The following is a 47623-nucleotide window of genomic DNA, read 5'->3' as shown; positions in this document are numbered from 1 at the left end:
CGCGCCCCGGCCCACGCCGCTGGCGTGGGCCGGGGCGCGGAGCGGGGGTTGGGGTGAGGGGGGGCGACAAAGCCCGCGGCGCTCGGCTGGCAGAAGTGTCCGTCGCACATACCTCTGTTCTTCCGGGACCACGGCATGCGGCGCGTCCGCATGCCGACCCTTCTTCGGAAGGTTTCCCCATGCACCCCTGCGATCCGGTGAGCTGTTCAAGCCCTCTCTCTGCGGGGCGAGAGGGCTCGGTTTGCGCGCCACTGGCGCGCGTGCCTTTGAGCGCCCACGCCGCTGGCATGGGCCGGGGCGCGGAGCGGGGGTTGGGGTGAGGGTGCGCGGCGAAGCCCGCTGCGTTCGGCCGTCAGAAGTGTCCGTACCTGAATCCGTTCTTCCGGGACCACGGCATGCGGTGCATTCGGCCGAGCCTTCGGAAAGTTTCCTCATGCACCCCGGCGATCCGGTGAGCTGTTCAAGCCCCTCTCCCCCGCGGGCGAGAGGGCACGGTTTGCGCGCCACTGGCGCGCGTGCCTTCGAGCGCCCACGCCGCTGGCATGGGCCGGGGCGCGGAGCGGGGGTTGGGGTGAGGGTGCGCGGTGAAGCCCGCGGCGCTCGGCCGTCAGAAGTGTCCGCCGTACCTACATCCGTTCTTCCGCGACCGCGGCATGCGGCGCATCCGCAAGCCTACCCTTCGGAAGGTTTCCCCATGCACTCTGGCGATCCGGTGAGTTGTTCAAGCCCCTCTCCCCGTGGGGCGAGAAGGCACGGTCTGCGCGCTAGTGGCGCGCGTGACTTCAAGCGCCCACGCCGCTGGCATGGGCCAGGGCGCGGAGCGGGGGCTGGGGTGAGGGTGCGCGGAAGCCCGCGGCGCTCGGCCGTCAGAAGTGTCCGTCGTACCTACATCCGCTCTTTCGCGACCACTGCATGCGGCGCATACGTCGGCCGACCCTTTGGAAGGTTTCCCCATGCAACCGCGCGATCCGGTCGAGCGGCTTCCCCGGAGAAGACGGGAAGCAACGCGCCGTGGCCGCTCAGCGCGGAGGGAAACATGCCTGGTAGCCGCGCAGCGCCGCCACCGGATCGTCGGCCGCGTATACGCCGCTGATGACCGCGAGCAGGTCGGCGCCGGCGGCGACCAGTGGCGCGCCGTTGTCCGCGGTCAGGCCGCCGATGGCCACGCGCGGCACGCCCAGCGTGGCGGCCTCGCGCAGCAGCTGCGGGTGCGCGCGCCGGGTGGTGGCCTTGCTGCGGCTGGGAAAGAATGCGCCGAAGGCGACGTAGCTGGCGCCGGCGGCCACCGCACGCTGCGCCAGCTCGATCCGGTCGTAGCAGGACGCGCCGATGATGGCGTCGGCGCCGAGCAGGGCGCGCGCCGCAGCGATGTCGCCGTCGTCCTCGCCCAAGTGCACGCCGGCCGCGCCGACGGCGGCGGCCAGCGCGGCATCGTCGTTGACGATCAGCGGCACGCCGGCGGCGGCGCACAGCGCCTGCAGGGCCTGCGCCTGTTCATGGCGGCCGGCCGCGTCGACCGCCTTGTTGCGGTACTGCAGCCACGCGGCGCCGGCGGCGAGCAGCGGGCGCGTGCGCTCGAGCAGGCGCGCGGTATCGGCCTCGTCGGGGGTGATCAGATAGACGCCGCGGGCGGCGGAGGCGGGGTGGGGCATGGATGGCTACCTGTACGGCGGCGGGAATGGGACAATCTGCGGCCCCTCGTGTTGCCGTGATTATCCGATGTCCGACGCTTCCGCCTCCACTTTCCGCACCTGGATGTGCGTCGTCTGCGGCTTCATCTACAACGAAGCCGATGGCCTGCCCGAGGAAGGCATCGCGCCCGGCACGCGCTGGGAAGACGTGCCCGAGACCTGGACCTGCCCGGACTGCGGCACGACCAAGGACGATTTCGAGATGGTGGAGCTGGACTGAGGCTTGCCGCCGTAGGAGCGCACCTTGGTGCGCGACCGGGCTTTCCCGGGAAGTCCCCTCGCGCACCAAGGTGCGCTCCTACGACCGTTCCCGCGTCAATGCAGCTGCGGCCGCTCGCCGCCGAGATCGATCAGGCGTTCGCGCACCTGCGCCGCGTCGGCGGCATCGGGTTCGCGCCGCAGGTACAGCGACAGGTCCGCGCGCGCGCCGGCCAGGTGGTCCAGGCGCAGATAGGCCAGGCCGCGGTCGCGCAGTGCGTCGTTCTGCTCGGGCGCGAGCTTGAGGATGCGGTCGGCGCTGCGCGCGGCGCGGTCCCATTCCTCGCGTTCGGCGTAGACGCCGTAGAGATTGCGCAGCATGCGCATCAGGATCGCGCGCGCCGGCGCCGGGTCCAGGATCTGCGCCAGCACCTGGTCGTCGGGCGTCTCGCCGCCGAGGTTGCTGCGCGCGCGCTCGCGCAGTTCGTCCACGCCCAGCGGGCGGCCGCCGTTGAACGGGTCCATGACCAGCACGCCTTCCTCCACCGGCAGCCGCACCAGGAAATGGCCGGGGAAGGAAATGCCTTCCAGCGGCAGACCGAGCCGGCGCGAGACTTCCATCTGCACCAGCGCCAGCGAGATCGGGTTGCCGAGCCGGCGCGTGACCACCTCGTTGAGGTAGCTGTTGCGCGGGTCGTAATAGGCGTCGTGGTTGCCGCTGTAGCCCAGTTCGTTGAACAGGTGGTGGTTGATGGCGGCCACCTTCAGCGGCCACTCGGCGATGGCGTCCACTTCCACCCGCAGGTGGTCGGCATGGGCCTGCAGCAGCCGGTCGTAGCGGGCCGGGTCCAGCTGCGGGTATTCGTCGCGCGCGATCAGCAGCGCGGTGGGCAGCAGCGGCAGTGCGTCGTCGGCCAGGTCGGCCAGCGCATCCCAGTGCGGCAGGGTGAGGCGTGTGTCGGACATGGCCCAAGACTGGCGGCAAAGCGTGGCCGGTTCAAGGCGTGCGGCCCGCGCATGCCGGGTAGGAGCGACTTCAGTCGCGATGGGGTGTTACCGGGCCAGCCCTTTCGCGACTGAAGTCGCTCCTACGTGGGGCGGGTCATTTGCTCTTCGGGATGCCTAGGCCGAACATCAGTCCGGCGCCGTCCCAGCTGCGGGTATTCGTCGCGCGCGATCAGCAGCGCGGTGGGCAGCAGCGGCAGTGCGTCGTCGGCCAGCGCATCCCAGTGCGGCAGGGTGAGGCGTATGCCAGATATGGCCCATGACTGGCGGCAAAGCGTGGCCGGTTCAAGGCGTGCGGCCTGCGCATGCCGGGTAGGAGCGACTTCAGTCGCGAAGGGGCGTTACCGGGAAAGCCCTTTCGCGACTGAAGTCGCTCCTACGTGGGGCGGGTTATTTGCCTTTCGGGATGCCGGGGCCGAACACCAGTTCGGTGCCGTCTTCGAGTTTCAGTTTCGCCGCCTGGCCGGCATTGAGTTCCAGCACGTAGCGCGCCGGCTTGAAGCTGGGGTAGGGCGGGCAGGCGTCGCCGGCCGAGCACGGCGGTACGTCGCGCTGCTGGCTGACCAGCCGGCGGGTGTCGTCGAAGTAGAGGATGTCCAGCGGGATGCGGGTGTTCTTCATCCAGTACGCCTGCGGTTCCAGGCGGTCGTGGATGAACAGCATGCCGCGGTCGGCGTCCATGCGGTCGCGGAACATCAGCCCGCGCGCGCGGGTGGCGTCGTCCTGGGCCAGTTCCACCTGGTAGCGGGTGCCGGCCAGTTCCACCCAGTGCCCGCCGGCGCTGGCGCAGCCGCCGAGCAGCAGCAACAGGAACAGGCAGGCGGCGAGGCGCGGCAGGGACATGGCGGATTCCACGGGTGAAGGAGGCGCTGCGCACCTTCACGGATGCGCGCGGCGGCGTCAAGCGCCGCCGCGGTCCGGTGCCGGCGCGGGCGCCATGGCGGCGAAGGCGGCCAGCAGGTCGGCGAACAGCGCGTGCACCTCCCCGCGCAGCCAGGCCCGGGTGGCGGCGGAGGGCTGCACGAACAACTGGCAGGAAAGCGCCAGCGCGACCGCGTCCAGGCCGAGCGGGTCGTCGTCGCTGCGGCCGAGCTGGAAGAAGCGGTCGTACAGGTCGAAGCGGCTTTCCAGCAGGTGGCCGAACCAGGCGCCCAGCGTGCAGTCGATGGCCAGCCCGGCGGCCTGTCGCGGCGGCGCCCAGCCAGCGGGCAGGTACAGCGGCGGCACCGCTGCCGCGGTGGCGTCCGCCGCCGGGTCCGACTGCGCGTGGGCGCGGCAGGCCAGCCAGAAGCGGAACAGGCACAGCTCGGCGATCGCCTCGGCCGGCATGGGGTGCAGCCGCAGCAGGCCGGCGTAGCGGCTGCGGTAGTCCACGTCCGTGTAGTCGCGGATGAAAGGGGGCGCTGCCGCGCCGGCGACGCAATCGCTCTCCATGGTGCTTCTCCTTGGCGGGGCGGCGATGCCCGGGCACGCGCCGCGCGTGGGTCCATGCACCAATGAAAGCAATTAGTTCATTCAAATGAAAGCGATTGGTGCTCTCGTTACGGGCGTGGTCCGTAACGTTGCCGGCCATGAGCGACGAACGCTTCGAATTCTCCCGACGCTTGGGACAGGCGATGAGCGCAGCCGGTTACGAACCGCGGCCGGCGATCCTCTTCCGCCTGTTCAATGCCCGCTACGCGGGGCGTTCGGTGAGTTTCCAGAGCGCTTCGCGCTGGCTGGGCGGTCGTTCCATTCCCGAGCAGGACAAGCTGCAGGTGCTGGCCGAACTGTTCGGCGTGGCGCCGCATACCCTGCGTTTCGGCGATGCGCCGCGCGTGGCCGAGCCGCGCGCCGAGTGGAACGCGGTGGGTGCGCGCGAACGCGCGGTGATCGATACCTTCCTGGCCCTGCCGCCGCGGCAGCGCGAACTGGTCGGCGAGCTGGTGAAGGCGCTGGCGCAGGCCGACAGGAAATCCACGCGCTGACGGCGTGGCCGGAACCGTACGCGGCTGACACATCCGCCGGTTCCGCGCGTCAGGGAACGCATCCCCGTCCGGAGATGCCCGCATGGTCCTTCGCCGTTTCCCTACTCTTCTGACAGTGCCTTTCCTGCTGCTGCTCGCGGGCAACGCCCGGGCCGATGCCGGCTGCCCGCCGCTGCCCGGGCTGGACCACTGCGCCACCGGCGCGCATGGCTGGGTCTACGGCCGCGATGCCGGGCAGGTACGGATGCTGGGCGGCGACCTGGCCGCCAGCGCTGCGGCCTTCGAGCATCACTTCGCCCGGCCGCCGCTCCGGCTCGCGGTGCTGCTGGACGCGCCGGAGGGCATCGGCGCCGATGACCGCGCGCGTTTGGTCGCCGTTGGTGCCGTGCAGGTGATCGACTGGCCCGGCATGCAGGCCTTTCAGACCGCGCGCCAGTCGGCGGTGGCGGCCGACGACCCGGGCAGCCGCCTGCTCGCCGCCAACCCGACCATCGCCCAGGCGATCTGGCGCAACCTGACCCGCCATGAGCTGGGCCACGTGGTCTTCAACCTCGCCTACTGGCCGGACCTGGGCACGACCTCCGGGCACGGCCACGCGCGCAGTCCGGACTGGCTCAACGAAGCGGCGGCGATGGTGCTGGAGGCCGACGAACTGGTCGCCCAGCGCCGGCGGATGCTGCGCGGCATGCAGGCCGATCCGGCGCATCCGCTGCCCGACCTGGCCAGCTTCCTGGCCATGGCCAACCCGGCCCGCCCCGACGGACAGGCCGCGCCGGCTGCCAAGGGCGTCAGCCTGTTCTATCGCAGCCCGGCCGCGGCCGGCGATCCGGCGACCGGGGCGCGCTACTACGCGCAGGTGCAGGGCTGGGCCGATTTCCTGGTCCAGACCACTGCGGCTACCCGCGCCGGTGTACTGGGCAGCATCAGCGCGCGCATCGCGGCCGGCAGCCGTTTCGACGCGTGGCTGGCCGACACCGGCCCGGCCTTCGACCTGCCGGACACTCTGCCGGCACTGGAGCAACAGTGGCGTGCCTGGCTCGATGCCACGGCCGGCTGACGCGCCGTGGCAACCGTCGTCGCGTGTGCGGGCTTACAGCACCTGCGGCGGCTCCCCGCCGACGATGACCACGTCGGCCGGGCGGCGCGCGAACAGGCCGACGGTGACCACGCCCGGGATCTGGTTGAGCTGCTGCTCCAGCTTCACCGGGTCGGTGATGGACAGGTTGTGCACGTCCAGGATCAGGTTGCCGTTGTCGGTGACCACGCCGTCGCGCCACACCGGCTGGCCGCCGGTCAGGGCCAGGATCTCGCGCGCCACCAGGCTGCGCGCCATCGGGATCACTTCCACCGGCAGCGGGAACCTGCCCAGCACCTTGACCTGCTTGCTCGGGTCGACGATGCAGACGAACTGCTTGCTGGCTTCGGCGATGATCTTCTCGCGGGTCAGCGCGGCGCCGCCGCCCTTGATCAGGTTCCTGTTGCCGTCGCACTCGTCGGCGCCGTCCACGTACAGCGACAGCCCGCCGGTGTGGTTCAGGTCCAGCACCTCGATGCCGTGGCCCTTGAGCAGGGCGGTGCTCTGCTCGGAGCTGGAGACGGCGCCTTCGATCTGGTCCTTGATGCGCGCCAGCGCCTCGATGAAATAGGCGACGGTGGAGCCGGTGCCGACCCCGACGATCATTCCCTTCTGGACGTATTCGATGGCTTTTTCGGCGGCCAGGCGCTTGGCTTCGGACATGGTGGGCTCGGTGGAGTTGGAAAAATGCGGTTGTCGTAGGAGCGGCTTCAGCCGCGAACGGGCTTTCCCGGGAACGCTCCGTTCGCGGCTGATGGCCCGAGGCCACCCGGAGCCGCTCCTACGGAGGATGGGGAATCAGGCCGGCTGCTTCTTTTCCAGCGCCAGCAGCAGCTTCCACTGCGCGCCGGTGACCGGGAACACCGACAGACGGTTGCCGCGCGCGGTCAGCGCGAAGCCTTCGCCCAGTTCGTCGGTGTACTGCTTGATCTCGTCCAGCGCGATCACCTGCGCCAGCTTGCGCTCGAAGGCCACGTCCACCAGGTACCAGCGCGGCTGTTCGCGGGTGGCCTTGGGGTCGAAGTAGGGCGTCTTCGGGTCGAACTGGGTCTCGTCCGGATAGGCCGCGCTGGCCACGGTGGCGGTGCCGACGATGCCCGGCACCTTGGTGTTGGAGTGGTAGAACAGGATACCGTCGCCGACCTTCATGCCGTCGCGCATGAAGTTGCGCGCCTGGTAGTTGCGCACGCCGTTCCACGGTTCGGTACCCACGCGCTGCAGGTCGTCGATGGAAAAGGCGTCCGGTTCGGACTTCATCAGCCAGTAGCGCTTGCGGGCGGTCATGCGTGCGACGGTTCCGGGTAGAGAGTGGCCTGCTCGGTGCAGATGGCATCCACCGCCACGTCCCAGTCCTCGACCGGCAGCGCCGGCACCTGCTGGGCGGCGAAGCCGGCGCCGACCAGCCACGGCGGCGCGCTCTGCCGCTGGCGGAAAGCGAAGCTGCGATCATACCAGCCGCCCCCCATGCCCAGCCGCCGGCCCTGCGGGTCGAAGCCGACCAGCGGCGCGACCACCAGCGCCATGTCCTGCGCGTGCAGCGTGCGTTCCGGATCGATGTCCGGCTCGGGGATGCCGTAGCGGTTGGCGCGCAGCGGCTGCCCCGGCCGCCATGGCGCGAAGCGCAGCAGGCGGCCGTGCAGCACCGGCAGGCAGTAGGTCTGGCGCTTGGGCAGCTGCATCTGCCAGCGGTGGAGGGCGATCTCGCCGTCCACCGCCCAGTAGCCGGCGACCGGGCCGCTCACATCGGCGAAGGGCAGGGCCAGCAACCGCGCGGCCAGCGTTTCGGCGGCGGCGATGCGTTCGGCGGCCGGGATCTCGCGGCGGCGCTGGCGCAGGTGGCGGCGGAGATCCTGGCGGTCGTCGGCAGTCATGGGCGGTAAGTATGCCCCTCTCCCCTTGGGAGAGGGGTTGGGGAGAGGGCTGGGGGCGAAGCCCTCGCGATGTTTTGCTGCACGAGGCTTCGCCCGTACCCTCATCCGGCGCTTCGCGCCACCTCACTCCGCGCCCCAGCCCGGCGCAGCGCGCCGGGCGTTCAGGCGTGTGCGAACCAATGGTTCGCAAGCAACACGCCTTCACCCCGGAGGGAGAAGGGAAAAGAAGAACGGCGCCTTGCGGCGCCGTTCCAGAATAATTGCATTCTCCGCCATGACGATGCGTGCGAAACGACCTTGAACCCGGGGTTCAAGTGGGGACGCTGGGGAACCATCGGGCTTCCCGCTGCAAGGCGGACCTGCACACCCGGTGCCGTCGCGCCCCCGTGGTCGTCATTAAGGGACAAGGCGAATGTTTGCACACGCCGTCGTTCAGGGCAGAGAACGCGGCGCCAGTATAACGAGGTTGCGCGCGCATGACAGCCTGTCCGCACATCGCGGATGCGACCGTTCATCGGATGAATGCGGCGCCGTCAGCGGCCGTCGTCGATCGCGTCGTCCACGCGCCGGTTGAGCGCGTTCATCGCGCTCTGGAAACGCTGCTGCTGCTGCGCCAGTTCGTCGCGCATCAGGTGCAGTTCGTGGGCGAGGTTGAGCGCGGCCAGTACCGCCACCCGGTCCACCGCGGCCATGCGGTTGTTGCCGCGGATCTCGCGCATGCGCGCGTCGAGCATGCGCGCGGCGGCGGTGAGGCTGTCGCGCTCGGCCGGCTCCACGCCGACGGTATATTCGCGGTCGAGGATGCGGACGCTGACCGGCTCGTTCTGGCTCACGTGTGCTGCTCCAGCGATTTGAGGCGGGTGATCATCGCTTCCACGCGCGAGCGCGCTTGCTCGTTCTTGGCCAGCAGCTGCGCGCGTTCGGCCACCAGCTGTTCCTGCTGCTGGCGCAGGCTGCGGTTTTCCTCGGCCAGGCGCCGGTTGCGCTCGAACAGCAGGTCGAGACGGGCGGCCAGGGCCTGCAACTGGGCGGCGGGATCGAAGGCATCCATGCCCGGCACGATAGGCATGCGCGTCGGGGGTGGTCAAGATGGCGCGCACGGCGCCGTTGCTACACTGTGCAGCCGTCGCCGCGCCGCGCGCGGCGCGGGCCTTTCCCGCTTCCGCAGACCCATGTGACATGACCGATCTTCCCGCCGTGAACGACATCCTGCAGGCCAGCCAGTCGCTGGACCTGGGCGCCACCCCGGCCGAACTCCACGGTGGACTGTGCGGCTGGCTGGCCGCCGGCGGCGCCGACCTGCCGGCCTGGCCGGCCAGGGTGCTGGCCGACGACAACCTGCCCACGCCCGAACCGGGCAGCGCGCTCGACCGCCTGCGGCAGGCCGTCGTGGCGCAGCTGGAAGACCGCGATTTCGCCTTCGAACTGGTGCTGGCCGCGCCGGCCGCGCCGCTGCAGGAACGTACCGACGCGCTGTTCGACTGGTGCCGCGCGTTCCTCGGCGGCTTCGGCCTGGCCGCGGGCAAGCGCCCTGCGCTGAGCGAGGAAGGCGAGGAAGCGCTGCAGGACCTGGCGCGGCTGGCGCAGGCGTCCAGCGACGAGTTCGACAGCGCCGACGAGGACGAGGACGCGCTGGCCGAGATCGAGGAATTCGTGCGCGTGGCGGTGCTGCTGCTGCACGGCGACTGCGTGATGGGCGCGCGCCACCGCCAGCGCCTGAACTGAGCCGCCATGCACACGCTGACCGGCATCGCGCCCGCCGAGTACGCGCACCGTCGCCGCCAGCTGATGGAGGCGGCCGGCGACGACGCCATCCTGGTGCTGCCGGCCGCGCCCGAGCGCGTGCGCAGCAACGACACGCACTACCCGTACCGGCAGGATTCGGACTTCTGGTACCTGTGCGGCTTCCCCGAGCCGGAAGCGGTGCTGGTGCTGATTCCCGGCCGCCGCCATGGCGAGACGCTCCTGTTCTGCCGCGAGCGCGATGCCGAGCGCGAAGCCTGGGACGGCCCGCGCGAAGGCCAGGAAGGCGCGGTGGCGCGCTACGGCATGGACGACGCCTATCCGATCGAGGACCTGGACGACATCCTGCCGGGCCTGCTCGAAGGGCGTTCGCGGGTCTACTACCACTTCGGCCGCGACGCCGATTTCGACCTCAAGCTGATCGGCTGGGTGAACCGCGTGCGCTCGCAGGTGCGCCACGGCGCGCAGCCGCCGCACGAGTTCCTGGAGCTGGGCCACCTGCTGCACGAGCAGCGCCTGTTCAAGTCGCCGGCCGAGATCGCGCTGATGCAGCAGGCCGCCGACATCAGCGTGTGCGCGCACCGCGCGGCGATGCGCGCCGCGCGCGCCGGCATCCGCGAATACGAGCTGCAGGCCGAACTGGAATGCGTGTTCCGCCGCCACGACGCCGTGCCGGCCTACAACAGCATCGTCGGCGCCGGCACCAACGCCTGCGTGCTGCATTACCGCGCCAACAGCGGCGGCAGCCGCGACGGCGACCTGGTGCTGATCGACGCCGGCGCCGAATACCGCGGCTACGCCAGCGACATCACCCGCACCTTCCCGGTCAACGGCCGCTTCAGCGCCGAGCAGCGCGCCCTGCACGACCTGGTGCTGGCCGCGCAGGCGGCGGCGCTGGAACAGGCGCGGCCGGGCATCGCCTACGAGGAAGGCCACCTGGCCGCGGTCGAGGTGCTCACCGAGGGCCTGCTGCGGCTGGGGCTGCTGAAGGGCGACCTGGAAGAGAACCTGATCGAAGGCCACTACAAGCGCTTCTACCGGCACAAGACCGGGCACTGGCTGGGCCTGGACGTGCACGACGTGGGCGACTACAGGCTCGCCGGCGAATCGCGGCTGCTGGAACCGGGCATGGTGTTCACCATCGAGCCGGGGCTGTACGTGTCGCCGGACGACGGCAGCGTGGAAGCGCGCTGGCGCGGCATCGGCATCCGCATCGAGGACGACGTGCTGATCACCGGCGACGGCCACCACGTGCTGACCGGCGAACTGGAACGCAGCACCGACGGCATCGAGGCGTTCATGGCGGCGCGTTGAGCCAGGGGTTTCTACTGCCTTGCGCGTAGCGCGGGGAGGGCTGGAGACGCCGTCCTGCAAGCACCGAAGGCAGGTGTCGGATGCGCGGTTGGCTCGCACATGACGCGCGCAGGAGCACCGTAGGAGCGGCTTCAGCCGCGAAGAGGCTCTCCCGGCAAATCCCCATCGCGGCTGAAGCCGCTCCTACGGGGGCAGGCGGACGATGGGGCAATCGCAATGAAGAGTTCGGCCGCGTTCTGGGGCCGGACTTGGATCATCGCGGCGCGGCGAAGAGCTCAATCCTGCGCTGCTAACACCGGGCGCGAACACGCACGCGATGCGCGCAGGAACGCCGTAGGAGCGGCTTCAGCCGCGAAGAAGCTCTCCCGATAAGTCCCCATCGCGGCTGAAGCCGCTCCTACGATGGGCAGGTGGACGTTGGGGCAATCGCAATGAAAAGCCCGGCCGCGTTTTGCGGCCGGGCTTGGGTCATCGCAACGGCTACGGCGAGGTGCTCGGTCCTGCCCCGCGAACCTCGGGCGCGAACACGCACGCGATGCGCGCAGGAGCGCCGTAGGAGCGGCTTCAGCCGCGAAGAGGCTTTCCCGGTAAATCCCCATCGCGGCTGAAGCCGCTCCTACGGTGGGCAGGTGGACGTTGGGGCAGTCGCAATGAAAAGCCCGGCCGCGTTCTGCGGCCGGGCTTGGGTCATCGCAACGGCGGCGAGGCGCTCAGCCCTGCGCCGCGAACACCGGGCGGGTGAGGTTGTCGGCGTCGCCGTCGGTGCACAGCACTTCGTCCTCGATGCGGATGCCGCCGTAGGGGCGGAAGAAATCCACGCGCTCCCAGTTCACGCTGGCGCCGTTGCCGGCCTTCTTCACTTCGTCCAGCAGCATGTCGATGAAGTACACGCCCGGTTCGATGGTCACCACCATGCCCGGCTCCAGCACGCGGGTCATGCGCAGGTAGGGATGGCCGGCCGGGCGTTCGATGTGGCCGCCGCGGTCGCTGGCGGCGAAGCCGGCCACGTCGTGCACCTGCGCGCCGATCAGGTGGCCGATACCGTGCGGGAAGAACGCCGCGCTGACGCCGCTGGCCAGCGCCGCTTCCGGCGAGACGGTGATAACGCCGAAGTCCCTGAGGATGCCCATCAGCGCCAGGTGCGCATCGATGTGCAGCTGCTTGTAGTCGAAGCCGCCGCGCACCTTCGTGCACATGTTGCGCTGCGCGGCGTCCACCGCGTCGATCAGCGCCTGGAACTCGTCGTGGCCGGCGGCGGCGTAGGTGCGGGTGATGTCGCTGGCATAGCCGTACGCGGAGGCGCCGGCGTCGATCAGGAAGCTGCGTGCCGGCTGCGGCGCGGCATGGCAGAGGTCGGTGTAGTGCAGCACCGCCGCGTGCTCGTTGAGGGCAATGATGTTGCCATAGGGCAGTTCGTTGGCGTCCTGGCCGACGGCGCTGCAGTAGGCCATGTGGATGGCGAACTCGCTGGCGCCGGCGCGGAACGCGGCTTCGGCGGCGCGGTGGCCGCGCACCGCGTGCACCTGCGCCTGGCGCATCAGCGCGATCTCGTAGGGCGTCTTGAACGCGCGCTGGTATTCCAGGTAGTCGATGACCGGCTGCGGGTTGTTGGGCACGACGCCGCCCAGCGCGCTCTGCGGCTCGCCCAGGATCGCGCAGCGCGCCAGGTCCCTGGGCAGCAGCGCCAGCGCCTCTTCCGGCGTGCGGATGATGTGGATGTCGAAATGCTCGACCCACCAGCCGCTGGGGGCGGCCGGCACCGCGTGCCAGTAGTCGTGCGGCTGGTGGTAGACCAGCTGCGGGCGGCGACCGGGCGTGTACACCAGCCAGCTGTCGGGCAGCCGGGTCAGCGGCAGCCAGGTCTTGAACTGCGGGTTGACCGCATACGGGTAGTCGCGGTCGTCGAACAGCTGGTAATGCAGGCGGCCGCTGGGCACGACCAGGTGGTCGAAGCCGCCGCGGGCCAGGGCTTCGTCGGCGCGGCGGGCGAGCACGCCCAGGTGGTCGGAGTACAGGGCGCCGGGGTCGGGCAGGTTCATCGTGGGGCTCGCGGCAAGGCGGGAATCGAGCCACGATTCTGCCGCAATCGGCGCCGCGTCGCTGTGCCGGTTCCGTCGCTCAGGATGCCGGAAGGTTGGATTCGATCCATTGCCGCAGGCGTTCGCGGTGGCTCTTTTCCAGGGTGAGGAAGCGGAAGCCCGCCCAGAAATGGCCCGGCGCCTGCGCCGCCTCGCGCCACAGCAGGTGCACGCCGACGTCGATCGGCTGCTCGCCGCCGCGGCCATCGGGGACGGGGAAGCGCAGCTGGTAGAGCGCGTCCTCGTTGAGCGGTTCGGAGGCGATCAGCAGCATGCCGGTTTCGGACACGTTGCCGAGCCGGCCGACCACGCCGGCGGTCATCGTGTCGGTGACCGGCACCAGGGCCGGCACCTGCAGGCGCGGGGCGCGTCGGGTTTCGGGGATCATGCGGACTCCGGAGCGGCGTGGCCGCCGGCGAGCGAGCGCAGGGCGCGCACGGTGGCCTGCCAGGCGCGGTCGATCAGGCGGCCGCGGTCCTCGGTGACGACGCGCAGCTGGCCGCATGCCATCAGCCGCGCCAGCGCGTCGAGCGAATGTTCGGCCACCTTCTGCCCGCGCTGGTTGACGAACAGGGCATGGTCGGTGACCAGGCTGTACCAGGACAGGCGCAGGCGGCGGGTGTCGCCCTGCTGGTTGGTGGTGAATTCGAACCAGGTGCCGAACGGCAGCGTGCGCAGCTGGCGGTAGAAGCCTTCCTCGGCCGGCGTGCGTTCGGCCTGCGGCGGCGCCTGCGGGTCCTGGCCGTCCTTGCCGGCGCCGCCGCCGAGCCGGGCGCGCGCCTTGAGCCGCGCGGCCAGTTCGGTGCGCGAGGTGATCTCGTCCTCGCCGCCGGGCGTGGACAGGCGCCGGGCGATCGCGCCGGCCTCGTCCTCGTGGTAGCCGACCTGCAGCAGCGATTCCTCGATCTGGCCGCACAGCGCCGGATCGGCCGCGCCTTCGGCGCTGGCGGTGATCTCGCCGATGCGGCGGGTGGACTCCTGGCGCTGGCGCCATTCCTCCGAGTCCTCGCCCTGGCGCAGCAGGGTCAGGGTCAGCACGTCGCTCCAGGCCTCGTGCAGCAGGGTCTGCACGAACTTGGGCGGTTCGGCCGCGCGGCACAGCTGGCCGATGGTGCGGCCGGCCAGCTGCTTGGCCGCTTCCAGCCGTTCCTTGCCGCGCGCGGCCTCGATCTGCCGGCGCTCGGTGACCTCGGCCTTGCGCACCGCGGCCTGCAGGTGCGACTGCACCTGGCGGTTGGCGGCGGCGAATACCGCCTCGTCGCCCTGGTACTCGGCGACGACGCGTTCCACCGCTTCGCCGAGTTTCTGCAGCAGCACCGGATCGCCGTCGTCGTCGCCCAGCCAGACCGCGCCGGACTCGGCCACGGTGTTGAGCAGTTCGCGCGCCGGATGCTGGTCGCGGATGAAGAATGCCTCGTCGCCGACGGCGGCGCGCGCCAGCGGCACCTGTAGGCGGTTGAGCAGGTCGGCGGCGGGGCCGTCGGCGCGCACCTCGCGCTGGATCTGCCCGTAGAGCATGCCCAGCAGGTCGAGCGTATTGCTGTCGCGCGGCGAGAGCGCGGCGTTCTGGCCGTGTTCGGCGCGCACCTGCGACAGCAGCGCCTTCTGGATGTCGCCGAAGCTGCGGCGCGAGCCGGCGGCCACGCCCTGCGGCTGCAGGCGCGCGAGCACGTCCATCACCGCTTCGCTGGGAACGGCGCGCGCGGGCGGGGCCGGTGCCGTGGCCTGCGGCGTCGGGCTCATCGCACCCATCGCGCCCATTGCGCCTATCGCCCCCGGATCGGCGGCCGCGGAGCCGCTGGCGGGGCGGCGTTGGCCGGCCAGCGCCGCCAGGCTGGCCAGCATGTCCGCGCCCGCAAACGCGCCGGGATCGCCGCCGGCGCCGCCGCTGGCCTGCAGGTGCTGGGCCAGCAGCTGGCGCGCGGTGTCCAGCAGCTGGTGCAGCGATGCCATGCCGGCCATCGCCCCGCCCGCCGCCGGGTTCGCCCCGGCCATCGCGGGCGCGGCGATGCCCGCTGCCGGCGGCGGCAGCGCCGTTTCTGCCCATGAGGTAGCCGGGGCCTGGCCCTGCCAGTGGGTCAACGGGCGCGGCGTGGCGTGCGCGGCGCCGGCCTGCGCGGGGCCGCCCGCAGCGCCCGCGGCGCGGCGCGGGCCCGACGGACGCGGCAGGTAGGGGATGTAGACCAGCCCGGGCAGCACGCCTTCGCGCGCCAGCAGGATGTTCAGGCGGTCCAGCAGCTCGACCTGCCGCTCCATCGCCTGCCGTTCGAACACGTGGTAGAGCTGCTGCTGCGCCTCCAGGTTCAGGCCCAGCCGCTCGCCGCACGCGCGCAGGATCCGGCACAGCGCATGCGGCCCGACCGGCAGGCGTTCGACGTCGAACGCCGGCTGCGCGGCGAGCACGCCGAAGCGCTGCCCGAGCAGCTGCAGGTGCGACTGCGCGCGGTAGCTTTCGCGCCGCGCCATCTCGTGCAGGATGATGTCGCGGTCGATGTCGGTGTCGGTGACCAGGGTCATCGCCGGTATCGCCGCGGTGGGCGCGGCGTCGGGCGCGGGCGGTTCGCGCAGTCGCGCCAGGTCCTCGGCCAGCGCGTCCAGGAACCAGCCCGGGAATTCGGCAGCGTGCACGCCCAGCTGGCGGATCTGCGCGTAGATGTCGGCCTGGATCTGGCTGTTGCGGGCCTTCTCGGCCAGGCCGAACAGTTCGCGTTCCAGCTGCACCATGGTCAGCTGCAGCGGCGAGGCCAGGACCTGCGCGGCGATGCCGTGCGCGGCCTGGAGCAGCTGGCGCACGCGCTCGGGAACCTGCGCGCCGTCGAGCCGGGCGAGCGCCTGACTGGAGGAGGTTGCTGTGATGCCTGACATCCGATGTGCGTTCCGCGCCCCCTGATGGGCGATTTCTAACATTTCGCCGGTGGCACCGCCACTCGTGGCGCCCCGCCGCGCCCTGTTCAGGGCAGGAACAGCTCGACCACGTCGTTGGTGAAACGCCGTCCCAGTTCGGTGGGAACGACGCGTCCGCCATCGTGCAGCAGCCAGCCGCGCTCCACCGCGGTGGCCAGCGCCGGCCGCAGCACGGCGCGGTCCAGGCCGGTGCGCGATTCGAAGTCGCGCAGGCCGAATCCTTCGTGCAGGCGCAGCAGGTTGAGCATGTATTCGAACGGCAGGCGCGCGGCATCGATCACGTCGTCGCCGCCGATGGCCGCGGGCGTGCCGGCGCTGTCCATGAACGTCTGCGGGTGCTTGTGCTTCCAGCGGCGCAGCACCTGCTGCTGCGCGCCGGAACTGATCTTGCCGTGCGCGCCGGCGCCGATGCCCAGGTAATCGCCGAAGCGCCAGTAGTTGAGGTTGTGCGCGCACTGCCAGCCGTCGCGGGCATAGGCGCTGACCTCGTACTGGCCGTAGCCGGCCTGCGCCAGCAGCGCCTGGCAATGCTCCTGGATGTCCCAGGCGCTGTCCTCGTCGGGGATACCCTGCGGCGGCCGCGCGAAGAACACCGTGTTCGGCTCCAGCGTGAGCTGGTAATGCGAGATGTGCGTGGGATCGAGCGCGAAGGCGCGCTCCAGATCGTGCTCGGCCTGCGCCAGGGTCTGCTCCGGCAGCGCGTACATCAGGTCGATGTTGAAGTTGTCGTAGCCGGCATCCTGCGCCAGCTTTACCGCGCGTTCGGCCTCGCCGCTGTCGTGGATGCGGCCCAGCCGCGTGAGCGCGTCGTCGTCGAAGCTCTGGATGCCGAAGCTGATGCGGTTCACGCCGGCGGCGCGGTAACGGTCGAAGCGGCCGTGCTCGGCGGTACCGGGGTTGGTCTCCAGCGTCACTTCCAGGTTCGGCGCGAACCGCAGCCGCGCGCTGGCCTGCTGCAGGAAGCGGTCGATCGCCTCGGGCGGGAACAGGCTGGGCGTGCCGCCGCCGAAGAACACGCTGTTGACCACCCGGCCCCAGACCAGCGGCAGGTCCTGGTCGAGATCGCGGATCAGCGCGTCCACGTAGGCGTCGAACGGCAGCGCGCCCTTGCCGGCGTGCGAGTTGAAATCGCAGTACGGGCACTTGCGCACGCACCAGGGCAGGTGCACGTACAGCGACAGCGGCGGCGGCACCAGCTGTATCCCGCCGGGCGCGTCGCAACCGCAGGCGTCGTCGTGGACGTGGGAATGCGCGTTCATCGCCGCGGCTCAGTGCGCCAGCTGGCGGGAAAGCCGCTGCAGCAGCAGGCGCAGCGCCGCGGCGCGATGGCTGCGGGCGTTCTTCTGCTCCGGCGGCATTTCCGCGGCGGTCAGGCCCAGTGCCTCGTCCAGGAACACCGGGTTGTAGCCGAAGCCGTGGCTGCCGCGCGGCGTGTCGACGATGCGGCCTTCCCAGCTGCCTTCGCAGATCAGCGGCTGCGGGTCGCCGGCGTGGCGCAGCAGCACGATCACCGCGTAGAAACGGGCGCCGCGGCGTTCGGCCGGCACGTCGCGCAGCGCGTCGAGCAGCTTGGCGTTGTTGGCGGCATCGTCGGTGGGGCTGCCGGCATAGCGCGCGCTGTACAGGCCGGGCGCGCCGTCGAGCGCGTCGACGATCAGGCCCGAATCGTCGGCCAGCGCCGGCAGGCCGGTGACCGCGCAGGCGTGGCGTGCCTTGATCAGCGCGTTCTCGACGAAGGTCAGGCCGGTTTCCGGCACGTCGTCCACGCCCAGTTCGCGCTGCGGCACGATCTGCAGCGGCAGTTCGGCCAGCATGGCCTGCAGTTCCTTCAGCTTGCCGGCGTTGCCGCTGGCCAGGACCAGTTTCATTGCTTGGGCTCCAGCAGGTCCCAGGTGTTGCCGTACAGGTCGCGGAATACCGCGACCGTGGCGTAGGGTTCTTCACGCGGGGCCTCGAGGAATTCGACGCCGCGCCCGGTCATCGCGGCGTGATCGCGCCGGAAGTCGTCGGTGTGCAGGAAGAAGCCGACCCGGCCGCCGGTCTGGTTGCCGATGCGGCCGCGCTGTTCCTCGTCGCCGGCGCGGGCCAGCAGCAGGGCGGCGCCGCTGCCGTCGGCCGGCCCGACCACCACCCAGCGCTTGTGGCCCTGGTCGATGTCCTCCAGCAGCTGGAACCCGAGCTTGCCGGTGTACCAGGCGATGGCCTCGTCGTAGTCGGCCACCACCAGCGTGACCAGGGCGATGCGCCGGTTCATGCCTGCGCCAGTGCGGCCTGCTGCGCGGTAAACAGTTCGCCGATGCCCTTATCGGCCAGCGCCAGCAGCGCGTCCAGTTCGTCGCGGCGGAAGGCATGGCCCTCGGCGGTGCCCTGCAGTTCGATGAAGCCGCCGCCGTCGTTCATGACCACGTTCATGTCGGTGTCGCAGTCGCTGTCCTCGGCGTAGTCCAGATCCAGCACCGGCACGCCCTTGTAGACGCCGACCGACACCGCCGCCACCGCACCGAACACGGGATTGCGCTTGATCTCGCCGCGCTTGAGCAGGGTGTTCACCGCGTCCACCAGCGCCACGTAGGCGCCGGTGATGGCCGCGGTGCGGGTGCCGCCGTCGGCCTGCAGCACGTCACAGTCCAGGGTGATGGTGCGTTCGCCCAGCGCGTTGCGGTCGATGCAGGCGCGCAGGGTGCGGCCGATCAGGCGCTGGATCTCCAGCGTGCGGCCGCCCTGCTTGCCGCGCGCGGCCTCGCGGTCGGAGCGGGTATGGGTGGAACGCGGCAGCATGCCGTACTCGGCGGTCACCCAGCCTTCGCCCTTGCCGCGCAGGAACGCCGGCACGCGGTTCTCGATGCTGGCGGTGCACAGCACGCGGGTATGGCCGAAGCTCACCAGCACCGAGCCTTCGGCATGGCGGGTGAAGCCGCGTTCGAGGGTGACGGTGCGCAGCTGGTCGGCCTGGCGGCCGCTGGGACGGGAAAAGGTCATGGGAAATCCGGGTGGCGATGGAGCGTCGTGGGAGTGTCCGGGCGGCCTGCGGGCCGGCATCCGGAGCCGCCTAGGGTACCATTCGCCCTTTGCAACGCACCGGAAATCCACATGATCCGAAGCATGACCGCCTATGCCGGCGGCGAACGCGTCACGCGCTGGGGCACCCTCGGCTGCGAGCTGCGCTCGGTCAACCACCGTTTCCTCGAAGTGGGGGTGCGGTTGCCCGAAGAGCTGCGCGCGCTGGAGCCGCAGCTGCGCGAGCGCGTGGCCGCGCGCATCAGCCGCGGCAAGGTGGATCTGATCATGCGCCTGCGCGCGCCCGAGGCGGCGCCCACGCTGGCGGTGGACGAGGCGCTGGTCGAGCAGCTGGGCGAGGTGGCGCAGCGCCTGCACGGGCATTTCCTGAACATGCGCGTCAGCTTCACCGAACTGCTGGCCTATCCGGGCGTGCTGCGTGGCGAGGCGGTCGATGCCGCGGCGCTGCATGCCGAAGCGCTGGCGCTGCTGGACGAGACCATCGACGGCTTCGTCGCCGCGCGCGAGCGCGAGGGCGCCAAGCTGACCGCGGCGATCAGCGAGCGGGTGGATGCGATCGAACGCATCGCCGGCGACGTGCGCGAACTGATTCCCGCCATCCGCGAAGGTCAGCGCGCCAAGCTGGCTGCGCGCCTGGCCGACCTGCCGCACCCGGTCGACCCGGGCCGCGCCGAGCAGGAACTGGTGCTGTGGCTGCAGAAGCTCGACGTGGACGAGGAACTGGACCGCCTGGGCAGCCACATCGGCGAGATCCGCCGCGTGCTGCGCCAGCGCGAGCCGGTCGGCCGCCGCCTGGATTTCCTGCTGCAGGAGTTCAACCGCGAAGCCAACACGCTGGGCTCCAAGTCGGTGGACAGCCGCACCTCCAACGCCGCGGTCGAGCTGAAGGTGCTGATCGACCAGATCCGCGAGCAGGTGCAGAACCTGGAGTAAGGCTGCCGGCCGCGGCGGGGTTGGCTGCCGACGCCTTGTCAGCGGGCGCTGGCAGCTATTGGGATGGAGCGTTGGTGATCACTGCGCACGTCCGTTCTTGTAGAACGTGCGCTCCGTCTCGCGTGCGCCGCTGCCGTCGGGCAGGCTGGCCATGCGGCGCACCGGGCCCTGCAGGAAGCCGCCCACCAGTTCGCCTTCGCGCCATTGGCGCATGCCGTCGTCCAGGCTCAGCATTTCGACCAGGCGGCCGGTGCCGCCCGGCGCCAGGTCGGTGCCGCGCTCGTCCAGGCAGCGCAGGTAGCGGTCGCGGCCGTCGCGGTCTTCGATGCTCTCGGTATTGAGCGCCCCGTTGGGCCAGTAGCGCCGCCAGCGCTGGCCGCCGGCGTGCGGCGCGATGCGCAGTTGCGGCGAGCCGCCGGGGTAGAAGTGTTCGCTGCACAACTCCTGGCCATGCCAGTACAGCGACGCGCTTTCGCGCTGGCCGTTGGCGAGGAAAGTCTCGTGCAGCCCGTGGTGGCCCAGGCCCAGCGCCAGCCGGTCGTTGCGCACGGCCTGGAGGGCGCCGCTCATGAAGTTTTCGCCGGTCGTCCAACTGCTGCTGGCCTGGCTGGGGTAGTGGATCCAGTGGCGGCTGCGCTCGTCGCCGAAGCCGGCCGTCTCGCACTGCAACAGCGTGCGATCGGGCGAGAACCAGACCACGTCGCAGCCGCCGTCTTCGTTCTCGAAGACATTGGGGCCCAGGGGAAAACCCTCCACGAAGCGCAGGCGGTGCGCGCCGTCCGCGAGCGCCACGTGTTCGACGCCGCGGCCGCGCAGGCCAGGCACGGGCGCCAGGGCGAAGTAGCGCTGCGGGTCGCGCACGATGTCTTCCTCCAGCCGTTGGCGGAGGGCGTGGTGCAGGGCGAAAAAGGCGGTGGCGATGACCTCCATGCGCTCCTCGTGCGGGGCCAGCAGGTCGTCCCCATCCTCGTCTTCTTCTTCGTTGTCGTCGTCTTCTGCGCGGTATGCATCCGCCACCGCGTTCCAGATCGCGTGCGCCTCCTCGATCAACGGCAGCGCGGGCGCATAGACCGGATTGGCCGCGATGATGCCGGGCACAGCGGCCGCGTCGTCCAGGTGTGCGGCCACGTTGTCGAAATACTGGCCCACACCGCCGTTGGAGACCTGGGCGTCGAACAGGTCGAAGTAGTAGACCGCGCGTACCAGCGGCGCGAAGCCGTCGGGGCCGGCTGCGTGCAGCGCATCGATGATGGCGCGGCTGAAGTACGGGGCGGAGCGGAGCAGCACGGGCCAGTCGCCAGGGGGAAGCAGTGCCGGGTTCATCCCATGTCCTTGTGCTGTTTCAGTAAATCCTGCAGACCTCGGGTCGGTTCAACAACCGGGCCGACCGGTCCTCCATCGTCTCGGTGTCATCGGCGTCGGGGGCGGTGATGAACAGTACCGCGTTGAGCAGTCCCTCGCGGTACCGGCCGAAGAGGCCCTCGCCGTCCAGCCGCCCCAGTGCCTCGATCACGGACGGGTATACCTGCGCCTTGGTGGCCAAGGCAGTGGTGGGTTGTTGTCCGGTGGCCTTGTCATTGATGGCTGCTTGCGCTTGGTGAGCGGGCGATACATACGCTCGTATCGAAACCGCTCGTTCGGCAGGTGCGCTGCCAGCGCCGCGGCGAAAGCAGGAGCAGCCTGCCCGCCGCCATGCCCATGGCGCTGGCGGCCAGCAGCACCCCGCCAGCGCAGTTTTTCGACGCCGCCTCCGGCCGTCCAGGCCAGGTGGCGCAACGCATGTGCCCGGTTTTCGCCGGATTGGAGGGCTGTCATCGGATGGGCAACAGCTTGTCGGGCTCCTGTCCGCGTTCACGCATGCGCTGGCGCTCTTCATCGCGCGAAGGCGGCGGCCATGCCACGCCCATGCCGACGATGCGGTCGCGGATCTGCAGCATGCGGCGCTGCGCGGGCGAGCCGCTCTGCTGCCGGCCGATCTGGAACTGCAACTGCCCCGCGAACGAGACGCCGTTGATGTTGACGAAATGCGGGCTGGCGCCGCGGTCGAGCAGGAACATCACTTGGTCGAGCTGCATGCCCTGCAGCGCTTCCATCAGTGCGGTGTTGCCCAGGATGTTCTTCCTGTCGATGCCGGCGCCGCGGTCAAGCAGCAGCGCCAGCGTGGCGGCAGTGTGCTCGCGGGCGGCGTCGAACAGGATGGGTGAGCTGCCGAGCACGGTGTCGGGGTTCACGCCGGCGTCGAGCAGGGCCTGTAAGTACAGCGGGCTTTTGGCGCGCAGGGCCACGCCGAGCACGCTGCCGAAGCCAGGCGCCTCCTGCGTCGGGTCGGCACCCGCGCGGACCAGCGCGGTGAGGATCTGCAGCTGTCGGGGCTTCTCGCCCATGGCGCTTTGCAGGGCGAAGAAGAGCAGCGTCATGTCCCGTGCGCCGGGGCGGTTCAGGCCCTCGCGACCGACGCGTTGCGCGAGCGGCGCGATATCGTCGAGGGCGCCCTTGTGGATGGCCTGCGCCAAGGCCAGCTGGTCGCCGGTGAAATAGATCTGCGGCGAGGTTGCTCTCGCATGGCCGCATCCGGCGGCGAAGGATTGCAGGGCCAACACCAGTGAACACAGCAGGGCGCGCAGGCGCATGGTCGGTTTCCTTGGTCAGTGCCGATGGCCGCGTGTGCGCCGGTGCCGTGGTGCGCACGCGCATTCCTGCCAGGCAGCAAGCCGGCCGGTGGTTGCATCCACTGGCTGCGTAGCGCCAGCGTCGTACGTGCAGTCACGGTGCCTGCAACCTGCACGGGAACCACACCGCGGATGCGCAGGGTGAAGAGGGCGCGGCATGGCGGCATGCGCTGTCCGCTTGCCGTCCGGGCCGAACTGGCGTTCACGGCGCCAGTTCCCACGTGCGGCGCAGCGTTTCCACCGCTTCCAGGCAGGCGCGCGGTTCGCCGCCGACCTGCTGTTTCCACAGCGCGGCGGCCTGCGCGCGCTGGTGGTCGTGCACCAGCCAGCGGATGCGCTCGCGCGCCTCCACCGGCAGGGCCTGCCATTGCCGCAGCGCCAGTGGCCGCGGTTCGCCGGAGCGTCCGCTTGGATCGCGCGCCAGCAGCTCCGGCGTGAGCGCATGCAGGCGCTGCGTATCGGACGCTGCCAAGGTGCCGCAGGCCAGGTGCGGCGTGGCGGCATCGGGAAGGTCCCAGCCCAGCCCCAGCGCCGGGTAGTCAAGCAGTTGCGCGATGTTGTGGATGGCCAGGATCTGCGCCGAGCGCACCACGCCGGTCAGGTCGTGTACGTCGGCGCCGGCATCGAGCAGGCGTTGCAGTGCGGCCGCGTCGATGATCGGGAAGCCGGCGTCGGCCAGTTCCCGCCAGCGCGTGGTCCACAATGGCGTGGGCTGGGTCTCGTCGACGACGTCGCTCCACAGCCCGTGCAACAGCAGTTCGTGCACGAAACCGCGCACGTCGCCGTCGCGCAGCGCCTGCCGCGCGCGCTCGGCGTCGTCGGGCGCCAGGCCGATGGACTGCAGCTGCTCGCGGTCGATCACGGGTCACCTCCTGTGGCGGAAAGATGCTGGCACAGGCGGGCATGCAGCGCCTGGCGGTCGTCCCAGCCGGGATGGTCGCGCACCAGCCGGGCCATGGCGCGGCCGGCGTCGCGGGCCGTGCGTGCGCCGGTGGCGGCGATGGCCGAAGCGATGGCGGCGTCGACCTGCGCCGGCGTGGGCGGTAGGTCCAGCACGAAGTCCAGCGTGAGCGGCGTGTCGGCCCAGGCGGCGATGCCCGCGGCGGAAAAGACCAGCGTGCCGGTCAGTTGCATGGGCATGCCCTGTGCGTCCGGCGTGCCGAAGGCCAGCGCGGTCACGTCCAGCGGTACGTGCCGGTGCAGCAGGTAAAGGCTGCCGTCGATGTAGCCGGGCTGCGGGTTGACCGGGAAACGGTGGCGGTTGCCGGCGTGGTCTCGCGGGTCGCGCAGGTCCAGCGCGATGCCGTCGAGGTGGATGCAGGTGTCCACCTGCCGTTCCTCCAGCAGGAACGGGCGCAGCGCGATGGTGAGGGCCGCCAGTCCTGCCGGTCCGCTGCCTGGCTGGCAATGGGCGCCGGTCGCCGCCAGCAGGTGATGGGGGAATCCGCTCATTCGCTGTCCTTGTCCCTGCGGCCGGTTCGTCGCGATGCCCATTGGTGCCCGCCGGGCTGCCGCCGGGAGAAAGAATGACGGAAAACCGGCCCATCCCGCGACGGCTTGCCGCGGGGAGCATGGCCTGCTATCCAGTCAGGCTCCTTGAACCCCCGGTACGGCCATGCGCGGGAAGCATGTCGATCCAGCCCAGCGACGCAGGTTCCTGGCCGCCGCTTCGGGCGCCGCCGCGCTCGGCCTGCTGCCGCCGGTGGCGCTGCGTGCCGCCGGGGCCGGCGGTAGCGACCGCCCGTGGATTCCGTCCGACGCCTTCCTGGCCGGATTGCCGGAATGGATGCGCGCCTTCGGCGTGCCCGGCGTCGCCATCGCGGTGGTGGAGCGGGGCGAACTGGCCTGGCATCGCGGGTTCGGCGTGGCCGACGTGCAAAGCGGCGCGCCGGTGGATGCGGACAGCGTGTTCGAGTGCGCCTCGCTGAGCAAACCGGTGTTCGCCTACCTGGTGCTGCAACTGGTCGATGCCGGGGAACTGCAGCTCGACCGCGCGCTGGTGGACTACCACCGCCCCGACTTCCTGGCCGGCGACGACCCCCGGCTGGAGCGGATCAGCGTGCGCGATGTCCTGCGCCACGGCAGCGGCCTGCCGGACTGGCGCGCGCATCCCGATCGCGATCCCCTGCGCACGATCGCTGAGCCCGGGCAGCGCGTGAACTACTCGGGCGAGGCCTTCTTCTGGCTGCAGCGGGTGGTGGAGACCGTCACCGGCCAGAGCCTGGATCAACTGGCGCAACAGCGCCTGTTAGCGCCGGCCGGCATGCGCGGCAGCACCTACACCTGGAACGCGCACGCCGCGCGCCACTCGGTGACCGGCGTGCCCGCGCCCGGCGCCGCGCCGGTGGTGCAGACCTTCCGCGCGCAATGGCCGCTGCTGCAGCCCCTGGCCGAGGCGCGCGGCAAGCCGCTGTCGGCCTGGACCTGGGACGATGCGGTGGATGCGCTGCCGCAGGCGCGGGCCGCCGCGCCCGAGGGCATGTTCGTGTGGCCGGGCGACCTGCTCGCCAATGCCGCCGCCAGCCTGCGCGGGCCGGTGCAGGACTACGCGCGCTTCATTGCCCACGTCATGCGGCGCGAGGCGCGGCAGGACTGGGAGATCGCCGAAGCCACCCGGCAGGCGATGCTGACGCCGCAGCTGGCGGTGCGCCCGGGCTGGCTGGACAAGGGCCTGGGCTGGAACCTGGAGCGGGTCGATGCGCACACCCGCTGGTTCTTCCATGGCGGCGCCAACGCCGGCCGCTACAAGACCTTCGCGGTGGGCGACCCGCAGCGCCGTCGCGGGCTGGTGGTGATGACCGGCGGGGGCGGCGGCACCGGCGTCTACCAGCGCATCGTGCGCGCGGCGACCGGGCGCGACATGCTGGCGTTCGATCTCTGACCCGGCCCGGCATTTGCAGCGGCGGCCCGGGCTGGTTATCGTGCGCCGCCCGAACCATCGACCGGAGATCCGCGCGATGCGTGGCACCCTCTATATCGTCGCGGCACCCTCCGGCGCCGGCAAAAGCAGCCTCGTCAACGCCACCTTGGCGCGCGATGCGCAGATCGCGCTGTCCATCTCCTTCACCTCGCGGGCGATGCGCCCGGGCGAGGAGAACGGCCGCCACTACCACTTCGTCAGCGCCGCCGAGTTCGAACGCATGATCGCCGCCGGCGATTTCTTCGAGCACGCCAGCGTGCACGGCGACTGGAAGGGCACCGCGCGGCAGTCGGTGGAGCCGCAGCTGGCCGCCGGCAAGGACGTGCTGCTGGAGATCGACTGGCAGGGCGCGCGCCAGGTGCGCGCGAAGGTGCCGGACGCGGTCAGCGTATTCATCCTGCCGCCGTCCAAGCAGGCGCTGGACGACCGCATGCGCAAGCGCGGCCAGGACAGCGAGGCGGTGATGGCGCAGCGGCTGGCCGCCGCGCGCGAGGAGATGCTGCACTACGACGAGTTCGACTACGTCATCGTCAACGAGGTGTTCGACACTGCGGTGGACGAGATGTGCGCCATCTTCACCGCCAGCCGCCTGCGCCGGGCGCAGCAGCAGGTCCGCCACGACGGCCTGATCCGCTCGCTGCTGGACTGAGTCCGGGCTGCGCCGGGATGGGGCGATGGTGGCCGTGAGGCCGCTCCTGGCGCCTTCCCGGAACGGCAACTGATTGATTCCAAAGGGCTGGCCTGGGGCGCGATTTGATTTCCGCCGGTGCCGGCCTGTACAATCCGCCCCCTTTCCCTCATCCGATCGAGCGGCCGCTGCTGGTCGCCGGGAGCTCGCATGGCCCGCATTACCGTAGAAGATTGCCTGGAAGTCGTTAACAACCGTTTCGAGCTGGTCATGATGGCGTCCAAGCGCGCCCGCCAGCTGGCCAACGGCGTGCAGGCCACCCTCGACAACAGCGAGACCGAGGACAAGCCGACCGTGCTGGCGCTGCGCGAGATCGCCGCCCGCAAGATCGACAACGCGCTGATCGAGGAAGTCGAGAAGGCCGAGCGCGAGCGTGCCGAGCGCGAGGCACTGGAATGGGCCGCCGCCGAAGTCGTCGCCGACGAAGACATGTCCAAGAACGACGACTGATCCCCGGATCGTCGTTATGCGCAAACAGCCCGCCGCGTGCGGGCTGTCTGCTTTCCGGGCACCCGGCACCCTGAAAACCTGTACTCCGGCTGCGTCTGCAGGAAAGCCCCCTGAGCCAGGAGGCGCCACGGAGCGACGGGGTGTGGATGAGCGAAGGACGGGGCCCACGGTTTGCACTGCAAACCGTGGGGCGACAGCGCCAGAGCGATGTCGCGTCTCCGCCGTTGCCGTGTCGTTGCCGCTGGCATATCTTCCAAGCCATGAACCCAGGCCCCTCCGCCCAGGTCGCTGCGCCCGCGGATGGCGCGGTGCCGGACTACGTACTCCAACTCGAACGCGCAGCCAGCTACCTGCCCGCCGAGCAGCTGCCGATGCTGCGCCGCGCCTGGGAAGTGGGCGCGGCCGCGCATGCCGGGCAGACCCGCAAGTCGGGCGAACCCTACATCACCCATCCGGTCGCGGTCGCCGGCATCCTGGCCGAGCTCGGCCTGGACGTCGAAGCGCTGGTCGCGGCGATCCTGCACGACACCATCGAGGACACCCCGCTCACCCACGATGAACTGGCCGGGCAGTTCGGGCAGACCGTGGCCGAGCTGGTCGAAGGCGTCACCAAGCTGGACAAGCTGCGCTTCCGCGACCGCCAGGAAGCGGCGGCCGAAAGCTTCCGCAAGATGCTGCTGGCGATGTCGCGCGACCTGCGCGTGATCATGATCAAGCTGGCCGACCGCCTGCACAACATGCGCACGCTGGGCGCGCAGAGCGCCGAGGCGCGGCGCCGCATCGCGATGGAGACGCTGGACATCTACGCGCCCATCGCCCAGCGCCTGGGCATGAGCCTGATCAAGTCCGAGCTGCAGAACCTGGGCTTCAAGGCGCTGTACCCGTGGCGCCACGCGATCCTGGAAAAGCACATCCGCAGCCAGCCGGTGGTGCGCCGCGAGGCGATGGCGCAGGTGGAGGTGCAGCTCTCGCAGCGGCTGGCGCGCGAGGGCCTGGAACACCGCCTGGTCAGCCGCATCAAGACGCCCTGGAGCATCTACACCAAGATGCGCGAGGAGAACAAAACCTTCGACCAGGTGATGGACGTGTTCGGCTTCCGCCTGGTGATGCGCTCGGTGCCCAGCTGCTACCACGCGCTGGGCGCGGTGCATGCGGCGTTCAAGCCGCTGGACGGGCGCTTCCGCGATTTCATCGCCATTCCCAAGGCCAACGGCTACCAGTCGCTGCACACGGTGCTGTTCGGGCCCTACGGTTCGCCGATCGAGGTGCAGATCCGCACCGAGGAGATGGACCTGATCGCCGAACGCGGCGTGGCCGCGCACTGGACCTACAAGTTCGGCGGCGACACGCCCAACAGCGCGCAGAGCCGCGCCCATGCCTGGATCGTCGAGCTGATCGACTCGCAGCGCTCGGCCGGTTCCTCGCTGGAGTTCCTCGACAACGTCAAGGTCGACCTGTTCCCGGACGAGGTCTACCTGTTCACGCCCAAGGGCAAGATCCTCGCCCTGCCGCGCAACTCCACCGCGCTGGACTTCGCCTACGCCGTGCACACCGACGTCGGCAACCGCGCGGTGGCCTCGCGCGTGGACAAGAAGCTGGTGCCGCTGCGCACCCGGCTGGTCAGCGGGCAGACGGTGGAAGTGATCACCGCGCGCTCGGCCACGCCCAAGCCGCAGTGGCTGGAATTCGTGGTCAGTTCCAAGGCGCGCACCGCCATCCGCCACCAGCTCAAGCAGCTCGAGCACGAGGACGCGGTGCAGCTGGGCCACCGCATGCTCGACCGTGCGCTGGAGGCGATGGACAGCTCGATCGAGCGCCTGCCCAAGGGCCGGCTGGACGCCTTCCTCGGCGAGCACCGCTATCCGCGCCTGGAGGCCTTCCTGGCCGACGTCGCGCTCGGCAACTGGATGCCGACCCAGGCCGCGCAGGCGCTGATGGCGCACGGCGAGCCGCGCGCCGGCGGCACCACCCAGCGTGCGCAGGAGAAGATCCTGATCAACGGCAGCGAGCGCGGCGTGGTCAGCTTCGCCGGCTGCTGCCAGCCGATTCCGGGCGACGAGATCATGGGCTACCACACCGCCGGCAAGGGCATCGTGGTGCACCGCATGGACTGTCCGAACCTGGCCGAGCTGCGCAAGTCGCCCGAGCGCTGGGTGCCGATCGGCTGGGACAGCAGCGTGGTCGGCGACTACGACACCGCGCTGGTGGTGGAAGTGGAGAACGGCACCGGCGTGCTGGCGCAGCTGGCCGCGGCCATCGCCCAGAGCCAGTCCAACATCGAGCGCGTGGACTACCTGGACCGCGATTTCAACGCCGCGGTGCTGTGCTTCAACATCCAGGTGCGCGACCGCAACCACCTGGCCGAAGTGATGCGCCGGCTGCGGCGCCTGAGCGTGGTGCAGGCGGTGCGGCGGCAGTAGCGCGGCGGACGGCAGGGCGGGGCGCTTCCGTGGCCGGTCTCGATGCGTGGGGTACGCCACGCGGCTGCCCGCAGCTCGATCTCGTCGATCGGCTCCGCCATGCCGCTGCCTTCGACGGAGCGCCCCGGCGCCATGGCTCGCCGCGCGAGCGGTTCTCCACAGCCGGTGTGCAGCGCCATGCCGACAAGCTGTGGATAACCGCCCGCACGCATTGCGCGGCGTGCGTCTCCGGCAGGTGGCGAAGAATTGTCCAGCATCGCGGTGCCGTGGCATTGCCCGACATCGCGCGGGAACCGATGCAGCGGGGGCGGACGCTACAATGGCGCGTCTTATCCCAACCGGAGCTCCCCATGTCCCGCCAGATCATCAACACCGCCAACGCGCCGGCCGCCATCGGCCCGTACTCGCAGGCCGTGCGCGCCGGCAACACCGTGTACTTCTCCGGCCAGATCCCGCTGGACCCGGCCACCGGCGAGATCGTCGCCGGCGACGTCGCCGCGCAGGCGCGCCGCGCCTTCGACAACCTCAAGGCGGTGGCCGAGGAAGCCGGCGGTTCGCTCGACAAGATGGTGCGCCTGGGCCTGTACCTGACCGACCTGGGCGAGTTCGCCAAGGTCAACGCGGTGATGCAGGAATACTTCCAGGCACCGTTCCCGGCCCGTTCCACCATCGAAGTGTCCGGCCTGCCCAAGGGCGCGGCGTTCGAGGTCGACGCGGTGATGATCCTGGACTGATCCACACGCATGGCGCGTACCCGGCCGGCCGCCCCCGCACTGGCGGCCAGTGGCGAGACGCCGGTGACGGCGCTGCCGGGCGTCGGCCCGGCGGTGGCCGCCAAGCTGCAGGCGCGCGGCATCGGCAGCCTGCAGGACCTGTGGCTGCACCTGCCACTGCGTTACGAAGACCGTACCCGGCTCAGCGCCATCGCCGCGCTGCAGCCCGGCGCCGCCGCGCAGGTCGAAGGCCGGGTGGTCGCGGTGGAGCGCGGCTTCCGCTACCGGCCGATGCTGCGGGTGGCGGTGGAGGACGATTCGCGCGGCACCCTGGTGCTGCGCTTCTTCCATTTCCGCGCCGCGCAGGTGGCGCAGTTCGCGGTCGGCGCGCGCCTGCGCTGCTATGGCACCCCGCGTCCCGGCCAGCACGGGCTGGAGATCGTGCACCCGAGCTACCGCATGCTCGGCGACGGCGAGGACGCCGGCCTGGGCGACGCGCTGGATCCGGTCTATCCGGTCGTCGAAGGCATCGGCCCGGCGACCCTGCGCAGGCTGATAGGGCAGGCGCTGGAACGCCTGCCCGGCGAGGCCGCGCTGGAGCTGTTGCCGGCGCATCTGCTGGTTGGACTGGCGCTGCCGTCGCTGCGGCAGGCGCTGTTGACCATGCATCGTCCGCCCGCCGACGCCGACGTGGCCGCGCTTGGCGCCGGCACGCATCCGGCGCAGCGGCGGCTGGCGATGGAAGAACTGCTCGCCCACCACCTGAGCCTGCGCCGCCAGCGCATCGCCCTGCAGCGGCATCACGCTCCCGCGTTGAAGGGCGGCGACAAGCGCGTGCGGCAGCTGCGCCAGTCGCTGCCGTTCCGCCTCACCGGCGCGCAACAGCGCGTGTTCGCGCAGATCCGCGAGGACCTCGCGCGCCCGCACCCGATGCTGCGGCTGGTGCAGGGCGACGTCGGTTCCGGCAAGACCGTGGTGGCGGCGCTGGCGGCGATGCTGGCGGTGGAGCAGGGCAAGCAGGTGGCGCTGGCGGCGCCGACCGAACTGCTCGCCGAGCAGCACCTGGCCAATCTTCGCGGCTGGCTGGAACCGCTGGGCGTGCGCGTGGCCTGGCTGGCCGGCAAGGTCACCGGCAAGGCGCGCGCGAAGGTGCTGGAGGACATCGCCTCCGGCCAGGCGCAGGTGGTCGTCGGCACCCATGCGCTGATGCAGGACACCGTGGTCTTCCACGACCTGGCGCTGGCCATCGTCGACGAACAGCACCGCTTCGGCGTGCACCAGCGGCTGGCGCTGCGCGACAAGGGCGCCGATGGCCGCAGCGTGCCGCACCAGCTGGTGATGACCGCCACGCCGATCCCGCGCACGCTGGCGATGGCGGCGTATTCCGACCTGGACGTGTCGGCGATCGACGAACTGCCGCCCGGGCGTACGCCGGTGCAGACAATCGTCATCAGCGCCGAACGCCGGCCCGAGTTGGTCGAGCGCATCCGCCTGGCCTGCGCGCAGGGGCGGCAGGCCTACTGGGTGTGCACGCTGATCGACGAGAGCGACGACGAGGACGGGAAACCGGGCGCGGACGCGGGACGCATGGAAGCCGTCGCCGCACAGGCGACCTTCGAGGCCTTGTCCGCACAGCTGCCGGGCGTACGCGTCGGGCTGGTGCACGGGCGCATGAAGGCCGCCGAGAAGCAGGCGGCGATGCGTGCGTTCAAGCTTGGCGAGACCGGCCTGCTGGTCGCCACCACGGTGATCGAGGTCGGCGTGGACGTGCCCAACGCCTCGCTGATGATCATCGAGAACGCCGAGCGTCTGGGCCTGGCGCAGCTGCACCAGCTGCGCGGGCGGGTGGGGCGCGGCGCGGCGGCGTCCAGCTGCGTGCTGATGTACCAGGGGCCGCTGTCGGCGATGGCGCGGCAGCGGCTGGAGACCATGCGCCAGACCAACGACGGCTTCGTGATCGCCGAAAAGGACTTGGAGCTGCGCGGCCCCGGCGAGCTGCTCGGTACCCGCCAGACCGGCCTGGCCGCGTTCCGCGTGGCCGACCTGGCCCGCGACGCGGCCCTGCTGCCGGGCGTGCATGCCCTGGCCGAGCGCCTGCTGGCCGAGGCGCCGGCCGTCGCCGACCGCGTCGTGGCGCGCTGGGTGGGCGGCGCGGCGCGCTACGCCTCGGCCTGAACGCGCACTTCCCCTGCCATGGCCCAGGTGCCAGACTCCATGGCCGACCAGAAGACAAGCATGAGATGAGCAAGAAGATTCCGTTGCTGATTGATACCGACCCGGGCGTGGACGATGCGCTGGCGCTGCTGATGGCCTTTGCCGACGAGCGCCACGAGGTGATCGGGTTGACGGTGGCGGCGGGCAACGTCGGCCTGGACTACACCGTGCGCAACGCGCTGAAGCTGTGCGAAGTGGCCGGCCGCGAGGATGTGCCGGTGTTCGCCGGCGCGCCCGATCCGCTGGTGTATCCGGCCGAGGATGCCGCCCATGTGCACGGCCGCGATGGCTTCGGCGATGTCGACCTGCCCGTCGCCGCGCGCGCGGTGGAAGCCGAGCATGCCGCGCTGGCGATCCTGCGCCTGTCGCACCAGTACGCCGGGCAGTTGCTGCTGGTCGCGCTGGGGCCGCTGACCAACATCGCGCTGGCGCTCAAGCTCGACCCGACCCTGCCGCAGCGCGTGAAGCGCTTCCTGGTGATGGGCGGGGCGATCACCGGCCACGGCAACATCACCCCGGTGGCCGAGTTCAACATCGCCTTCGACCCCGAAGCGGCGCACATCGTGTTCAGCGCGTTCCCGCATATCGACGTCGCCGACTGGGAAGCCACCGTGGCCCATGGCCTGCTGCACCGGAACGTGGAGCAGTGGCTGGCCGCCGATACCGACAAGGCGCGCTTCTACGAACTGATCTCGCGCCAGACCCGGCTGTGGTCCGAGGACAGCCGCGGCGAGCACTGGTACGCGGCCGATGCGCTGGCGATGGCCTGGGCGCTGCAGCCCGAAGGCGCGACGAAGCTTGAACAGCGCCCGCTGGCGATCGAGATGGCCGGCGGCCGCACCCGCGGCGCCACCGTGGTGGACTGGAACCGCCAGACCGGCGCGCCGGACAACACCACGCTGCTGATCGGCTACGACCAGGAACGCTTCGAAAGCCAGGTGCGGCGGGCGCTGGGACTGGTTTCCTGACTCCGTGCATTTCCGGCTTGCCCAGGCGGGCAGGCCGGGACTATAATGCCGCTCTTGACCACCAGCCCACACGGTGCGAGCCCATGAAGGCCGACATTCATCCCGATTACCACGACGTCGTTTTCCACGACGTGACCTCCGACTTCAAGTTCCTGACCCGTTCGACCATGTCCTCCAAGGAGACGGTCAAATGGGAAGACGGCGAAGAGTACCCGCTGATCAAGGTCGAAATTTCCTCGGCCTCGCACCCGTTCTACACGGGCAAGCACAAGGTCATCGATACCAGCGGCCGCATCGACAAGTTCCAGAAGCGCTACGCGCGCTGATCGGAAGCTGTCGTTTCGCCAGAGCAGCGGCCGCGCCTAGCGCGGCCGTTGTTTTGTTGCCGCCTTCCGCGGCGGTAACCCGCGTTGTCCATGGATCGCATCGAAAGCCGTTTCCGGCGGCTTCGGCTGGCCGCCACTCAGGGCGGGCGGCCTCGAAACCGTTGCCCCGCCCGATGCCGGACGGTTTCTCCAGTGGGCTTCCTGCCGCCGCCTTCCGCGCTGAACACCCGCGTACCGCGCCGGTACCGCGATCGCGACGCTGTGTCGCGGACATGCGTCGTCCATAGGACTTTCGTCTGGCAACCGGCAAATGCTGCTGTGCGATAATGGCGCGAACCGCGGTGGAAAACCGCGGAACTTCCTTCACGCGTCTGCCCGTCATTCCTCGTCAGGACAGGCGCCTTCCACTTGAGGAGCGCACACTGTGTCCGATCTTGATCAGGTCACGCTCAACGCCGGCGAAAAATCCGTCGTTCTGCCTGTAGTCAAACCCGTCCTGGGCAACGACTGTGTCGATATCTCGAAGCTGACCAAGGAAACCGGTCTCTTCACCTACGACTCCGGCTACACCGCCACCGCCAGCTGCAAGTCGGCCATCACCTACATCGATGGTGACAACGGCGTGCTGCTGTACCGCGGTTACCCGATCGAGCAGCTGGCCGAGAAGTCCAGCTTCGTCGAAGTCGCCTACATGCTGGTCAATGGCGAGCGTCCCGACGCCGCGCAGCTGAAGGCGTTCGAGGCCGAGCTGGCCGAGGAAGCCGGCGTGGACGCGTCGATCAACACGCTGATCGGCAGCTTCGCCAAGGACGCGCACCCGATGGCGATCCTGGCCGCCGCGATCGCGCAGCTGTCGGCCAAGTATCACGCTTCGCTGGACCTGGCCGATGCCGAGCAGCGCCGCAAGGCCGCCGTGCGCCTGATCGCCAAGGTGCCGACCCTGTCGTCGCTGATCTACCGCCATGGCAAGGGCCTGCCGGCCAACGCCCCGGACACCTCGCTGGACTACGTCAGCCGCTTCCTGAAGCAGACCTTCGAATCGGCCGACGGCAAGTACGAACTGAACCCGAACGTGGTGAAGGCGCTGGACCTGCTGTTCATCCTGCACGCCGACCACGAGCAGAACGCCTCGACCTCGACCGTGCGCCTGGTCGGTTCGACCGGCGCCAACCCGTACGCATCGGTCGCCGCCGGCGTCACCGCGCTGTGGGGTCCGGCCCATGGCGGCGCCAACGAGGCCGTGCTGAAGATGCTGGAAGAGATCGGCAGCGCCGACAACGTCGAGTCCGCCGTACTCAAGGCCAAGGACAAGACCTCCGGCTTCCGCCTGATGGGCTTCGGCCACCGCGTCTACAAGAACTTCGACCCGCGCGCGAAGGTCATCGGCAAGATGACCCAGAACGTGCTGGAGCAGCTGAACCTCAAGGACCCGCTGCTCGACGTCGCCGTCAAGCTGGAGCAGGCCGCGCTGCAGGACGACTACTTCGTCGCCCGCAAGCTGTACCCGAACGTCGATTTCTACAGCGGCATCATCTACAAGGCGCTGCAGATCCCGACCGAGATGTTCACCGTCATGTTCGCCCTCGGCCGCACCGCCGGCTGGGTGTCGCACTGGCTGGAACAGCAGGTCGATCCGGAAATGAAGATCGGCCGTCCGCGCCAGGTCTACACCGGCCACGACGTGCGCGACTACACCTAAGGATGCGGGCGCAGCGATGCGCCACCGTCATGCGAAAGGCCCCGCTCCGGCGGGGCTTTTTGTTGTCGCCTCCTGGGTGGCAACCGCCCGGGCTGCGGAGAAGTCGGGAACCGCTTCGACGATCCCGGGTGCAACTCTTCGGGCCATCGGCGAGCGAAGATTGAAGCCGTTCCTGGCGGCTCCCTGCCGGGCGGCGGGCGGCGGGCGACGGCAAGGTCGTTCCCGCGATCCGTTTTCCACAGCGCCTGTGCGGCACTCCCGGCAAAAGCTGTGGACAAGTTCGTCGTGGCCATGTGCCACGGGCTTTTCCAGGGCGTGGTGAAAATATGTCCACCAGCGCCGCGGTGCGGATGCGTGCAGTGGCGCTCGATTCCGGGGCCGGCGCGAGTGATCGTGCTGCGGCGAGGGGATTACGCCGATGCTTCGGCCAGCAGTTGCCGCACCTGCGCGAGTGTCGCCCTCGGCATTGGTTTGCCGTCGTCGCTGCAAACCGGCGGATGGTGCAGGGCGTCCTCGGGGAGCACGATCAATTCGAAGGCGATGCCGTCGGCGGCGAATTCCCAGCCCGGATAACGCTGCCGCGCCGCATGTCCGGCCAACTGCAGCGGCGACGTGCGCGCCTCGGCGGGGATGCGCTGGTCGTGCAGGAAGCGCTGCACGGCGTCGCTGTCGTCGCAATGCAGGTGCAGGGTCACCGGACTGCCGTCATCGGCGGTGCCTGCGAGCACCGCGCCGGCCAGACGCGGATGGAAGGCGTGCAGGAACTGCATGGCCTGCACGGCCGACTCGCGATGCCGGCGCAGTGCGGTCGGCTGGGAATGCGCGTCGAACAGGCGCTGCTGCTCGCGCAGCATCTCGATCACCTGGGCCTGGCGTGGCCACAGCGCCTCGTCGTGGATGCCGAGCCGGTTGGCCGCCTTGCGCCGGGCCTGGTCGAGATCGTGGATGCCGCTCTCGCGGACCAGGCGGGCGGCTTCCTGGGCGATCAGCAGGCGCTCGCGGCTGCCGCGCTGCGCGTTCGGTGCCGGGCGTGGCATCGGGTCACCCTCTGGTTGTCGGCAGCCCGCCGGAATCCGGGCCGGTGCGGGATGGCGGCGGGGCCGCCATCCCGGCGTGCATCAGAAGATGTCGAACGCGGCGTCGTCGGCCTGCGTGTCGTTCTGGTCGAAGTCGAATTCCTGCATCCGGTCCAGGTCCTCGACCTTGATCCACTCGGTAGCGCCGTTGACGCTGGCCTCGACCATGCCCGACGGCGGGTCGTTGCGCGCGATCGGCGCATCCTTCAGCGCCACGCGCATGTAGTCGATCCAGATCGGCAGGGCGGCGCGGCCGCCGTACTCGCGGTAGCCCAGCGAGCGGAAGTCGTCGCGGCCCACCCAGACGGTGGTCGCGAGCGCGCCGCCGAAGCCGGAGAACCACGCGTCGCGGTGGTCGTTGGTCGAGCCGGTCTTGCCGCCCACGTCCTCGCGGCCCAGCACCTTGGCCGCGGTGCCGGTGCCGCGCTGGACCACGTCGCGCATCATCGACACCAGTTGGTAGGCGGTGCGTTCATCGATGGCGCGCGGTGCGGTGCGGGCGTCGGGGTTCGGCGTTTCCGGTTCGGTCTTGGGCCCGATTTCGCCGGCGACGGCCTCGGGCCTGGCCGGCGCGGGCGCGGCCTCGGCACCGAAGTTGAAACCGTCCACGACCTGGCTGGCCGGCGTCGCGCCGGCGGCGCTGCCGCCGCAGCCGCGGCAGGCCAGCGCCGGGTTTTCCTTGAACACCACGTTGCCGTCGCGGTCCTTGACCTCGTCGATCGTCCAGGTGTCCACGCGCGAACCACCGTTGGCGAACACCGCGTAGCCGCGCGCGACCGACAGCGGGGTCAGCGAGGCGGTGCCCAGCGACATCGACAGGTTCGGCGGCAGCTCCGCTTCCTGGAAGCCGAACTCGCTGATGTACTTGCGGGCGAAATCCACGCCGATGCTGTCCAGCAGCCGCACCGACACCAAGTTGCGCGACTGCACCAGCGCCTCGCGCAGGCGCATCGGGCCGCGGAAACCGCCGCCGTCGTTCTTCGGCTCCCAGGTCTTGCCGCGGCGGTCGCGGAACACCACCGGCGCGTCGAGCACGATCGAGGCCGGGTTGAAGCCCTTGTCGAACGCGGCCGCGTACAGGAACGGCTTGAAGCTGGAGCCGGGCTGGCGGCGGGCCTGGGTGGCGCGGTTGAACTTGTTGCCGGCGAAGCTGAAACCGCCGACCAGGGCGCGCAGGGCGCCGTTGTCGGCGTCGAGCGAGACCAGCGCGGCCTGGCCGGCCGGCAGCTGCTCGATCAGCCACTCGCCCTCCTTCTCGCCGGCACGCACGCGGATGACGTCGCCACGCGCGACCAGCTTGGCCGGCGTGCGCGCGGTCCAGCGGCTGGCGGCCGCCGGCAGCACCAGTTCGGTGCGGTTGGCGAGCACCACGCTGATGCCGCCGTCGGCATGGACCGCCGAGACGATGGCCGGCAGCAGCCCGGACTGGGCCGGGATCGCGGCGACCTGCCGGGCCAGCGCGGCGGTGTCGGCATCGGCGGGAACATCGATGTGCTGCTCGGCGCCGCGCCAGCCATGGCGGTGGTCGTACAGCAGCAGGCCGTCGCGCACCGCGATGTTGGCCGCTTCCTGCATCTGGCTGTCGATGGTGGTGGTGACGCGGTAGCCCTTGTTAAGCACGTCGCCGCCGTGCAGGGCGATCATCTCCTGGCGGACCATCTCGGCCACGTAGGGCGCGTTGACCTCGATCGGCGGCTCGTGCGGCGTGGCGTGCATCGGCACCGCCTTGGCCGCGTCGGCTTCGGCCTGGGGGATGAAGCCCAGGTCGGCCATGCGCTGCAGCACGTAGTTGTCGCGGCGCTGGCGCGCGCGCTCCGGGTTGCTGATCGGGTTGCCGCTGGACGGGAACTTGGGGATGCCGGCCAGCGAGGCCATCTCGTCCAGGTCCAGGTCGGCCAGCTTCTTGCCGTAGTAGTACTCGGCCGCCGCACCGACGCCGTAGGCGCGGTTGCCGAAGAAGCTCTTGTTCAGATACAGCTCGAAGATCTCGTCCTTGCTCAGCTCGCTCTCGATCTTTCGCGCCAGCAGGATCTCGGCCAGCTTGCGGGTGTAGCTGTACTCGGAACTGAGGAAGAACTGCCGGGCCACCTGCTGGGTGATGGTCGAGCCGCCCGGCACGCGCTTGTCGCTGGTGGTGGCCAGCAGCCAGACCGCGCGGGCGATGCCTTTGTAGTCGACGCCGCCATGCTCGTAGAAACGGGCGTCCTCGGTGGCCAGGAACGCCTGCTTCAGGCGCTCGGGCACGTCCTTCATCTGGATCGGATAGCGCCGGGTCTCGCCGAACACGGCCATCAGCTTGCCGTCGCTGGCGTAGACGTACATCGGCTCCTGCAGTTCCACCTCGCGCAGGGACTGCACGTCGGGCAGCTTGGAGGAGACGATGTAATAGAGGGCGCCGGCGGCGATGGCGCCCGCCAGGGCGAGGGCGACGAACAGTGCCAGCAGCCAGCGCAGCCAGCGACGGAAACGGGGCATCAAGCAGGATCCCGATTGCGGATTTCGTGGCCGCAGAGTATAGAGTACGCGAGGGAGCGGCTGGGGCCGTCCCTGGGGACAAGTGGTTGGGGATGGCTCTGCCGGCGTGACGTATTTCTCGGCCTGCGTGCGGAGCGGTTGCCAATCGCCAGAAATTCATTATTAATGCGCGGGCGCAACAAATGCGTCCAAGTGCCCGTCGGCAGGGGAGAAACCGTGGGGCTTATCCCAAAAAGTCAACAGCCGCTCATCGGCGTTGACATCAGTTCGACTGCGGTGAAGCTGCTTCAGCTCGCCCGCAGCGGCAATCGTTTCCGTGTGGAACATTATGCCGTGGAACCACTTCCGCCGAACGCGGTGGTGGAAAAGAACATCGTCGAGGTCGAGGCGGTCGGTGAAGCGATCCGCCGTGCCGTGGCGCGCTCGGGGACGCGCGTCAAGGGAGCGGCGGCCGCGGTGGCCGGTTCGGCGGTGATCACCAAGGTGATCCCGATGCCGGCCGATCTGGACGAGAGCGACATGGAAGCCCAGGTCGAACTGGAGGCGGTGAACTACATCCCGTATCCGATCGAGGAAGTGAGCCTGGACTTCGAGGTGCTCGGGCCGGTGCCCAACAACCCGGAAATGGTCCAGGTGCTGCTGGCGGCCTCGCGCTCGGAGAACGTGGAGCTGCGCCAGTCGGCGCTGGAACTGGGCGGGCTGGTGGCCAGGGTCATGGACGTGGAAGCGTTCGCGATCGAGAACGCCTTCGCGCTGGTGGCCAGCGAACTGCCGGTGGCCAGCGACGGCGTCGTCGCGCTGGTGGACATCGGCGCGACCATGACCACGCTCAACGTCCTGCGCGGCGGCCGCAGCCTGTACAGCCGCGAACAGGTGTTCGGCGGCAAGCAGCTCACCGACGAGGTGATGCGCCGCTATGGGTTGAGCTACGAGGAAGCCGGACTGGCCAAGCGCCAGGGCGGCCTGCCGGAGAGTTACGAGGTCGAGGTACTGGAGCCGTTCAAGGAAGCGACGGTCCAGCAGATCGGCCGCCTGCTGCAGTTCTTCTACGCCGGCAGCGAATTCAACCGCGTCGACCACATCGTGCTCGCCGGCGGCTGCGCGTCGCTGCCGGGCCTGCCGACCATGGTCGAGGAACAGCTCGGCGTGAGCACGTCGGTGGCCAATCCGCTGGCGCAGATGACGCTGGGCCAGAAGGTGCAGGCGCACGCGCTGGCCCAGGATGCCCCGGCGCTGATGATCGCCACCGGGCTGGCCCTGCGGGGGTTCGACTGATGGCACGCATCAATCTATTGCCGTGGCGCGCCGAACGGCGCAAGCAGCGCCAGCGCGAGTTCTACACCATGCTGGGCCTGGCCGCGCTCGCCGGCGTGCTGTTGTCGCTGCTCCTTTATTTCTATTACGACCGGCAGGTCAGCGGCCAGAACGAGCGCAACGCCTACCTCGAGACCGAGATCGCCAAGGTCAAGCAGCAGAACCAGGAGATCGAGCGGCTGGACCGGCAGAAGGACCGGCTGCTCGCCCGCAAGCAGGTGATCGAGGAACTGCAGGGCAAGCGTTCGCAGATGGTGCACCTGTTCGACGCGCTGGTGCGCACCATTCCCGATGGCGTGGTGCTGACCACGCTCAAGCAGGAAGGCGAGACGCTGACCTTGGAAGGCCGCACCCAGTCCAACGCGCGCGTCAGTGCCTACATGCGCAACCTGGAAAGTTCCGGCTGGATGACCAATCCGGAGCTGTCGATCATCGAGGCCAAGGCGCAGGAAGCCACCGGCAGTGCGGTGGACATCAAGTCGCTGCCCTATGTCTTCATGCTGAAGGTGAAGCTGCCGGCGCCGGGCGAGAACACGGCCGCCGAGCCGGCACCCGCGCAGGCCGAAGCCGCTGCGCCGGCTGCGGCCCCCGCGGCTGCCGCCTATGCGGCGCAGCCGGCGCCTGAGCCGGCGGCCGCAGCGCAGAAGGAGGCCCGCCCATGAGCCAGAAGAAGGGCAGTTTCAACAATCTGGACCTCAACAACATCGGCAACTGGCCGCAGGGCCCGAAACTGGTGTTCTGCGCCCTGCTGGCGGTGCTGATCCTCGGCCTGTCCTACCTGCTGGTGATCCGCGGCAAGTCCGAGGAACTGGGGGAGCTGGAAGCCAGGGAAGTCACCCTGCGCCAGGACTTCGAGAAGGAGCAGAAGCGCGCGGTCAACCTCGAGCCGCTCAAGCAGCAGCTCGCGCAGATGGAGCAGGTGCTGCAGCAGATGCTGCGCCAGCTGCCCAGCAAGACCGAAATGCCGGACCTGATCATCGACGTGTCGCAGACGGCGCTGTCCAGCGGCCTGAACAACGAACTGTTCAAGCCGGGCGACGAACAGCTGAAGGAGTTCTACGCCGAGAAGCCGATCGCGTTGCGGCTGGTGGGCAGCTACCACCAGTTCGGTGCCTTCGTCAGCGGCGTGGCCTCGCTGCCGCGCGTGGTGATCCTGACCATGCACGACATCAACCTCAAGCCGAAGGATCCCAAGGCCGGCATCACCGCGCGCAGCGGCGCGCTGGAGCTGTCCGGAACGGTCAAGACCTACCGTTACCTGGACGACACCGAGCTCGAGGAACAGGAAAAGAAGGCCGCCACCGAAGAAGTGGCGCGCAAGAAGGGGGGCAAGTGATGGATCGTTCCCTTCTTATCAAGGCCCTTTGCGCTGCCGCACTGCTGCTGGCGGCAACGGGGTGCTCGCGTGGAATCACCAGCACGCCGGGCGACGCGCCCAACCTGGAGAAATGGATCGCCGACGTGCGCGCACGTCCGGCCGAGCCGCTGGATCCGCTGCCGGTGATGCAGCAGTTCGAGACGTTCGAGTACTCGGCCCAGGGACTGCGCGACCCGTTCAGCGATGCCTGGGCCAATCCGGATGGGGGCAGCTCGCTGCGGCCGGATCCGAACCGCCGCAAGGAGCCGCTGGAAGCGTTCCCGCTCGACAGCCTGGACATGGTGGGGACGATCGGCAAGGGCGCCAGCATGGTGGCGCTGGTGATGGGGCCGGACAAGGTGACCTACCGCGTCCGTCCCGGCGTGTACCTGGGCCAGAGCGATGGCCGCGTCACCGGTGTGCGCGAGGACGGCATTGAGCTGATTGAACTGGTGCCCGATGGTGCCGGCGGCTGGCTGGAACGCCCGGCCTCGCTGGCGCTTGACGATCGATGAATGATTATTGGGGATAGCACGATGACTTTTTCCAAAGCCCTGAGCCTGCGTCCCGCCCGGCGCCAAGCGATGGTCCACGCCCGCGCATTGGGAGTTGCGCTGGCATTGGCCTGCGGCTCTCCGTTCGCGGCCTTCGCCGCGGCTACCGCGCCGGTTGCTCCGGCCGTGCAGCCGGCGGCGGCCGTCGCGGTCACCAAGGTCGACTTCAAGCGCGGCGACGATGGCGCCGGCCGCCTCATCCTGCAGTTCGACGGGCAGGGCGCCAGTCCCGACCTGCGGACGCAGGGCAACGACGTCGTGGTCGACATGGGCAACGCGACCCTGCCGGCCGAACTGCAGCGGCCGTTGAACGTGGTGGACTTCGCCACGCCGGTGCAGCGCATCGACGCCAGGCCGTCGGGCAAGGGCTCGCAGCTGGTGCTCAGCACCCGGGGCGCGTTCGAGTCGCTGGCCTACCAGTCCGGCAACGAGTACGTGGTGGAAATCTCGCCACGCCAGGAACAGGCCGCCACCGGTGCGGTGACCTCCACGACCGTGGCGCAGGCGGCCGCGACCGTGGCCGCACGCGGCTACAGCGGCCGCCCGGTGACGTTCAATTTCCAGGACGTGCCGGTTCGCACCGTGCTGCAGCTGATCGCGGAGGAGTCCAACCTCAACGTGGTCGCCTCCGACACCGTGCAGGGCAACGTGACCCTGCGCCTTGTCAACGTGCCCTGGGACCAGGCGCTGGACATCGTCCTGCGCGCCAAGGGCCTGGACAAGCGTCGCGATGGCGGGGTGATCTGGGTCGCGCCGCAGCCTGAGCTGGCCAAGTTCGAGCAGGAGAAGGAAGACGCGCGCATCGCCATCGAAGAGCGCGAGAACCTGGTGACCGACTACATCCAGATCAACTACCACAGCGCCGAGGCGATCTTCAAAGCCCTGACCGAGGCCAAGGGCATCGGCAACAACGGCACGACCGGTGGTGGCGGGACCGGTGGCGGGCAGCGCGAGAACGGCTTCCTGTCCCAGCGCGGCATGATCGTGGCCGACGAGCGCACCAATACGCTGATGGTCAGCGACATCCCGAAGAAGATCGCGCAGATGCGCGAGCTGATCGCGGTGATCGACCGGCCGGTCGACCAGGTGCTGATCGAGGGGCGCATCGTGATCGCGACCGATACCTTCGCGCGCGACCTCGGCGCGAAGTTCGGCGTCAACGTCAACAACCGCAATCCTGTCACCGGCAGAGGCGACGCGTACGGCGGCTCGCTCGGCACGATCGGCAACACCTCCACCGGCCGTGGGCTCAACGTGAACCTGCCGGCCGGCACGTACACCGAGACGCCGGCCAGCTCGATCGCCTACACCCTGCTGCGCGGCGGCTTCTCGCTGGACGTGGAACTGTCGGCCATGCAGGAGGAAGGACGCGGCGAAGTGGTCTCCAACCCGCGCATCGTCACCGCCAACCAGCGCGAAGGCGTGATCAAGCAGGGCAAGGAAATCGGCTACGTCACCATCTCCGGCGGCGGTGGCGCCGGCGGCGCGCCGACGGCCAACGTGCAGTTCAAGGAAGTGCTGCTGGAACTGAAGGTCACCCCGACCATTACCAAGGACAACCGCGTCTTCCTCAACATGAACGTGAAGAAGGACGAGGTCGACAGCATGCTGGAAGTGACCGACTACGGCACCGTGCCGATCATCAACCGCCGCGAGATCAACACCGCGGTGCTGGTGGACGACGGCCAGACCGTGGTGATCGGCGGCGTCTACGAGTTCAACGACCGCAGCAGCGTGGCCAAGGTGCCGTTCCTGGGCGACATCCCGTTCCTGGGCAACCTGTTCAAGAAGCGTGGCCGCAGCAAGGACAAGGCCGAACTGCTGGTGTTCGTGACCCCGAAGATCCTGCGCGTCGCCAAGCCGAACTGAGCCGAACTGAGCCGAACTGAGTCCGACCACCCGGACGATCACCGAAAGGCCGCCGCAAGGCGGCCTTTCCCGTTGCGGGCCGGCGCGATGAACCATTTCATCGTGGATCGGTCAAACTGCGCCTATGAACCTGCCTCCGCACATGCCCGAACCGCCGGCCGCCGATAACGGCCTGCACGCGGCCTTCATCGCCCTGCGCGATGCCCTGGCCACCGAGATCGTCGGCCAGTCGGTACTGGTCGAGCGCCTGCTGGTCGCCTTGCTGGCCGACGGCCACCTGTTGGTGGAAGGCGCGCCCGGGCTGGCCAAGACCACCGCGATCCGCGCGCTGGCCTCGCGCATCGACGCCAACTTCGCGCGCATCCAGTTCACGCCCGACCTGCTGCCCGCCGACCTGACCGGCACCGACATCTGGCGTCCGCAGGAAGGGCGCTTCGAGTTCCAGCCGGGGCCCGTGTTCCATCCGATCCTGCTGGCCGACGAGATCAACCGCGCGCCGGCCAAGGTGCAGTCGGCCCTGCTGGAGGCGATGGGCGAGCGGCAGGTGACGGTCGGCAGGAAGACCTATCCGCTGCCGGCGGTGTTTTTGGTCATGGCCACGCAGAACCCGATCGAGCAGGAAGGCACCTTCCCGCTGCCCGAAGCGCAGCTGGACCGTTTCCTGATGCACGTGCGCATCGGTTATCCCGATGCCGGGGCGGAAACCGAGATCCTGCGGCTGGCGCGCGAACGCGCGCTGCGCGAGATGGATGCGGCGCCGGTGCGCGTGGAGAAGCTGTCGCTGCAGCAGGTCGAACAGGCGCGCCGCGCGGTGCTGGAACTGCACATGGCGCCGCAGCTGGAGCGCTACCTGGTCGAACTGGTGCTGGCCTCGCGCGATGCCTCGGCCTATGACGCGCCGCTGGCGCGGCGCATCGCCTGGGGCGCGAGCCCGCGCGGTTCCATCGCGCTGGAGCGCTGCGCGCGGGCCAAGGCTTGGTTGTCCGGGCGCGACTACGTGACGCCGGACGACGTGCGTTCGGTCGCGCCGGACGTGTTGCGGCACCGGATCCTGCCCAGCTACGAAGCGGCGGCCGAGGGCTGGGACGGCGAGCGCCTGGTGGCCGCGCTGCTCGACCGCGTGCCGTTGCCGTGATGAAGCGGGGAAGCGGGAGTGGGGACGGGGGAAGGGCGGTATCACCGGGCCTGTCAGCCGGTGGCGAAGCGTCGATCCCGGTTTCCGATTCCCCGTTTCCCGCATCCGAGGGCATCGCCCCTTCGCTGGCCGAACTGATCGCGTTGCGGCGTTCGGCGCTGCGCGCGCGCGACCCGCGCCGTGGGCAGCGCGGCGTGTCCGCGCGCGCGACCTCGGCGCAGCGCGGACGCGGCATGGAATACGCCGAGTCGCGCGAGTACGTGGCCGGCGACGACGCGCGCCACATCGACTGGAAGCTGAGTGCGCGTACCGGTTTCACCCATACCAAGACCTTCCAGGCCGAGCGCGAGCGGCTGACCCTGATCGTGGCCGATACCGCGCCTTCCCTGTATTTCGGCACCCGCACGCGGTTCAAATCGGTGCAGGCCGCGCGCGCCGGTGCGGTCGCGGCCTGGTCCGCGCTGCGCGACGGCGACCGCGTGGCGGCGCTGTGCGGCGGACGCGAGGACGGACTGGTGCCGCCCGCGGGCGGCATGCGCGGCGTGCTGCGCGTGCTCGATGCGCTGGTGCGCTGGTACCGCGCGCCGGCCGCGGACGGCACCGGGCTGCAGTCCGCGCTGGAACGTGCGACGCGCCTGCTGCATCCGGGCGCGCGGGCGCTGGTGCTGGCCGATCCGGCCAGCGCCCTGGCCGTCGCGCCCGCCACCTGGTCGGCGCTGGCCATGCACGTGGACGTGAGCCTGCTGTTGCTGGTCGATCCGCTGGAGATGCAGCCGCCGCGCTGCCTGCTGCCGGTGGCGGCGGCAGGCGGGCGCATGGAACTGGATTTGGCGGCCGATGCGGTCCGCGATGCCTGGCATGCGGCCTTCGTCGCGCCGGTCGAGGCGCTGTGCCAGGCCTTGCCCGGCCGCCGCATCCGGGTGCGGGTGCTGGCCACCGACGAGGCCAGCGACGCCTGGCTGGACGCGGCCGTGGCCAAGGCCGGCGCATGACCGCCACATCCCTGCCGCTGCGTGACGTGCACCTGCCTGCCGCCCCCGGCTGGTGGCCGCCCGCGCCTGGCTGGTGGCTGGTGCTGGCCGCGGTGGCGCTCGTCGTGCTGGCGGTCGCCGCGCTGCGCGGACGCCGCGCGCGCCGGCGGCGACGCTGGTCCGCCCTGTTCGACGGGGGAGTGGTGGCAGCGGACGGGTCGGCGGCGCGCCTGGGCGCGGCTTCCGAACTGCTGCGGCGCGCCGCCCGGCGTTGCGCGCCGCAGGCGGCCCTGCTGCAGGGTGAGGACTGGCTGCGTTTCCTTGACGGACAGGCGCGCCGCGATTTCAGCGAAGGCGACGGTCGCCTGCTGATCGACGGCGGTTTCCGCCGCCAGGTCGATCAGGCGCAGGCCGCGCGCGCCTGCGCGCTGGCGCGCGAGCGCTTCGTCGGCCTGATGGAGCAGCGCCGGTGATGGACCGCCTGCCCGCGCTGTTGAGCGGACTGCCGGAGTTCGCCTGGCCGTGGCTGTGGCTGGCCGCGCCGCTGCCGTTGCTGATGGGGCTGTGGCCGCTGCGCGCCGGCAGCGGCCCGGCGCTGCGGGTGCCCTGGGCGCCGGCGCGGTTGCAGGTGACGGCGGCGCGCCGGCGCGGTGCTTCCCTGCGCACGCTGCTGCTGTGGCTGGGCTGGCTCTGCCTGTGCGCGGCGGCCGCGCGTCCGCAGCAACTGGGCGAGCCGGTCGAACCGCCGCGACAGGCGCGGCAGATGATGCTGGCCGTGGACCTGTCCGGCAGCATGAGCGAGGACGACATGCAGCTCGGCGGCCGCGTGGTGGACCGCCTCACCGCGGCCAAGGCGGTGCTGGCCGACTTCCTCGACCGCCGCGAAGGCGACAGCATCGGCCTGCTGGTATTCGGGCAGCGCGCCTATGCGCTGACGCCGCTGACCCGCGACCGCGCCAGCGTGCGCGCGCAGCTGCGCGACAGCGTGGTCGGGCTGGCCGGGCGCGAGACCGCGCTGGGCGACGCCATCGCGCTGGCGGTCAAGCGCCTGCGCGAGCAGCCCGAAGGCCAACGCGTACTGATCCTGCTGACCGACGGCGTCAACACCGCCGGCGTGCTCGACCCGCTGAAGGCCGCCGAGCTGGCCAAGGCCGAGGGCGTGCGCGTGCATACCATCGCCTTCGGCGGCAGCGGCGGGTTCTCGCTGTTCGGCCTGCAGGTGCCCGGCGAGGACCAGATCGACGAGGACACCCTGGCGCGCATCGCCAGCGACACCGGCGGACGTTTCTTCCGCGCGCGCGACACCGGCGAGCTGGCCGGCATCTACGCCGAGCTGGACCGGCTGGAACCGGTGCGTAGCGCCGGTCCGGCGCTGCGCCCGCGCCTGGAACGCTACGCATGGCCGCTGGCGGCGGCATTGCTGCTGGGCCTGCTGGCGCTGGCCTGGCCGGGGCGGCGTCGATGATCGCCTTCTGGGACAGCCTGCATTTCATCCGCCCGGATTGGCTGTGGGCGCTGTTGCTGCTGCCGGCCGCGCTGCTGGGCGGCTGGTACCGGCGCCGGCGCGGCGGCGACTGGCGCAGCGCGGTGGATGCGCACCTGCTGCCGCACCTGTTGGTGGGCGGAGGCCGGCGCGGCATCGGCCGATGGCTGGCCCTGCTGGCCGGCCTGCTGCTGGCGGTGCTCGCCCTGGCCGGCCCCAGCTGGCGCCAGGTCGAGCAGCCGCTGTGGGAATCGAAGACGCCGCTGGTGGTGGTGCTGGACATGTCCAGCACCATCGCGGCACCGGACCTGCCGCCGAGCCGGCTGCTGCAGGCGCGGGCCAAGCTGGCGACGCTGCTGCGCGAGCGCCGCGGCGGAGGGGTGGCGCTGGTGGCCTATGCCGACGAGCCCTTCACCGTGGCGCCGCTCACCGACGACGCCGGCAACGTCGCGCTGTTCCTCGACGCGCTGGCGCCGGACATCATGCCGGTGGACGGGCAGCGCGCGGACAAGGCGCTGGAATGGG

Annotated in this window: 48 protein-coding genes and 1 other RNA gene (1 of these 49 running past the window's edge); 25 read left to right on the top strand and 24 right to left on the bottom strand. The window is 70.2% G+C overall.

Translation table 11 applies throughout. The features are described from left to right. Window positions 1–1019: 1019 nt before the first annotated feature. The gene (gene thiE, locus CQ393_RS12615) at window positions 1020–1652 is read right to left on the bottom strand and encodes a thiamine phosphate synthase (protein ID WP_153191903.1); all 633 of its coding nucleotides are present in this window, start codon (window positions 1650–1652) and stop codon (window positions 1020–1022) included. A gap of 67 nt (window positions 1653–1719) precedes the next feature. On the opposite strand from thiE, the gene CQ393_RS12610 reads away from it, so the two are divergent. Further along, window positions 1720–1911, top strand: coding sequence for a rubredoxin (locus tag CQ393_RS12610; protein WP_153191902.1), 192 nt, complete (start codon window positions 1720–1722; stop codon window positions 1909–1911). A 95-nt stretch (window positions 1912–2006) separates the two neighbouring features. Here the strand turns inward: CQ393_RS12610 and CQ393_RS12605 are convergent, their stop codons facing one another. The 3 genes from CQ393_RS12605 to CQ393_RS12595 form a co-directional block, all read right to left on the bottom strand. Further along, window positions 2007–2855 (bottom strand): SirB1 family protein, encoded by an 849-nt coding sequence (locus CQ393_RS12605; protein WP_153191901.1) that lies wholly within the window; start codon window positions 2853–2855, stop codon window positions 2007–2009. A 429-nt stretch (window positions 2856–3284) separates the two neighbouring features. Further along, window positions 3285–3737: a DUF192 domain-containing protein gene (locus CQ393_RS12600; RefSeq protein WP_153191900.1), complete on the bottom strand. Its 453-nt coding sequence runs from the start codon at window positions 3735–3737 to the stop codon at window positions 3285–3287. A gap of 57 nt (window positions 3738–3794) precedes the next feature. Next, window positions 3795–4328, bottom strand: coding sequence for a hypothetical protein (locus CQ393_RS12595; protein ID WP_153191899.1), 534 nt, complete (start codon window positions 4326–4328; stop codon window positions 3795–3797). A gap of 137 nt (window positions 4329–4465) precedes the next feature. Here CQ393_RS12595 and CQ393_RS12590 point away from each other — a divergent pair, with 137 nt between their 5' ends. Further along, window positions 4466–4861, top strand: a complete 396-nt coding sequence (locus CQ393_RS12590) for a transcriptional regulator (protein ID WP_153191898.1) — start codon at window positions 4466–4468, stop codon at window positions 4859–4861. A gap of 115 nt (window positions 4862–4976) precedes the next feature. Beyond that, on the top strand, window positions 4977–5918 hold the full coding sequence (locus CQ393_RS12585) for a hypothetical protein (RefSeq protein WP_153191897.1): 942 nt from the start codon (window positions 4977–4979) through the stop codon (window positions 5916–5918). 33 nt (window positions 5919–5951) lie between these two features. Here CQ393_RS12585 and rpiA read toward each other — a convergent pair whose 3' ends face one another. From rpiA to CQ393_RS12555, 6 genes are all read right to left on the bottom strand, one after another. Next, window positions 5952–6599 (bottom strand): ribose-5-phosphate isomerase RpiA, encoded by a 648-nt coding sequence (rpiA, locus tag CQ393_RS12580; RefSeq protein WP_153191896.1) that lies wholly within the window; start codon window positions 6597–6599, stop codon window positions 5952–5954. A gap of 135 nt (window positions 6600–6734) precedes the next feature. Continuing rightward, window positions 6735–7220 (bottom strand): EVE domain-containing protein, encoded by a 486-nt coding sequence (locus CQ393_RS12575; RefSeq protein WP_153191895.1) that lies wholly within the window; start codon window positions 7218–7220, stop codon window positions 6735–6737. After that, window positions 7217–7807: a 5-formyltetrahydrofolate cyclo-ligase gene (locus tag CQ393_RS12570; protein ID WP_153191894.1), complete on the bottom strand. Its 591-nt coding sequence runs from the start codon at window positions 7805–7807 to the stop codon at window positions 7217–7219. Before CQ393_RS12570 ends, CQ393_RS12575 begins: the two co-directional genes overlap by 4 nt. Window positions 7808–8069: 262 nt before the next feature. Continuing rightward, window positions 8070–8254: non-coding RNA, 6S RNA (gene ssrS, locus CQ393_RS12565), on the bottom strand. An 86-nt stretch (window positions 8255–8340) separates the two neighbouring features. Further along, on the bottom strand, window positions 8341–8640 hold the full coding sequence (locus CQ393_RS12560; RefSeq protein ID WP_343199955.1) for a cell division protein ZapA: 300 nt from the start codon (window positions 8638–8640) through the stop codon (window positions 8341–8343). After that, window positions 8637–8858: a TIGR02449 family protein gene (locus tag CQ393_RS12555; RefSeq protein WP_153191910.1), complete on the bottom strand. Its 222-nt coding sequence runs from the start codon at window positions 8856–8858 to the stop codon at window positions 8637–8639. Before CQ393_RS12555 ends, CQ393_RS12560 begins: the two co-directional genes overlap by 4 nt. A gap of 128 nt (window positions 8859–8986) precedes the next feature. Here CQ393_RS12555 and CQ393_RS12550 point away from each other — a divergent pair, with 128 nt between their 5' ends. Beyond that, window positions 8987–9532 (top strand): YecA family protein, encoded by a 546-nt coding sequence (locus CQ393_RS12550; RefSeq protein WP_153191893.1) that lies wholly within the window; start codon window positions 8987–8989, stop codon window positions 9530–9532. 6 nt (window positions 9533–9538) lie between these two features. Then, window positions 9539–10864: an aminopeptidase P N-terminal domain-containing protein gene (locus CQ393_RS12545; RefSeq protein ID WP_153191892.1), complete on the top strand. Its 1326-nt coding sequence runs from the start codon at window positions 9539–9541 to the stop codon at window positions 10862–10864. Window positions 10865–11574: 710 nt separating this feature from the next. On the opposite strand, the gene pepQ is transcribed toward CQ393_RS12545, so the two are convergent. The 7 genes from pepQ to rph all read right to left on the bottom strand — a co-directional run bounded on the left by pepQ (window position 11575) and on the right by rph (window position 18825). Next, window positions 11575–12903, bottom strand: coding sequence for a Xaa-Pro dipeptidase (pepQ, locus tag CQ393_RS12540; protein ID WP_153191891.1), 1329 nt, complete (start codon window positions 12901–12903; stop codon window positions 11575–11577). Between the two features lie 79 nt (window positions 12904–12982). Continuing rightward, entirely contained in the window at window positions 12983–13330 is a 348-nt protein-coding gene (locus CQ393_RS12535) for a PilZ domain-containing protein (protein ID WP_153191890.1), read from the bottom strand. Then, window positions 13327–15807, bottom strand: coding sequence for a DUF1631 domain-containing protein (locus tag CQ393_RS12530; RefSeq protein WP_153191889.1), 2481 nt, complete (start codon window positions 15805–15807; stop codon window positions 13327–13329). Before CQ393_RS12530 ends, CQ393_RS12535 begins: the two co-directional genes overlap by 4 nt. Window positions 15808–15893: 86 nt before the next feature. Further along, window positions 15894–17105 carry a radical SAM family heme chaperone HemW gene (gene hemW, locus CQ393_RS12525; protein ID WP_153191888.1) on the bottom strand — a complete coding sequence of 404 codons (1212 nt, stop codon included), beginning with the start codon at window positions 17103–17105 and terminating at the stop codon, window positions 15894–15896. A gap of 9 nt (window positions 17106–17114) precedes the next feature. Beyond that, window positions 17115–17714: an RdgB/HAM1 family non-canonical purine NTP pyrophosphatase gene (rdgB, locus tag CQ393_RS12520; protein ID WP_194269667.1), complete on the bottom strand. Its 600-nt coding sequence runs from the start codon at window positions 17712–17714 to the stop codon at window positions 17115–17117. After that, window positions 17711–18100 (bottom strand): VOC family protein, encoded by a 390-nt coding sequence (locus tag CQ393_RS12515; protein WP_153191886.1) that lies wholly within the window; start codon window positions 18098–18100, stop codon window positions 17711–17713. Before CQ393_RS12515 ends, rdgB begins: the two co-directional genes overlap by 4 nt. Then, entirely contained in the window at window positions 18097–18825 is a 729-nt protein-coding gene (gene rph, locus CQ393_RS12510; RefSeq protein WP_153191885.1) for a ribonuclease PH, read from the bottom strand. The genes CQ393_RS12515 and rph overlap by 4 nt, the downstream gene beginning before the upstream one ends. Before the next feature lie 111 nt (window positions 18826–18936). On the opposite strand from rph, the gene CQ393_RS12505 reads away from it, so the two are divergent. Continuing rightward, window positions 18937–19797: a YicC/YloC family endoribonuclease gene (locus CQ393_RS12505; protein ID WP_153191884.1), complete on the top strand. Its 861-nt coding sequence runs from the start codon at window positions 18937–18939 to the stop codon at window positions 19795–19797. 78 nt (window positions 19798–19875) lie between these two features. Here the strand turns inward: CQ393_RS12505 and CQ393_RS12500 are convergent, their stop codons facing one another. The 5 genes from CQ393_RS12500 to CQ393_RS12480 all read right to left on the bottom strand — a co-directional run bounded on the left by CQ393_RS12500 (window position 19876) and on the right by CQ393_RS12480 (window position 23918). Further along, the gene (locus CQ393_RS12500; protein ID WP_153191883.1) at window positions 19876–21120 is read right to left on the bottom strand and encodes a hypothetical protein; all 1245 of its coding nucleotides are present in this window, start codon (window positions 21118–21120) and stop codon (window positions 19876–19878) included. A 19-nt stretch (window positions 21121–21139) separates the two neighbouring features. Further along, window positions 21140–21310, bottom strand: coding sequence for a hypothetical protein (locus CQ393_RS12495; protein ID WP_153191882.1), 171 nt, complete (start codon window positions 21308–21310; stop codon window positions 21140–21142). A 298-nt stretch (window positions 21311–21608) separates the two neighbouring features. Continuing rightward, on the bottom strand, window positions 21609–22427 hold the full coding sequence (locus tag CQ393_RS12490; RefSeq protein WP_153191881.1) for an ankyrin repeat domain-containing protein: 819 nt from the start codon (window positions 22425–22427) through the stop codon (window positions 21609–21611). 241 nt (window positions 22428–22668) lie between these two features. Next, the gene (locus CQ393_RS12485; RefSeq protein WP_153191880.1) at window positions 22669–23328 is read right to left on the bottom strand and encodes a hypothetical protein; all 660 of its coding nucleotides are present in this window, start codon (window positions 23326–23328) and stop codon (window positions 22669–22671) included. After that, the gene (locus CQ393_RS12480; protein ID WP_153191879.1) at window positions 23325–23918 is read right to left on the bottom strand and encodes a hypothetical protein; all 594 of its coding nucleotides are present in this window, start codon (window positions 23916–23918) and stop codon (window positions 23325–23327) included. The genes CQ393_RS12485 and CQ393_RS12480 overlap by 4 nt, the downstream gene beginning before the upstream one ends. A gap of 163 nt (window positions 23919–24081) precedes the next feature. On the opposite strand from CQ393_RS12480, the gene CQ393_RS12475 reads away from it, so the two are divergent. The 9 genes from CQ393_RS12475 to CQ393_RS12435 all read left to right on the top strand — a co-directional run bounded on the left by CQ393_RS12475 (window position 24082) and on the right by CQ393_RS12435 (window position 34864). Next, window positions 24082–25347: a serine hydrolase domain-containing protein gene (locus CQ393_RS12475; protein WP_153191878.1), complete on the top strand. Its 1266-nt coding sequence runs from the start codon at window positions 24082–24084 to the stop codon at window positions 25345–25347. A 76-nt stretch (window positions 25348–25423) separates the two neighbouring features. After that, window positions 25424–26035, top strand: coding sequence for a guanylate kinase (gene gmk, locus CQ393_RS12470; RefSeq protein WP_153191877.1), 612 nt, complete (start codon window positions 25424–25426; stop codon window positions 26033–26035). Between the two features lie 189 nt (window positions 26036–26224). Further along, a complete protein-coding gene (rpoZ, locus tag CQ393_RS12465; protein ID WP_054667378.1) occupies window positions 26225–26524 on the top strand; it encodes a DNA-directed RNA polymerase subunit omega in 300 nt (99 codons plus the stop codon). A 260-nt stretch (window positions 26525–26784) separates the two neighbouring features. Then, window positions 26785–28944: a bifunctional (p)ppGpp synthetase/guanosine-3',5'-bis(diphosphate) 3'-pyrophosphohydrolase gene (locus tag CQ393_RS12460; protein WP_153191876.1), complete on the top strand. Its 2160-nt coding sequence runs from the start codon at window positions 26785–26787 to the stop codon at window positions 28942–28944. A gap of 350 nt (window positions 28945–29294) precedes the next feature. Next, on the top strand, window positions 29295–29678 hold the full coding sequence (locus tag CQ393_RS12455) for a RidA family protein (protein WP_153191875.1): 384 nt from the start codon (window positions 29295–29297) through the stop codon (window positions 29676–29678). 9 nt (window positions 29679–29687) lie between these two features. Next, window positions 29688–31832, top strand: a complete 2145-nt coding sequence (gene recG / locus CQ393_RS12450; protein ID WP_153191874.1) for an ATP-dependent DNA helicase RecG — start codon at window positions 29688–29690, stop codon at window positions 31830–31832. Window positions 31833–31897: 65 nt separating this feature from the next. Further along, the gene (locus CQ393_RS12445) at window positions 31898–32839 is read left to right on the top strand and encodes a nucleoside hydrolase (RefSeq protein ID WP_153191873.1); all 942 of its coding nucleotides are present in this window, start codon (window positions 31898–31900) and stop codon (window positions 32837–32839) included. 83 nt (window positions 32840–32922) lie between these two features. Next, window positions 32923–33165 carry a type B 50S ribosomal protein L31 gene (locus CQ393_RS12440; RefSeq protein ID WP_153191872.1) on the top strand — a complete coding sequence of 81 codons (243 nt, stop codon included), beginning with the start codon at window positions 32923–32925 and terminating at the stop codon, window positions 33163–33165. Window positions 33166–33589: 424 nt separating this feature from the next. Beyond that, complete coding sequence (locus CQ393_RS12435; RefSeq protein ID WP_343199954.1) at window positions 33590–34864, top strand: citrate synthase; 1275 nt, start codon at window positions 33590–33592, stop codon at window positions 34862–34864. 410 nt (window positions 34865–35274) lie between these two features. Here the strand turns inward: CQ393_RS12435 and CQ393_RS12430 are convergent, their stop codons facing one another. Together CQ393_RS12430 and CQ393_RS12425 are read right to left on the bottom strand one after the other, a co-directional pair. Further along, window positions 35275–35901: a hypothetical protein gene (locus tag CQ393_RS12430; protein ID WP_153191871.1), complete on the bottom strand. Its 627-nt coding sequence runs from the start codon at window positions 35899–35901 to the stop codon at window positions 35275–35277. A gap of 81 nt (window positions 35902–35982) precedes the next feature. Continuing rightward, a complete protein-coding gene (locus CQ393_RS12425; protein ID WP_153191870.1) occupies window positions 35983–38415 on the bottom strand; it encodes a penicillin-binding protein 1A in 2433 nt (810 codons plus the stop codon). A gap of 216 nt (window positions 38416–38631) precedes the next feature. Here CQ393_RS12425 and CQ393_RS12420 point away from each other — a divergent pair, with 216 nt between their 5' ends. The 10 genes from CQ393_RS12420 to CQ393_RS12375 form a co-directional block, all read left to right on the top strand. Next, a complete protein-coding gene (locus tag CQ393_RS12420; RefSeq protein ID WP_343199953.1) occupies window positions 38632–39690 on the top strand; it encodes a pilus assembly protein PilM in 1059 nt (352 codons plus the stop codon). After that, the gene (locus CQ393_RS12415) at window positions 39690–40391 is read left to right on the top strand and encodes a PilN domain-containing protein (RefSeq protein ID WP_153191868.1); all 702 of its coding nucleotides are present in this window, start codon (window positions 39690–39692) and stop codon (window positions 40389–40391) included. Before CQ393_RS12420 ends, CQ393_RS12415 begins: the two co-directional genes overlap by 1 nt. Beyond that, complete coding sequence (pilO, locus tag CQ393_RS12410) at window positions 40388–41065, top strand: type 4a pilus biogenesis protein PilO (protein WP_153191867.1); 678 nt, start codon at window positions 40388–40390, stop codon at window positions 41063–41065. Before CQ393_RS12415 ends, pilO begins: the two co-directional genes overlap by 4 nt. After that, complete coding sequence (locus tag CQ393_RS12405; protein ID WP_153191866.1) at window positions 41065–41601, top strand: pilus assembly protein PilP; 537 nt, start codon at window positions 41065–41067, stop codon at window positions 41599–41601. Before pilO ends, CQ393_RS12405 begins: the two co-directional genes overlap by 1 nt. 21 nt (window positions 41602–41622) lie before the next feature. Beyond that, window positions 41623–43509 carry a type IV pilus secretin PilQ family protein gene (locus tag CQ393_RS12400; RefSeq protein WP_153191865.1) on the top strand — a complete coding sequence of 629 codons (1887 nt, stop codon included), beginning with the start codon at window positions 41623–41625 and terminating at the stop codon, window positions 43507–43509. Window positions 43510–43651: 142 nt separating this feature from the next. Further along, window positions 43652–44644, top strand: a complete 993-nt coding sequence (locus CQ393_RS12395; RefSeq protein WP_228114520.1) for a MoxR family ATPase — start codon at window positions 43652–43654, stop codon at window positions 44642–44644. Then, entirely contained in the window at window positions 44644–45636 is a 993-nt protein-coding gene (locus CQ393_RS12390) for a DUF58 domain-containing protein (RefSeq protein ID WP_153191863.1), read from the top strand. The genes CQ393_RS12395 and CQ393_RS12390 overlap by 1 nt, the downstream gene beginning before the upstream one ends. Beyond that, complete coding sequence (locus tag CQ393_RS12385; protein WP_153191862.1) at window positions 45633–46088, top strand: DUF4381 domain-containing protein; 456 nt, start codon at window positions 45633–45635, stop codon at window positions 46086–46088. Before CQ393_RS12390 ends, CQ393_RS12385 begins: the two co-directional genes overlap by 4 nt. Continuing rightward, the gene (locus CQ393_RS12380) at window positions 46088–47080 is read left to right on the top strand and encodes a VWA domain-containing protein (RefSeq protein WP_153191861.1); all 993 of its coding nucleotides are present in this window, start codon (window positions 46088–46090) and stop codon (window positions 47078–47080) included. Before CQ393_RS12385 ends, CQ393_RS12380 begins: the two co-directional genes overlap by 1 nt. Beyond that, on the top strand, window positions 47077–47623 hold the start of the coding sequence (locus CQ393_RS12375; protein ID WP_153191860.1) for a VWA domain-containing protein. Its footprint extends 1226 nt past the window's final position; only the first 547 of its 1773 coding nucleotides appear in the window; its start codon is at window positions 47077–47079; its stop codon lies beyond the right edge, outside the window. The genes CQ393_RS12380 and CQ393_RS12375 overlap by 4 nt, the downstream gene beginning before the upstream one ends.

Source organism: Stenotrophomonas sp. MYb238 (genome assembly GCF_009496535.1).
In the GTDB taxonomy this organism is placed as follows: domain Bacteria; phylum Pseudomonadota; class Gammaproteobacteria; order Xanthomonadales; family Xanthomonadaceae; genus Stenotrophomonas.
Note: the sequence above shows the minus strand (reverse complement) of the source record. Positions and strands in the feature narration are given on the sequence as shown.

Excerpts from the sequence above, each read along its gene's own strand:
- thiE (WP_153191903.1), bottom strand. The coding sequence starts at position 1,652 with ATGCCCCACCCCGCCTCCGCCGCCCGCGGCGTCTATCTGATCACCCCC.
- CQ393_RS12610 (WP_153191902.1), top strand. The coding sequence starts at position 1,720 with ATGTCCGACGCTTCCGCCTCCACTTTCCGCACCTGGATGTGCGTCGTC.
- CQ393_RS12605 (WP_153191901.1), bottom strand. The coding sequence starts at position 2,855 with ATGTCCGACACACGCCTCACCCTGCCGCACTGGGATGCGCTGGCCGAC.
- CQ393_RS12600 (WP_153191900.1), bottom strand. The coding sequence starts at position 3,737 with ATGTCCCTGCCGCGCCTCGCCGCCTGCCTGTTCCTGTTGCTGCTGCTC.
- CQ393_RS12595 (WP_153191899.1), bottom strand. The coding sequence starts at position 4,328 with ATGGAGAGCGATTGCGTCGCCGGCGCGGCAGCGCCCCCTTTCATCCGC.
- CQ393_RS12590 (WP_153191898.1), top strand. The coding sequence starts at position 4,466 with ATGAGCGACGAACGCTTCGAATTCTCCCGACGCTTGGGACAGGCGATG.
- rpiA (WP_153191896.1), bottom strand. The coding sequence starts at position 6,599 with ATGTCCGAAGCCAAGCGCCTGGCCGCCGAAAAAGCCATCGAATACGTC.
- CQ393_RS12575 (WP_153191895.1), bottom strand. The coding sequence starts at position 7,220 with ATGACCGCCCGCAAGCGCTACTGGCTGATGAAGTCCGAACCGGACGCC.
- CQ393_RS12570 (WP_153191894.1), bottom strand. The coding sequence starts at position 7,807 with ATGACTGCCGACGACCGCCAGGATCTCCGCCGCCACCTGCGCCAGCGC.
- CQ393_RS12555 (WP_153191910.1), bottom strand. The coding sequence starts at position 8,858 with ATGGATGCCTTCGATCCCGCCGCCCAGTTGCAGGCCCTGGCCGCCCGT.
- CQ393_RS12550 (WP_153191893.1), top strand. The coding sequence starts at position 8,987 with ATGACCGATCTTCCCGCCGTGAACGACATCCTGCAGGCCAGCCAGTCG.
- CQ393_RS12545 (WP_153191892.1), top strand. The coding sequence starts at position 9,539 with ATGCACACGCTGACCGGCATCGCGCCCGCCGAGTACGCGCACCGTCGC.
- pepQ (WP_153191891.1), bottom strand. The coding sequence starts at position 12,903 with ATGAACCTGCCCGACCCCGGCGCCCTGTACTCCGACCACCTGGGCGTG.
- CQ393_RS12535 (WP_153191890.1), bottom strand. The coding sequence starts at position 13,330 with ATGATCCCCGAAACCCGACGCGCCCCGCGCCTGCAGGTGCCGGCCCTG.
- CQ393_RS12530 (WP_153191889.1), bottom strand. The coding sequence starts at position 15,807 with ATGTCAGGCATCACAGCAACCTCCTCCAGTCAGGCGCTCGCCCGGCTC.
- hemW (WP_153191888.1), bottom strand. The coding sequence starts at position 17,105 with ATGAACGCGCATTCCCACGTCCACGACGACGCCTGCGGTTGCGACGCG.
- rdgB (WP_194269667.1), bottom strand. The coding sequence starts at position 17,714 with ATGAAACTGGTCCTGGCCAGCGGCAACGCCGGCAAGCTGAAGGAACTG.
- CQ393_RS12515 (WP_153191886.1), bottom strand. The coding sequence starts at position 18,100 with ATGAACCGGCGCATCGCCCTGGTCACGCTGGTGGTGGCCGACTACGAC.
- rph (WP_153191885.1), bottom strand. The coding sequence starts at position 18,825 with ATGACCTTTTCCCGTCCCAGCGGCCGCCAGGCCGACCAGCTGCGCACC.
- CQ393_RS12505 (WP_153191884.1), top strand. The coding sequence starts at position 18,937 with ATGATCCGAAGCATGACCGCCTATGCCGGCGGCGAACGCGTCACGCGC.
- CQ393_RS12500 (WP_153191883.1), bottom strand. The coding sequence starts at position 21,120 with ATGAACCCGGCACTGCTTCCCCCTGGCGACTGGCCCGTGCTGCTCCGC.
- CQ393_RS12490 (WP_153191881.1), bottom strand. The coding sequence starts at position 22,427 with ATGCGCCTGCGCGCCCTGCTGTGTTCACTGGTGTTGGCCCTGCAATCC.
- CQ393_RS12480 (WP_153191879.1), bottom strand. The coding sequence starts at position 23,918 with ATGAGCGGATTCCCCCATCACCTGCTGGCGGCGACCGGCGCCCATTGC.
- CQ393_RS12475 (WP_153191878.1), top strand. The coding sequence starts at position 24,082 with ATGCGCGGGAAGCATGTCGATCCAGCCCAGCGACGCAGGTTCCTGGCC.
- gmk (WP_153191877.1), top strand. The coding sequence starts at position 25,424 with ATGCGTGGCACCCTCTATATCGTCGCGGCACCCTCCGGCGCCGGCAAA.
- rpoZ (WP_054667378.1), top strand. The coding sequence starts at position 26,225 with ATGGCCCGCATTACCGTAGAAGATTGCCTGGAAGTCGTTAACAACCGT.
- CQ393_RS12460 (WP_153191876.1), top strand. The coding sequence starts at position 26,785 with ATGAACCCAGGCCCCTCCGCCCAGGTCGCTGCGCCCGCGGATGGCGCG.
- CQ393_RS12455 (WP_153191875.1), top strand. The coding sequence starts at position 29,295 with ATGTCCCGCCAGATCATCAACACCGCCAACGCGCCGGCCGCCATCGGC.
- recG (WP_153191874.1), top strand. The coding sequence starts at position 29,688 with ATGGCGCGTACCCGGCCGGCCGCCCCCGCACTGGCGGCCAGTGGCGAG.
- CQ393_RS12445 (WP_153191873.1), top strand. The coding sequence starts at position 31,898 with ATGAGCAAGAAGATTCCGTTGCTGATTGATACCGACCCGGGCGTGGAC.
- CQ393_RS12440 (WP_153191872.1), top strand. The coding sequence starts at position 32,923 with ATGAAGGCCGACATTCATCCCGATTACCACGACGTCGTTTTCCACGAC.
- CQ393_RS12430 (WP_153191871.1), bottom strand. The coding sequence starts at position 35,901 with ATGCCACGCCCGGCACCGAACGCGCAGCGCGGCAGCCGCGAGCGCCTG.
- CQ393_RS12425 (WP_153191870.1), bottom strand. The coding sequence starts at position 38,415 with ATGCCCCGTTTCCGTCGCTGGCTGCGCTGGCTGCTGGCACTGTTCGTC.
- CQ393_RS12415 (WP_153191868.1), top strand. The coding sequence starts at position 39,690 with ATGGCACGCATCAATCTATTGCCGTGGCGCGCCGAACGGCGCAAGCAG.
- pilO (WP_153191867.1), top strand. The coding sequence starts at position 40,388 with ATGAGCCAGAAGAAGGGCAGTTTCAACAATCTGGACCTCAACAACATC.
- CQ393_RS12405 (WP_153191866.1), top strand. The coding sequence starts at position 41,065 with ATGGATCGTTCCCTTCTTATCAAGGCCCTTTGCGCTGCCGCACTGCTG.
- CQ393_RS12400 (WP_153191865.1), top strand. The coding sequence starts at position 41,623 with ATGACTTTTTCCAAAGCCCTGAGCCTGCGTCCCGCCCGGCGCCAAGCG.
- CQ393_RS12395 (WP_228114520.1), top strand. The coding sequence starts at position 43,652 with ATGCCCGAACCGCCGGCCGCCGATAACGGCCTGCACGCGGCCTTCATC.
- CQ393_RS12390 (WP_153191863.1), top strand. The coding sequence starts at position 44,644 with ATGAAGCGGGGAAGCGGGAGTGGGGACGGGGGAAGGGCGGTATCACCG.
- CQ393_RS12385 (WP_153191862.1), top strand. The coding sequence starts at position 45,633 with ATGACCGCCACATCCCTGCCGCTGCGTGACGTGCACCTGCCTGCCGCC.
- CQ393_RS12380 (WP_153191861.1), top strand. The coding sequence starts at position 46,088 with ATGGACCGCCTGCCCGCGCTGTTGAGCGGACTGCCGGAGTTCGCCTGG.